The organism is Kribbella pratensis (genome assembly GCF_004366075.1).
Taxonomy (GTDB): domain Bacteria; phylum Actinomycetota; class Actinomycetes; order Propionibacteriales; family Kribbellaceae; genus Kribbella; species Kribbella pratensis.
The window spans coordinates 737108-791328 of sequence record NZ_SODU01000003.1; the positions used below are offsets into that span (position 1 = coordinate 737108).

Annotated in this window: 67 protein-coding genes and 2 tRNA genes (2 of these 69 running past the window's edge); 35 read left to right on the forward strand and 34 right to left on the reverse strand. The window is 68.1% G+C overall.

The genetic code is table 11. The features are described 5' to 3' along the window. On the forward strand, positions 1-407 hold the final stretch of the coding sequence (gene proS, locus EV137_RS27635; RefSeq protein ID WP_134131353.1) for a proline--tRNA ligase. It extends 1006 nt beyond the left edge of the window; the window shows 407 of its 1413 coding nt (coding positions 1007-1413); its start codon lies beyond the left edge, outside the window; it ends in the stop codon at positions 405-407. Here the strand turns inward: proS and EV137_RS27640 are convergent. The 5 genes from EV137_RS27640 to EV137_RS27665 form a co-directional block, all read right to left on the reverse strand. Continuing rightward, positions 404-1387, reverse strand: coding sequence for a helix-turn-helix transcriptional regulator (locus EV137_RS27640; protein WP_134006338.1), 984 nt, complete (start codon positions 1385-1387; stop codon positions 404-406). The genes proS and EV137_RS27640 overlap by 4 nt on opposite strands. Before the next feature lie 383 nt (positions 1388-1770). Then, the gene (locus EV137_RS27645) at positions 1771-3210 is read right to left on the reverse strand and encodes a GuaB1 family IMP dehydrogenase-related protein (RefSeq protein WP_134006337.1); all 1440 of its coding nucleotides are present in this window, start codon (positions 3208-3210) and stop codon (positions 1771-1773) included. Positions 3211-3764: 554 nt separating this feature from the next. Then, positions 3765-4952, reverse strand: a complete 1188-nt coding sequence (locus EV137_RS27655) for a TRAFAC clade GTPase domain-containing protein (protein ID WP_134131354.1) — start codon at positions 4950-4952, stop codon at positions 3765-3767. 286 nt (positions 4953-5238) lie between these two features. Further along, positions 5239-5850 (reverse strand): hypothetical protein, encoded by a 612-nt coding sequence (locus EV137_RS27660; protein ID WP_134131355.1) that lies wholly within the window; start codon positions 5848-5850, stop codon positions 5239-5241. After that, positions 5847-6389: a hypothetical protein gene (locus EV137_RS27665; protein ID WP_134131356.1), complete on the reverse strand. Its 543-nt coding sequence runs from the start codon at positions 6387-6389 to the stop codon at positions 5847-5849. Before EV137_RS27665 ends, EV137_RS27660 begins: the two co-directional genes overlap by 4 nt. A 336-nt stretch (positions 6390-6725) precedes the next feature. On the opposite strand from EV137_RS27665, the gene EV137_RS27670 reads away from it, so the two are divergent. Both EV137_RS27670 and EV137_RS40770 read left to right on the forward strand, forming a co-directional pair. Continuing rightward, positions 6726-7139, forward strand: coding sequence for a hypothetical protein (locus EV137_RS27670; protein WP_134131357.1), 414 nt, complete (start codon positions 6726-6728; stop codon positions 7137-7139). Between the two features lie 482 nt (positions 7140-7621). Then, positions 7622-8149, forward strand: coding sequence for a hypothetical protein (locus tag EV137_RS40770; RefSeq protein ID WP_166680032.1), 528 nt, complete (start codon positions 7622-7624; stop codon positions 8147-8149). Between the two features lie 117 nt (positions 8150-8266). Here the strand turns inward: EV137_RS40770 and katG are convergent, their stop codons facing one another. From katG to EV137_RS27690, 3 genes are all read right to left on the reverse strand, one after another. Then, positions 8267-10483 (reverse strand): catalase/peroxidase HPI, encoded by a 2217-nt coding sequence (gene katG / locus EV137_RS27680; protein ID WP_134131359.1) that lies wholly within the window; start codon positions 10481-10483, stop codon positions 8267-8269. 36 nt (positions 10484-10519) lie between these two features. Continuing rightward, on the reverse strand, positions 10520-10945 hold the full coding sequence (locus tag EV137_RS27685; RefSeq protein WP_134131360.1) for a Fur family transcriptional regulator: 426 nt from the start codon (positions 10943-10945) through the stop codon (positions 10520-10522). Between the two features lie 90 nt (positions 10946-11035). Then, the gene (locus tag EV137_RS27690) at positions 11036-11917 is read right to left on the reverse strand and encodes an SDR family oxidoreductase (RefSeq protein ID WP_134131361.1); all 882 of its coding nucleotides are present in this window, start codon (positions 11915-11917) and stop codon (positions 11036-11038) included. A gap of 85 nt (positions 11918-12002) precedes the next feature. Here EV137_RS27690 and EV137_RS27695 point away from each other — a divergent pair, with 85 nt between their 5' ends. Next, entirely contained in the window at positions 12003-12578 is a 576-nt protein-coding gene (locus tag EV137_RS27695) for a TetR/AcrR family transcriptional regulator (RefSeq protein WP_134131362.1), read from the forward strand. Positions 12579-12858: 280 nt separating this feature from the next. Here EV137_RS27695 and EV137_RS27700 read toward each other — a convergent pair. The 8 genes from EV137_RS27700 to EV137_RS27735 form a co-directional block, all read right to left on the reverse strand. Beyond that, positions 12859-12931: transfer RNA gene (locus EV137_RS27700), tRNA-Ala, on the reverse strand. A 73-nt stretch (positions 12932-13004) separates the two neighbouring features. Next, a complete protein-coding gene (gene sepX, locus EV137_RS27705) occupies positions 13005-13805 on the reverse strand; it encodes a divisome protein SepX/GlpR (RefSeq protein WP_134131363.1) in 801 nt (266 codons plus the stop codon). A 97-nt stretch (positions 13806-13902) separates the two neighbouring features. After that, positions 13903-14520 carry a GNAT family N-acetyltransferase gene (locus EV137_RS27710; protein WP_133782722.1) on the reverse strand — a complete coding sequence of 206 codons (618 nt, stop codon included), beginning with the start codon at positions 14518-14520 and terminating at the stop codon, positions 13903-13905. Further along, entirely contained in the window at positions 14520-15008 is a 489-nt protein-coding gene (locus EV137_RS27715) for a MogA/MoaB family molybdenum cofactor biosynthesis protein (protein ID WP_134131364.1), read from the reverse strand. The genes EV137_RS27710 and EV137_RS27715 overlap by 1 nt, the downstream gene beginning before the upstream one ends. After that, on the reverse strand, positions 15005-15523 hold the full coding sequence (gene moaC, locus EV137_RS27720) for a cyclic pyranopterin monophosphate synthase MoaC (RefSeq protein WP_134006314.1): 519 nt from the start codon (positions 15521-15523) through the stop codon (positions 15005-15007). Before moaC ends, EV137_RS27715 begins: the two co-directional genes overlap by 4 nt. Beyond that, entirely contained in the window at positions 15520-16746 is a 1227-nt protein-coding gene (gene glp, locus EV137_RS27725; RefSeq protein WP_134006312.1) for a molybdotransferase-like divisome protein Glp, read from the reverse strand. Before glp ends, moaC begins: the two co-directional genes overlap by 4 nt. A gap of 77 nt (positions 16747-16823) precedes the next feature. Then, positions 16824-17297: a GNAT family N-acetyltransferase gene (locus EV137_RS27730; protein ID WP_134007551.1), complete on the reverse strand. Its 474-nt coding sequence runs from the start codon at positions 17295-17297 to the stop codon at positions 16824-16826. A 2-nt stretch (positions 17298-17299) separates the two neighbouring features. Next, entirely contained in the window at positions 17300-18685 is a 1386-nt protein-coding gene (locus tag EV137_RS27735) for a UTP--glucose-1-phosphate uridylyltransferase (protein ID WP_134006310.1), read from the reverse strand. A gap of 65 nt (positions 18686-18750) precedes the next feature. On the opposite strand from EV137_RS27735, the gene EV137_RS27740 reads away from it, so the two are divergent. Beyond that, positions 18751-19311 carry a 5-formyltetrahydrofolate cyclo-ligase gene (locus EV137_RS27740; RefSeq protein WP_134131365.1) on the forward strand — a complete coding sequence of 187 codons (561 nt, stop codon included), beginning with the start codon at positions 18751-18753 and terminating at the stop codon, positions 19309-19311. Continuing rightward, positions 19304-20209, forward strand: coding sequence for a phosphotransferase (locus EV137_RS27745; RefSeq protein ID WP_134006306.1), 906 nt, complete (start codon positions 19304-19306; stop codon positions 20207-20209). Before EV137_RS27740 ends, EV137_RS27745 begins: the two co-directional genes overlap by 8 nt. Here EV137_RS27745 and EV137_RS27750 read toward each other — a convergent pair. Further along, positions 20206-22746: a penicillin acylase family protein gene (locus EV137_RS27750; protein WP_134131366.1), complete on the reverse strand. Its 2541-nt coding sequence runs from the start codon at positions 22744-22746 to the stop codon at positions 20206-20208. The genes EV137_RS27745 and EV137_RS27750 overlap by 4 nt on opposite strands. A gap of 187 nt (positions 22747-22933) precedes the next feature. Here EV137_RS27750 and EV137_RS27755 point away from each other — a divergent pair, with 187 nt between their 5' ends. From EV137_RS27755 to mscL, 3 genes are all read left to right on the forward strand, one after another. Next, a complete protein-coding gene (locus EV137_RS27755) occupies positions 22934-23287 on the forward strand; it encodes an FmdB family zinc ribbon protein (RefSeq protein ID WP_134006302.1) in 354 nt (117 codons plus the stop codon). Positions 23288-23346: 59 nt separating this feature from the next. Next, positions 23347-23964, forward strand: coding sequence for an SAF domain-containing protein (locus tag EV137_RS27760; RefSeq protein WP_238175592.1), 618 nt, complete (start codon positions 23347-23349; stop codon positions 23962-23964). Positions 23965-24081: 117 nt separating this feature from the next. Then, positions 24082-24471, forward strand: coding sequence for a large conductance mechanosensitive channel protein MscL (gene mscL / locus EV137_RS27765; protein WP_134006300.1), 390 nt, complete (start codon positions 24082-24084; stop codon positions 24469-24471). A gap of 115 nt (positions 24472-24586) precedes the next feature. Here the strand turns inward: mscL and EV137_RS27770 are convergent, their stop codons facing one another. Together EV137_RS27770 and EV137_RS40775 are read right to left on the reverse strand one after the other, a co-directional pair. Continuing rightward, a complete protein-coding gene (locus EV137_RS27770; protein ID WP_134131367.1) occupies positions 24587-25237 on the reverse strand; it encodes an alpha/beta fold hydrolase in 651 nt (216 codons plus the stop codon). Further along, positions 25234-25374 carry a hypothetical protein gene (locus EV137_RS40775; RefSeq protein ID WP_166658505.1) on the reverse strand — a complete coding sequence of 47 codons (141 nt, stop codon included), beginning with the start codon at positions 25372-25374 and terminating at the stop codon, positions 25234-25236. The genes EV137_RS27770 and EV137_RS40775 overlap by 4 nt, the downstream gene beginning before the upstream one ends. A gap of 213 nt (positions 25375-25587) precedes the next feature. Here EV137_RS40775 and EV137_RS27775 point away from each other — a divergent pair, with 213 nt between their 5' ends. From EV137_RS27775 to EV137_RS27800, 6 genes are all read left to right on the forward strand, one after another. Beyond that, positions 25588-26190 carry a hypothetical protein gene (locus EV137_RS27775; protein WP_238175593.1) on the forward strand — a complete coding sequence of 201 codons (603 nt, stop codon included), beginning with the start codon at positions 25588-25590 and terminating at the stop codon, positions 26188-26190. A 141-nt stretch (positions 26191-26331) separates the two neighbouring features. Continuing rightward, positions 26332-27636 (forward strand): alpha/beta hydrolase, encoded by a 1305-nt coding sequence (locus EV137_RS27780; protein ID WP_134131368.1) that lies wholly within the window; start codon positions 26332-26334, stop codon positions 27634-27636. Positions 27637-27728: 92 nt separating this feature from the next. Next, on the forward strand, positions 27729-28241 hold the full coding sequence (locus EV137_RS27785) for a SigE family RNA polymerase sigma factor (protein WP_134006293.1): 513 nt from the start codon (positions 27729-27731) through the stop codon (positions 28239-28241). Further along, a complete protein-coding gene (locus EV137_RS27790) occupies positions 28238-28843 on the forward strand; it encodes an META domain-containing protein (RefSeq protein WP_134131369.1) in 606 nt (201 codons plus the stop codon). The genes EV137_RS27785 and EV137_RS27790 overlap by 4 nt, the downstream gene beginning before the upstream one ends. 93 nt (positions 28844-28936) lie before the next feature. Next, a complete protein-coding gene (locus tag EV137_RS27795; protein WP_238175594.1) occupies positions 28937-30226 on the forward strand; it encodes a chymotrypsin family serine protease in 1290 nt (429 codons plus the stop codon). A 36-nt stretch (positions 30227-30262) separates the two neighbouring features. Further along, positions 30263-30338: transfer RNA gene (locus EV137_RS27800), tRNA-Arg, on the forward strand. Positions 30339-30427: 89 nt separating this feature from the next. Here the strand turns inward: EV137_RS27800 and EV137_RS27805 are convergent. From EV137_RS27805 to EV137_RS27815, 3 genes are all read right to left on the reverse strand, one after another. Next, positions 30428-30829, reverse strand: a complete 402-nt coding sequence (locus EV137_RS27805; RefSeq protein ID WP_202871177.1) for a hypothetical protein — start codon at positions 30827-30829, stop codon at positions 30428-30430. Positions 30830-30967: 138 nt separating this feature from the next. Further along, positions 30968-31408 carry a hypothetical protein gene (locus EV137_RS27810; RefSeq protein ID WP_134131370.1) on the reverse strand — a complete coding sequence of 147 codons (441 nt, stop codon included), beginning with the start codon at positions 31406-31408 and terminating at the stop codon, positions 30968-30970. Continuing rightward, positions 31405-32001 (reverse strand): RNA polymerase sigma factor, encoded by a 597-nt coding sequence (locus EV137_RS27815; RefSeq protein WP_202871178.1) that lies wholly within the window; start codon positions 31999-32001, stop codon positions 31405-31407. Before EV137_RS27815 ends, EV137_RS27810 begins: the two co-directional genes overlap by 4 nt. Positions 32002-32126: 125 nt before the next feature. Here EV137_RS27815 and EV137_RS27820 point away from each other — a divergent pair, with 125 nt between their 5' ends. The 9 genes from EV137_RS27820 to smpB all read left to right on the forward strand — a co-directional run bounded on the left by EV137_RS27820 (position 32127) and on the right by smpB (position 36531). Further along, complete coding sequence (locus tag EV137_RS27820; RefSeq protein WP_134006191.1) at positions 32127-32615, forward strand: Asp23/Gls24 family envelope stress response protein; 489 nt, start codon at positions 32127-32129, stop codon at positions 32613-32615. Then, positions 32612-32992 carry an Asp23/Gls24 family envelope stress response protein gene (locus EV137_RS27825; protein ID WP_202871179.1) on the forward strand — a complete coding sequence of 127 codons (381 nt, stop codon included), beginning with the start codon at positions 32612-32614 and terminating at the stop codon, positions 32990-32992. The genes EV137_RS27820 and EV137_RS27825 overlap by 4 nt, the downstream gene beginning before the upstream one ends. Then, the gene (locus tag EV137_RS27830; protein WP_133782675.1) at positions 32989-33171 is read left to right on the forward strand and encodes a hypothetical protein; all 183 of its coding nucleotides are present in this window, start codon (positions 32989-32991) and stop codon (positions 33169-33171) included. Before EV137_RS27825 ends, EV137_RS27830 begins: the two co-directional genes overlap by 4 nt. A gap of 13 nt (positions 33172-33184) precedes the next feature. Next, positions 33185-33616: an Asp23/Gls24 family envelope stress response protein gene (locus tag EV137_RS27835; protein ID WP_134006189.1), complete on the forward strand. Its 432-nt coding sequence runs from the start codon at positions 33185-33187 to the stop codon at positions 33614-33616. Continuing rightward, positions 33613-34140, forward strand: coding sequence for a DUF6286 domain-containing protein (locus tag EV137_RS27840; RefSeq protein WP_134006187.1), 528 nt, complete (start codon positions 33613-33615; stop codon positions 34138-34140). The genes EV137_RS27835 and EV137_RS27840 overlap by 4 nt, the downstream gene beginning before the upstream one ends. A gap of 1 nt (position 34141) precedes the next feature. Beyond that, the gene (locus EV137_RS27845; protein WP_134006185.1) at positions 34142-34711 is read left to right on the forward strand and encodes an Asp23/Gls24 family envelope stress response protein; all 570 of its coding nucleotides are present in this window, start codon (positions 34142-34144) and stop codon (positions 34709-34711) included. Between the two features lie 130 nt (positions 34712-34841). Next, entirely contained in the window at positions 34842-35360 is a 519-nt protein-coding gene (locus EV137_RS27850) for a hypothetical protein (RefSeq protein WP_134131371.1), read from the forward strand. Further along, positions 35353-36027: a hypothetical protein gene (locus EV137_RS27855; RefSeq protein WP_134131372.1), complete on the forward strand. Its 675-nt coding sequence runs from the start codon at positions 35353-35355 to the stop codon at positions 36025-36027. Before EV137_RS27850 ends, EV137_RS27855 begins: the two co-directional genes overlap by 8 nt. Positions 36028-36051: 24 nt before the next feature. Continuing rightward, a complete protein-coding gene (gene smpB / locus EV137_RS27860; RefSeq protein WP_134131373.1) occupies positions 36052-36531 on the forward strand; it encodes an SsrA-binding protein SmpB in 480 nt (159 codons plus the stop codon). Here the strand turns inward: smpB and EV137_RS27865 are convergent. After that, complete coding sequence (locus EV137_RS27865) at positions 36528-37073, reverse strand: P-loop nucleotide/nucleoside kinase family protein (protein ID WP_134131374.1); 546 nt, start codon at positions 37071-37073, stop codon at positions 36528-36530. The genes smpB and EV137_RS27865 overlap by 4 nt on opposite strands. Positions 37074-37231: 158 nt before the next feature. Here EV137_RS27865 and EV137_RS27870 point away from each other — a divergent pair, with 158 nt between their 5' ends. The 5 genes from EV137_RS27870 (at position 37232) to EV137_RS27890 (ending at position 40450) form a co-directional block, all read left to right on the forward strand. Further along, positions 37232-37456, forward strand: coding sequence for a hypothetical protein (locus tag EV137_RS27870; RefSeq protein WP_134006179.1), 225 nt, complete (start codon positions 37232-37234; stop codon positions 37454-37456). A 54-nt stretch (positions 37457-37510) separates the two neighbouring features. Then, a complete protein-coding gene (locus EV137_RS27875) occupies positions 37511-38419 on the forward strand; it encodes an NAD-dependent epimerase/dehydratase family protein (RefSeq protein ID WP_134131376.1) in 909 nt (302 codons plus the stop codon). Further along, positions 38409-39128 (forward strand): LmeA family phospholipid-binding protein, encoded by a 720-nt coding sequence (locus EV137_RS27880; protein WP_134006175.1) that lies wholly within the window; start codon positions 38409-38411, stop codon positions 39126-39128. Before EV137_RS27875 ends, EV137_RS27880 begins: the two co-directional genes overlap by 11 nt. Positions 39129-39203: 75 nt before the next feature. Next, a complete protein-coding gene (locus EV137_RS27885; RefSeq protein ID WP_134006173.1) occupies positions 39204-39899 on the forward strand; it encodes a PadR family transcriptional regulator in 696 nt (231 codons plus the stop codon). Then, positions 39896-40450 carry a DUF1707 SHOCT-like domain-containing protein gene (locus EV137_RS27890; RefSeq protein WP_134131377.1) on the forward strand — a complete coding sequence of 185 codons (555 nt, stop codon included), beginning with the start codon at positions 39896-39898 and terminating at the stop codon, positions 40448-40450. The genes EV137_RS27885 and EV137_RS27890 overlap by 4 nt, the downstream gene beginning before the upstream one ends. 15 nt (positions 40451-40465) lie before the next feature. On the opposite strand, the gene EV137_RS27895 is transcribed toward EV137_RS27890, so the two are convergent. Continuing rightward, positions 40466-40849 (reverse strand): VOC family protein, encoded by a 384-nt coding sequence (locus EV137_RS27895; RefSeq protein WP_134131378.1) that lies wholly within the window; start codon positions 40847-40849, stop codon positions 40466-40468. A 38-nt stretch (positions 40850-40887) separates the two neighbouring features. Between EV137_RS27895 and EV137_RS27900 the strand changes: the two genes are divergently transcribed. Both EV137_RS27900 and EV137_RS27905 read left to right on the forward strand, forming a co-directional pair. Continuing rightward, positions 40888-41247 carry a hypothetical protein gene (locus EV137_RS27900; protein ID WP_134006167.1) on the forward strand — a complete coding sequence of 120 codons (360 nt, stop codon included), beginning with the start codon at positions 40888-40890 and terminating at the stop codon, positions 41245-41247. 12 nt (positions 41248-41259) lie between these two features. After that, on the forward strand, positions 41260-42087 hold the full coding sequence (locus tag EV137_RS27905; RefSeq protein ID WP_134131379.1) for a PhzF family protein: 828 nt from the start codon (positions 41260-41262) through the stop codon (positions 42085-42087). Here the strand turns inward: EV137_RS27905 and lplAB are convergent. Next, positions 42071-43129 (reverse strand): lipoate-protein ligase LplAB, encoded by a 1059-nt coding sequence (lplAB, locus tag EV137_RS27910; RefSeq protein ID WP_311136384.1) that lies wholly within the window; start codon positions 43127-43129, stop codon positions 42071-42073. The genes EV137_RS27905 and lplAB overlap by 17 nt on opposite strands. A 46-nt stretch (positions 43130-43175) precedes the next feature. Here lplAB and EV137_RS27915 point away from each other — a divergent pair, with 46 nt between their 5' ends. Continuing rightward, positions 43176-43808: a hemerythrin domain-containing protein gene (locus EV137_RS27915; RefSeq protein WP_134131380.1), complete on the forward strand. Its 633-nt coding sequence runs from the start codon at positions 43176-43178 to the stop codon at positions 43806-43808. Here the strand turns inward: EV137_RS27915 and EV137_RS27920 are convergent, their stop codons facing one another. Continuing rightward, a complete protein-coding gene (locus EV137_RS27920) occupies positions 43809-44390 on the reverse strand; it encodes an adenylate kinase (RefSeq protein WP_238175595.1) in 582 nt (193 codons plus the stop codon). Positions 44391-44512: 122 nt separating this feature from the next. After that, positions 44513-44890 carry a YciI family protein gene (locus EV137_RS27925; RefSeq protein WP_134006161.1) on the reverse strand — a complete coding sequence of 126 codons (378 nt, stop codon included), beginning with the start codon at positions 44888-44890 and terminating at the stop codon, positions 44513-44515. 178 nt (positions 44891-45068) lie between these two features. On the opposite strand from EV137_RS27925, the gene EV137_RS27930 reads away from it, so the two are divergent. Further along, positions 45069-45824 carry an SDR family oxidoreductase gene (locus tag EV137_RS27930; RefSeq protein WP_134131381.1) on the forward strand — a complete coding sequence of 252 codons (756 nt, stop codon included), beginning with the start codon at positions 45069-45071 and terminating at the stop codon, positions 45822-45824. Here EV137_RS27930 and EV137_RS27935 read toward each other — a convergent pair. The 4 genes from EV137_RS27935 to EV137_RS27950 form a co-directional block, all read right to left on the reverse strand. Beyond that, on the reverse strand, positions 45788-46669 hold the full coding sequence (locus EV137_RS27935) for a DUF3800 domain-containing protein (RefSeq protein WP_134131382.1): 882 nt from the start codon (positions 46667-46669) through the stop codon (positions 45788-45790). The genes EV137_RS27930 and EV137_RS27935 overlap by 37 nt on opposite strands. A 205-nt stretch (positions 46670-46874) precedes the next feature. Further along, on the reverse strand, positions 46875-47168 hold the full coding sequence (locus EV137_RS27940) for a YciI family protein (RefSeq protein ID WP_134006155.1): 294 nt from the start codon (positions 47166-47168) through the stop codon (positions 46875-46877). Between the two features lie 83 nt (positions 47169-47251). Beyond that, a complete protein-coding gene (locus tag EV137_RS27945) occupies positions 47252-48013 on the reverse strand; it encodes a class I SAM-dependent methyltransferase (RefSeq protein WP_134131383.1) in 762 nt (253 codons plus the stop codon). Next, the gene (locus EV137_RS27950; RefSeq protein WP_134131384.1) at positions 48010-48942 is read right to left on the reverse strand and encodes an SDR family oxidoreductase; all 933 of its coding nucleotides are present in this window, start codon (positions 48940-48942) and stop codon (positions 48010-48012) included. The genes EV137_RS27945 and EV137_RS27950 overlap by 4 nt, the downstream gene beginning before the upstream one ends. Positions 48943-49040: 98 nt before the next feature. Between EV137_RS27950 and EV137_RS27955 the strand changes: the two genes are divergently transcribed. Then, positions 49041-49712 carry a TetR/AcrR family transcriptional regulator gene (locus EV137_RS27955; RefSeq protein ID WP_134131385.1) on the forward strand — a complete coding sequence of 224 codons (672 nt, stop codon included), beginning with the start codon at positions 49041-49043 and terminating at the stop codon, positions 49710-49712. On the opposite strand, the gene EV137_RS27960 is transcribed toward EV137_RS27955, so the two are convergent. Continuing rightward, positions 49700-50551 carry an HAD family acid phosphatase gene (locus EV137_RS27960; protein ID WP_134006147.1) on the reverse strand — a complete coding sequence of 284 codons (852 nt, stop codon included), beginning with the start codon at positions 50549-50551 and terminating at the stop codon, positions 49700-49702. The genes EV137_RS27955 and EV137_RS27960 overlap by 13 nt on opposite strands. Positions 50552-50654: 103 nt before the next feature. Then, positions 50655-51125, reverse strand: coding sequence for a GNAT family N-acetyltransferase (locus tag EV137_RS27965; RefSeq protein WP_134006145.1), 471 nt, complete (start codon positions 51123-51125; stop codon positions 50655-50657). Positions 51126-51199: 74 nt separating this feature from the next. Between EV137_RS27965 and EV137_RS27970 the strand changes: the two genes are divergently transcribed. Beyond that, positions 51200-52129 (forward strand): hypothetical protein, encoded by a 930-nt coding sequence (locus EV137_RS27970; protein WP_134131386.1) that lies wholly within the window; start codon positions 51200-51202, stop codon positions 52127-52129. On the opposite strand, the gene metH is transcribed toward EV137_RS27970, so the two are convergent. Then, on the reverse strand, positions 52014-54221 hold the 3' portion of the coding sequence (metH, locus tag EV137_RS27975) for a methionine synthase (RefSeq protein ID WP_134131387.1). Its footprint extends 1395 nt past the window's final position; the window shows 2208 of its 3603 coding nt (coding positions 1396-3603); the start codon falls outside the window, past its right edge; the stop codon is at positions 52014-52016. The genes EV137_RS27970 and metH overlap by 116 nt on opposite strands.

Consider the following 54221-nt stretch of genomic DNA (forward strand, 5'->3'; position numbering starts at 1 on the left):
GGGAGCTCAAGGGCGTCCCGATCCGCATCGAGGTCGGCCCCCGCGACCTCGCCGCCGGCAACGCCACCGTCGTACGACGACTGCGCGACTCCGCCAAGGCCGCCGTCAGCCTGACCGAACTCACGGCCCACGTCGTCGCCGCGATCGAAGCGGACCAGGCTTACCTGCTGGCCGATGCAACCGCCAGGCAGACCGCCCGCATCACCGCCGCCTCCACCATCGACGAGGCAATCGAGGCTGCCGCGTCCGGCTGGGCGCGCATCCCGTACGACGCCGTGGGCGAGCAGGGCGAGGACCGCCTGGCCGAATCGGGCATCACCGTCCGCTGCCTGCAACGCTCGGACGGCTCGCTGCCGCTGAACGACGACGAGCCGGACCTGGTCGCCTACGTGGCCCGCTCGTACTAGCGGGCCAGGTACCTGCGGACGTCGTCGGCCACCTGGGAGCGGTAGCGGAAACCGTATTTGCGGAGGATCGCGCTGAGGTGGGTCTTGACGGTGTTGAGGCTGACGCCGAGCTCAGCCGCCAGCTGGTCGTTGTCGAGACCGTCGGTCAGCAGGACGGCGACGGCCTGCTGGGCCTTCGTCAGACTGCTGAACCGGCGCTCGGGGCCCTCGTCGGTCTCCATCAGCATCTCGATCAGCTCGGACTGGATGTGCTCGGCGGCGTCGACGATCCGCCCCAGGTGCCTGTGGACGGCGGTGCCCACGTCCGGCTCGGCCAGCGCCTCGGCCGCGATCTCCCGGATCGATGCGACCCGGTGCGTCAGGTACTCCATCACGTGGTCGGACGTCAGCAGGTTCGGGCCGACGTCGCCCGCGGGCAGCCGGCGCAACGACTCCCGGTCCTCCCCCTCACGGGTCAGTACCCGCTCGACCACCTCGCACAGCCACTCGAACGCCCGCACCGCGTTGTCGTCGTACGACCCGCGCTCGTAGCTCTGCATCGAGAGCATCCCGAACAGCTGATCGGGCCCGTCCTTGGTGGGCCGGAAGATCGGCACCGTCACCGCGTCCTCTGACCGTCGCTTCAGGTCCCCCACCGGTACGCCGGCGTGCAGCGTGGAACCGTTGTCGTAGGCGAACCGGTAGGTGTGCCGGTTCTTGATCAGCCAGGCCGTCTGCCCGTTCGGCCCGAAGATGTGGGTGTCCGGGTTCACGTACTCTCCATCGTCGTACCCGTACGGGTAGCGCACCCGGCTGCTGCCTTGCAGGAACCCGACGTAGAAGGCGTCGACGCGCGCGATCTTCCCGGCCACCACCCGGACGTAGTCGTACAGGCTGTAATGGTCGGACCGGAACAACGCCTCGATCTTGTGGTATGCCTCGCGCAGGATGATCGCGGTCTCCGCGTCAATCCTCAGCGGGGCGACCTTGTCTGCCTCCACAACGTCGGCTCCCCACACACACCTCTGCTGTATCGATCCCTCGACTATCGCGCTGTACCAGCGACTTGCCAAGTGATGCAGTGGAACATGTGGTGAAAAGCCGGTCGTGGGTGGTACCTCCAGGCTCCCGAGTCGCCCTCCCAAGCCTCGGCCGAACCCCGGCACCACCCACGACCACGAGCAGGACACCTATACCTGTTGAGCCCCCGCGTCGATCGGTCCCGCCGCCCCCGGCGTGACCCCGACCCCCCGACGGATGGTTCGGTGCCCTTCCTCCCCCTGTTGACTACACCGTGCCACCGATCGCCCAGCGTGACCATCGCCCGGCGCATGATCTTGCCGGGCCCGGAGTCTCATTCCGGGGATGAGGACGCTGTAGTCGATTACAGCCAACTGGTGTCGAGCGGCTTGCCCTCGGCGTACCCGGCGGCCGTCTGCAGGCCGACGACGGCGCGCTCGTGGTACTCGGTCAGGTTGGCTGCGCCGACGTACGTGCAGGAGCTGCGGATGCCGGACACGATCGAGTCCAGCAGGTCCTCGACGCTCGGGTTCTCCGGGTCCAGGTACATCCGGGCGGTCGAGATACCCTCCTCGAAGATGCTCTTCCGGGCCCGCTGGAACGGCGAGTCCTCGGCGGTCCGGGACCGGACGGCTCGGGCCGACGCCATCCCGAAGCTCTCCTTGTAGATCCGGCCCTGGCTGTCCCGGTGCGGGTCGCCGGGCGACTCGTACGTACCGGCGAACCAGGATCCGATCATCACGCTCGACGCCCCCGCGGCCAGCGCGAGCGCGACATCACGCGGATGCCGTACGCCGCCGTCCGCCCAGACGTGCTTGCCGAGCTCGCGCGCCCTGGTCGCGCACTCCAGCACGGCGGAGAACTGCGGGCGCCCGACGGCCGTCTGCATCCGGGTCGTGCACATCGCACCCGGACCGACGCCGACCTTCACGATGTCCGCCCCGGCGTTCACCAGGTCCGTGACACCTTCGGCGGTGACGACGTTTCCGGCCACGATCGGCACCTGCGGGCCGAGAGCGCGAACCCGTTCGACGACCTCGAGCATCCGCTCCTGGTGACCGTGCGCGGTGTCGATGACGAGAACGTCCACACCGACGTCCAGCAACGCCTTCGCCTTCTGCTCGGCATCGCGGTTGATCCCGATCGCGGCGGCCACGCGGAGCTTGCCACCGGCATCGAGGGCCGGTTCGTACAGGGTGGCGCGAAGGGCACGCTGGCGGGTGAGGATGCCCACGATCCGGCCGTCCGCGTCAACAACCGGAGCGAGCCGGTGCCGGCCATCGTGCAGCTGGTCGAACGCCCTCTCGGGGTCGATCCCGTGGGGAACCGTCAGTAGCTCGCGGGACATGACCGCATCCAGCTGGGTGAACCGGTCGACGCCGGAGCAGTCGGCCTCCGTCACCACACCGACCGGCCGCCCCTGGTCGACGACGATCACCGCGCCGTGGTTGCGCTTCGGCAGCAGGTTGAGCGCCTCGCCGACGGTCCCGGTCGGCGGCAGGGTCAAGGCGGTGTCGTGGACCGGATCCCGTTCCTTGATCCAGGCAACCACGTCCGCGACCACATCGACCGGGATGTCCTGCGGAATCACCGCGAGACCACCACAACGCGCGATCGTCTCGGCCATCCGCCGCCCCGACACCGCGGTCATGTTTGCCGCAACCACCGGAATCGACGCCCCGGTCCCGTCCGACGTCTTGAGATCCACATCCAGCCGGGACGCCACCCCCGACCGGTTGGGCACCAGAAACACGTCACTGAAGGTCAGATCTCCCGCCGGCTCCCGATCATGATGAAACCGCATGCCAGACCCCTTCCACCCGTATCCAAACCCAGCCAGCCTGCCACGCCCCCAACCAGATTGAAAGCAGCCAGAAAGCACGGCACGGCCCGTCGGCGCACATACCGTCGCCACCCCAACACAAGCAGCGACGAACAGCACACGAACCCTGATTGACCAGTCGCTCTGCTAGGGAAGGTTTTGGGTGGGGAAGCCGAGGTCTCCAACCGAGGGTGGACCCTCGGCATCCCAGACTCTGGCATACGCCCCTGCCACGAGCGGCCAGATCTGTTGCAGGCCGTCTTCGACCGACTCGATCTCCTTGGCGACGTCTCCGGAAACGACGAACTCGTGTGGGATGACGCGACCGGCCGCATCTTTCCGACCTAACGGATCGGGAAACCGCAGCGCGACCTTCCCGGCCGCACGGCGCCACGTGGCCGGCTCGTCCTCGAGACCCGCGAAGCTACGTTCGTAGTCCAAGAGTGGGTCGGACCGCCCTCCGTTGAGGAGGAAGCGGAACCCCCAGGAGCGCCCACGAGTGGCCCAGATGAGGCTCTCGGGTATGCCCTCAGAGCTCACTTGAGGCTCCTGATGAGCAGCTTGTCCTTGACGCCTTGGTCCAGGTCCAGCCTGAACTGCGTGAGCGTCGCGGTCAGGAAGTCGTGGTCCTTCCGAGCCTGGGCATTGATCTCCCTGACTTGCGACCCAGCCATCTTGGCGGCCGCAACGAGGACAGGGAACGCGACCTTAACGACTGGGCCGACCCTCGGCAACTTCGCCAACAACTTGTCGACACTGAGGAGCTTGCCGCCCACAAGGACCCCAGCCACGGTCTCAGCGCCGTCCGCCAGGGTGTCGAGTACCTTCCGGGGGATCTCCATCCGTTCGTTCCATTGAACGCGGCGCTCCAGGGGAAGCATTGAAGCCACCGGCAGGATGAGATCGAGCCCGACCCGTTGGGTCACATCGATCTCCGCCGGCTCCGCGCCGGCCACGGAGAGTTCGAACTTGGCCGATGAGAGCAGCATGAAGTCCTCGCCCACCGAGAGCGCGTCAGGCGTGTCCACGAGGTCCTTGAGCGTCGAGCGCAGGTCGTCGAGGTGGCTCGCCGCCCTTTCGATCACGAGATCGCGGAACGAGTAGACGTCCCAGTCTGGGAAGAGATCCGCCTTCGACAGGGCCATGATCCAGATGCGCGGGAACTCGACGAGGCGGTCCTCGTCGTCCAGGAGGTCGTCCTTGAGTCGCAGCACGCCTTGGCGGAAGTTCGTCAGGAGCGACTTGAGGTACCGTTCCTCCTCGCCCGCATAGTCCAGCAACTTCTGGCCATCCACCAGCAGGAGCGCGACATCGGAACGCAGCAGTGACCGGAAGGTGTCGACGCGACGATTGGCCTCTTCCTCGCTGCTCGGCGACTCCTCGAACCATTCCCCCGGGTAGTCGTGCCACGCGAGTCGCAGGGCGTCGAATGGCCTCTTCTTCGCCGCGGCGTTGTCTCCACCCTTGAGCTTCACCGAGAAGTAGTAAGTGGTGGCCGCGAATCGGGTGGGTGCCGGCGCCCTCCCGCGGTCTCGCATGCCGAGGTAGTTCTGGTAGAGCCGGTTGCCCTGGCCGGTGTCGTCTGCGACGAGGTCCCACAGGTCATTCGAATACGAGCCCTCCTGCGTGGGGCCGAAGAACGAGGAAACGAGCACCGTCTTCCCGGATCCGCTCTCTCCGAAAACGGCGATATGCTGCTCGCGGATCCTGGGGTATTTCGCCATGCCGCGAACGTACCGCAAACGCTTGGCTCACACGCGGATACCGAAGATTTAACGCAAGGCCCCATCAGCCGGCCCACGTGGGCTGGGGTCCACTGTTCCGTGGACGGATACGTCGTACCGGCCATCGACGAAACGGCCGCGGCTGTCAGTCCCGGCCTCGGCGCTGATACGGATGCCCAGGCCATCACAATTCCGGCACGTGGGTCGCTCCACGCTCACACCTTCGTCGCAGTGCAATTGTGAGGGCCTGGACCCCTACGGCTGGACTCCGCGGCTTTTGCCGTGGTCAGCGGTCGAGGCGGAGGTCCGGTCGTGGTGAGGAGTCTGCGCGAGCTTGTCCGAAGCCGGAGGTCGCCAGTCGTCGCGACGTTGCCAAGGGCACCTGGCCGGAGAAGGCGTGTGCAACCGCGCGATTCGCATCGAGTTCGGCTCGGCGCTGGGCTTGGTTCTGCTTGAGGCTCGGCATGCGATCACCGAACACATTGAGACCCGGCTGACGATCATGGAGGTTTCGATTGAGCCGGGCGCACGTGTGCTCGTAGATGTTGCCGGACCCTTGCCGCGGCTTCCCAGCCAGCAACTCCCGGCGGGGAAGGTCGCCAGGCCCGGCAGGCGACATCTCCCGAAACACCAGCCGATAGTCCGCCTTCCGCTGCGGATCGGACTGCAGATAAGCAGTCACACAGTCCCGCAAATCCCCCTTCCCAGCCTCATACCCCAACGTGTGCCGCCCGTCAGTCGTCCCCTCGGCCAAGTCGCCGATCTGTTTCAGCACCTGACGATGGAGGTATCCGGCAGGGCCTCGCGGGTCCTTCTCCGCAGCCGCCGCAAGACGCATCAGGTCAACCGCGAACTCTTTGCCAAGAAGAATCTCGTACCTCGGCGAGTCCTCGCTCATTGCGAGTTGTCTTCTCGCCGCGCGCCCTCCGCCTCCTCACGCTTCTCCTGGCGAATCTCCTCGAGCACCTGCTGGCTGTACGGCCCCATCATCGCGGCGATCTCGTCGAGAGTCATGGCACGGCTGGTCGGGAGTGGTTCGGTGGCGTAGACGCGGCGGGTCGGGTCGTCGATCGTGCCGGGTGGGGGTTCGTCGTCGCCACGCAGTTGGCGGTACTGCGAGGTCGACACGATCACGGCCTCCGGCTCACCGCCATCACCCCACACCACCGGCGCAAACGCCCCGGCCCGAATCGCGGCCACCATCGACCCCAGCTCCGCACCCACGACCTCAGCCGAAACCACCCCAGGACGACGCTCGAACTTCGACTCACCCCCAAGATCCTCGAACTGGTCGTAGGTCAGCAGCACCGCCTCCGGCACCCCGTCATCACCGAAGCTGAACGGCATGGTCTGCCCGTGACGGAACCGAGCGAGCACCCCGACAACATCCCGCCGTACGTCATCCACCGACCGAATCGCAGAACCTTCAGTAGCCACAGCCCGACTCTACGACGCCGCCGCCTACACAAGCCGCTTATCCACAGCCTCCGTCCACGCTTGCAGGAAGCTGCAGAGCTGTGGATATCCGGGTCGGTGAACACCCTCCGTATGCGAGGCTTAACTCGCCAGCACCAAAGAACGGAGCCCTCCATGCCGCGCCGACCGGCCCTCGGAACCACCACCGCAGCCCTCTGCGCCCTCCTAGCGCTGACCGCCTGCCAAGGCTCCCCAGAAGCCGGCCAACCGAACACGGCCCCGCCGCCGTCCACCTCAGATCCCACCTCCTCCCCCACTCCGTCCCCGACTCCCAGCAACACGCCTGAGGACGTGGCTGTGGCCGCGGCTTCGGTTGCGTACCGAGGGTTCGTCGCCGCGACGGACGCGATGTACAGGAGTGGCGGCCGCAACGTGACCGCACTGAATAAGTACGCGAGCGGTGTGATGCTGAGAGCCGAGCTCGTCGAGGCAGAGAAGTTCCGCGGTTACAAATGGCACTCCGTCGGAAGTCTGCAGGTCGTCTGGATCAAGCCGTTGAGCATCGGCAAGCCGAATGCCAGTGGTCAGATCGACAGCCTGATCCTCAGCGCGTGCGTCGACTCCTCCAAGGCCGGCGCCGTGGACTCCAAAGGCAAGAGTGTCAGACTCCCTGGAACACCGAACCAAACCGTTGACGAGATGCGCATGCGCCGCGTCCAAGGCTCTTGGAAAGCTGACTTCGCGCAGAGCAGGAAACCCACGAAATGCTGACGTCCAAGCTCCTCGGCGTCGCCGCGATTCTGTCGGTCCTCGGATCATCCGCCGCATTCGCTGACCCAACACCCGACTCACCCGGGTGCGTCACCGGCTGGAGCGCTGGACAATGCGTCTACTCCGTGGGCGATGACGGTCATCCGCCGACCGTTTCCGTCAAGGCAACGCCCGGAGCCAAGAAGACCGGTGAGTCTGCCTGCGTCTGGGAAGGGCAGATGGTGCCATGCCGGACCGAGGACGGGTTCTTTGATGCAGCATCAGGATGCTATCTGCATCCGCTGGCCGGGCCCAGATCTTTGGTCTCCCCGAGCGAAGTCAGCGACTACCCGCCGGGTACAAAGTTCTACGAATGCTGGTTGATTCTTGGAGTCGACGAGGGGAGGCCGGTCGTCCAGATCACGCCCGAGTCTGTAAACCGGCCGCCGGGTGAGACGCGGACAATCGATCCGCGGGTTGCGGCTCGGCAGGTGGTGGAGACGATGAAATTTGTTGCGCCGCAGTTGCGAGTTTCGCCGTACGTGCAGAGTGCGGACCACGTCGGCATCGTCAACGTGCCGATCTGGATGTGGGTGACCGATCCTGGGCCGACGACGACTGGACCGCAGACCAAGACCGCGGCGCTCGGTGGGGTCTCCATCACCGCGACCGGGACCGTCGACCGCATCGAGTGGTCGATGGGTGCCGGTGACACCGTCAGTTGTAAAGGCGCTGGCACCGCGTTCACCCGCGAGATGGCGGTCGGCAAGTCGCTAAAAGACGTGCCCTCATCCCCTACGTGCGGCTACAAGTACAGCAAGGCTTCCCGGTGCGAGAAGGCCGGCGCGTACAACGTCACGGCGACGGCGTACTGGACCGTCCACTGGACCGGCGGCGGCATGCAGGGCGATATCCCTCTCGACTTCAGCCGCTCCATCCCCCTCCGGGTAACCGACCTCCGACCCGTCCTGGTCGACCCAGACGGCGGCTCGGCACAGCCGTCGACGCCGCCGCGCTCCTGCAGCAACTGAGGCCGCGGTAGCCAGAAGGCCGGCTCCATCGACGGAGCCGGCCTTCCGGTCAGACAGTTGGGAAAGAAAGTTGCAACTGGTGACAAATTCTTTCCCGCGAGTCCTGCAGCGTGCTGCTTAGCGGTGGAGGTCGAAGCGGTCGAGTTCCATGACCTTGTGCCAGGCGGAGACGAACTCGTTGACGAACTTCTCCTTGGCGTCGTCGCTGGCGTAGACCTCGGCGAGGGCGCGGAGTTCGGAGTTCGAGCCGAAGACCAGGTCGGCGCGGGTGCCGGTCCACTTGACCTCACCGTTGACGGTGGCCTCGAACGTCTCCTGGCTCTCGTCCGTGGCGTGCCACTCGGTGCCGAGGTCGAGCAGGTTCACGAAGAAGTCGTTCGTGAGCGTGCCGGGGTTGTCGGTCAGTACGCCGTACTTCGAACCGTCGTAGTTCGCACCGAGAACGCGGAGGCCGCCGACCAGGACCGTCAGCTCCGGAGCGCTCAGCTTGAGCAGGTTCGCGCGGTCGAGCAGCAGGTACTCGGCCGGGAGCCGGTTGCCCTTGCCGTAGTAGTTGCGGAACCCGTCCGCAACCGGCTCGAGCGCGGCGAACGAGTCGACGTCGGTCTCCTCCGCCGACGCGTCCACCCGACCAGGCGTGAACGGTACGACGACGTCGTACCCGGCGTTCTTCGCCGCGATCTCCACACCGACGCCGCCGGCGAGAACGATCACGTCGGCCAGCGAGACCGGCTTCCCGAACGACTGCTGGATGCCCTCGAGCGTCCGCAGTACCTGCGCGAGCTGGTCGGGGTTGTTGACCTCCCAGCCGATCTGCGGCTGCAGGCGGATGCGCGCACCGTTGGCGCCACCACGCTTGTCACTGCCCCGGAACGTCGAAGCCGACGCCCACGCGGTCGAGACCAGCTGCGACACCGACAGGCCGGATGCGGAGATCGCGGCCTTCAGCGCGGTCACGTCGGCGTCGTTGATCAGCTCGTGGTCGACGGCCGGCAGCGGGTCCTGCCAGATCAGCACCTCGCTCGGAACCTCGGGGCCGAGGTACCGGACGCGCGGGCCCATGTCGCGGTGGGTCAGCTTGTACCAGGCGCGCGCGAACGCGTCCGCGAACTCGTCCGGGTTGTCCTTGAACCGTCGCGAGATCGGCTCGTAGATCGGGTCGAAGCGCAGCGACAGGTCGGTGGTCAGCATGGTCGGCAGCTTCTTCGGGCCGTCGTACGCGTCCGGGATGATCGCCTCGGCGTCCTTCGCGACCCACTGGTTGGCACCGGACGGGCTCTTGCTGAGCTCCCACTCGTAGCCGAACAGGATCTCGAAGAAGTCGTTCGTCCACTGGGTCGGCTTCGTGGTCCAGGTGACCTCGAGGCCGCTGGTGATCGCGTCCTTGCCCTTGCCGGTGTTGTAGGCGCTCTTCCAGCCCAGGCCCATCTGCTCGATCGGGGCGCCCTCGGGCTCCGCGCCGACGTTCTCCGCCGGACCGGCGCCGTGGGTCTTGCCGAACGTGTGCCCGCCGGCGATCAGCGCGACGGTCTCCTCGTCGTTCATCGCCATCCGGCCGAACGTCTCGCGGATGTCGCGGGCCGCCGCGACCGGGTCCGGGTTGCCGTTCGGGCCTTCTGGGTTCACGTAGATGAGGCCCATCTGGACCGCACCGAGCGGGCGCTCGAGGTCGCGGTCACCGGAGTACCGCTTGTCGTCCAGCCAGGTGGTCTCCGGACCCCAGTACACGTCCGTCTCCGGCTCCCACACGTCCTCGCGACCACCGGCGTACCCGAAGGTCTTGAAGCCCATGGTCTCCAGCGCGACGTTGCCGGTGAGGATCAGCAGGTCGGCCCAGGAGATCTTCTGACCGTACTTCTTCTTCACAGGCCACAGCAGCCGGCGGGCCTTGTCCAGGTTGCCGTTGTCCGGCCAGCTGTTCAGCGGCGCGAACCGCTGCTGCCCGGCGCCCGCGCCACCGCGGCCGTCGTGGATCCGGTACGTGCCGGCACTGTGCCAGGCCATCCGGATCATCAGCGGGCCGTAGTTCCCGAAGTCGGCCGGCCACCAGTCCTGCGAGGTCGTCAGTACTTCGGCGATGTCCGCCTTCACGGCGGCAAGGTCGAGGGTCTGGAACTCGGCGGCGTAGTCGAACTCGTCGCCGAGCGGGTTGGCAACGGCCGGGTTCTTGGCCAGGATCTTCAGGTTCAGCTGGTTCGGCCACCACTCGCGGTTGGCGTTGCCGCTGGTCGGGTGCACGCCCTGACCGTGGTTCACCGGGCAGCCACCGGTCTCGCCGTCGCCGCGGCTCTCCGCGGTGGCCTCGCCGGGCAGGGGCTCATGGTTCTCGGACATCAGATTCCTTCCAGGACTGGACGTTTTCAAAGGAAGTCAGGTACGTCGTGCGCAGTCCGCGCACCGGCCCCAATAGATGACCTCGGCCTCGTCGATGACGAACCCGTGGTCGTCGGACGCGGTCAGGCAGGGCGCATGCCCGACCGCACAGTCGACGTCGGCGATGGCGCCGCACGACCGGCAGACAACGTGATGATGGTTGTCCCCCACGCGCGATTCGTACCGCGCCACCGATCCCAGCGGCTGGATCCGCCGTACCAGGCCCGCCGCTGTCAACGTGTGCAGCGAGTCGTACACCGCCTGGTGCGACGCCTGCGGCAATTCGTTGCGCACGGCACCGATAATCGAATCGGTGTCCGCATGCGGATGCCCGTACACCGCGGCCAGCACCGCCAGCCGCGGCCGAGTCACCCGCAACGAAGCCCCACGCAACAACCCCTGAAGCTCCTCGACCGACGGCACGCCCAGAGTCTCCCGTGTTTTCTGGAATGAGTCAAGATTAGCTGATGTCTCATATTTGGACGGACGGCCCACCCCCTGGCGAAGCGGCGTTCAGGGCTGGAGGTTCTCCAGGTCCTCGAGCAGGCTCGGATGATGGGGGTGCCAGTTGAGGGTCTGGCGGGTGTGGGCGCTGGACGACGGCTGGTCGGTTGCGAAGATCGGGCCGAGCGGACCGTACGTCGCCTCGGGGACAGACTCGACCGGCAGACCGAGGCGCCGGCCGATGACCGTTGCGATGTCGCGTACGGCGTCACCCTCGTCATCCACCGCATGCCAGGCCGTTCCCGCCGGCGCGTTCTCGAGGACCAGCCGGAACAGGACCGCTGCATCAAGCGCGTGTACGGCGGGCCAACGCTGCGTACCGTCACCGGGATACCCGGAGACACCGCTCTGGCGCGCGATCTGCGTGAGCAAGCCGGCGAATCCGCCGTCGCCCTGATTGTGGACAGTGCGCGGCATGCGGACAGCCGCACTTCGGACACCGCGCGACGCCAGTTCCAGCGTCGCCATGACGGAGCGGCCGCGACCACCGACCGGTCCGTCGAGGGGCAGCGGGTCAGCTTCCGTAGACGGCCTGCCGGGCACCCACGGCGTACCCGACACCGTGACGAGCGGACGATCGCTGCCGACCAGCTCGTCCCCCAAGGTCAGCAGCGCGACGCTCTCCTCGGCGACCCCCGCCGCGAGCGCCTCCGGGCTGCTGAAGTCGTTGCTGAAGGCAAGGTGAATCACACCGTCGGACTTGGCTGCACCGGTACGCAGTACATCCAGGTCGGCAAGGCTGCCGCGAACGGTCGTCGCACCCACCTCCCGGAGAGCCGCCTCGGACGATTCGGAACGGGCGAGCGCAAGCACGGAGTGCCCGTTGTCGAGCAACTCGCGGACGACGGCCGAACCGATCAGACCGGTGCCGCCGGTGATGAAGACCTGCATGAGACGCTCCTCGATGTCATGGGACCTTTGTCTCATCACCGTAGCACTCGACGGGACAAAGGTCCCATCACCTAGAATGGGCCTCATGGCTCGATGGCAACCTGGTGCGCGTGATCGGTTGGTCCTGGCCGCGGTAGACCTGTTCGCCGACCAGGGGTACGACGCCACGACCGTCGCCCAGATCGCCGAACGCGCCGGCGTCACCAAGAGCACGTTCTTCCGCCACTTCCCCGACAAGCGAGAACTCTTGGTTGCCGGCCAGGAAACCCTCTGCCGCCTCCTGGTCGAAGGCATCACCACCGCCCACGAATCCGCCACCCCACTGGAAGCAGTAGCAGCCGGCCTGGAACGCGCCTCGAACGAGATGGGGCCCATGAACCGAGAACTGGCTCCCCGCCTAAAGGCAGCCATAGCCGCCAGCACAGAACTCCAAGAACGCGACGCCCTGAAAACCGTAGGCCTGGCCAAAGCAATGACAGACGCCCTGAAATCAAGAGGCGTCCCCGACCCCCTAGCCCACCTCGCAGCCGAGCTAGGCGTCCTAGCCTTCAAACAGGGCTACGCCACCTGGACAGCCCTAGAACAAGACGAAGCAGGCCTAGCCCCTCACACGTTGGCCGCCCTGGAAGAACTACGAGCAGCAACCACAGCACTCAGCTAACAACAAAACCCAACCCACGCTGGCGAGCGAGCCGACCAACCCAGCCCAGCTGGCGAGCGAACCGCACGACCCAACTCCCACAGCCGAGCTGACCGCCCAACCCAACCCCCGCAGCCGAACTGACCGCCCAACCCGACCCAGGAGCCGAGCGAAGCGATGGCGCAAGGGGGTGCGGGTGGCGGAGCCCCCGCTCGCGGCGAGCGGAGCGAAGCCGCACAACATGACGAAGGCGAGGCGGTCAGCGCAGGAACTGCGCGACACACCTCGCCTATCGGCTTCGTGGAGCTGAGGGGATTCGAACCCCTGGCCTCTTCGTTGCGAACGAAGCGCGCTACCAACTGCGCCACAGCCCCAAAGCTGGTCGCCTGGTTTCCCTGGCGACCGCGAAACTCTAACACGGAGAGGCCCGCAGACTAAAACCGGATATCAGTCGCCGACGGCCCGCTTCACCTCGACCTCTTCGGCCGGCTGGGGGGCCGGCGCTTCGGCTGGCGCGGGCTTCTCGGACGGGTCCGTCGTACGGGCGCTGGAGAAGACCTCGTCGTCGGTGAGGGAGATGGTCCGGACCGTCCGGTCGGGCGCTTTTTCCTTCATGACGTACGTCGGAAGCGTGACCGGCACCGGGTCCCACAGGCCCTCGGCGGCCCGCTTCTCCTCCCTCGTCGAAGCCGCGGCAGGCTTCGGGGCGGGCTCGGCGGGGAGCTTGACCTCGATGGTCATCTCCTCGTCGGGCGACGGCGCGGGCTTGCCGGCCGGGCCTCGGTCGTGGCGAGCTTGCGCGCGGGCACGACGTTCGGCGGCGGCCTGCATCCGCGCGCGGGCCTGCCGGCGCAGCTGCACTCGGGTGAGTACGACGAAGCCGGCGATCAGCGTGCCCGGGATCGCCACCGTCCACCACGGCAGCATCCCGAGACCGGCGAGCGCCACGACGGACAGCAGTGAAAGGGTCAGGATCGACAGCACCCGCCGACGGCGCATGGCGGCCACCCGGCGGGCTCGGTTGGGGACGTACCGCTTCGGTGGCGACGAGTCGTCGGCGGCGGTGGTTGCGGCCGGGCGTACGACGTACCGGGTCCGCGACGGGTCGCGGGACAGCACGCGCGCCTCGTCGGACGACGGCACGACCGGACGGCGCCGCGCCTCTTCGCCCCGCTTCAGCCACATCGGGACGAGGTAGGCGGCCCACGCGGCGACGATCGCCACATAGATCAGCCCTGTCGTCCCCATGCGACGACGCTAAGGTGCGGATAGGGCCAGATGGGGTACGTGGCACGGTGTGTCGCAAGAAGACTCGTGTGACTGATGTGAACAGCACGCAGCGTAGTCAGGGCAATCGCGCTACGAGACCGGGCCCGACCTCTTCGACGTTGAGCGCGAAGATGCGGTGATCGCGCCAGTCGCCGTCGATGTGCAGGAACCGCGGCCGCTCGCCTTCGAACCGGAAGCCGAGCTTCTCGACCACCCGCAGACTTGCCTTGTTCTCCGGGCGGATCGCCACTTCGATCCGGTGCAGGCCAAGGGTGAACCAGCAGTGGTCGGCGGCCATCGCGACGGCGGTGGGCACGATGCCGCGACCTGCGTACTGCTCGTCGACCCAGTAGCCGAGGTTCGCCCAACGCGCTGAACCGTAGGTGATTCCGGACACGGTGAGCTGTCCGACCAGCGGCCATTTCGATCGTGCGCCGGCGCCCGCAGCACCGCCGTACGTGATGACGAACGGCAGCATCCGTCCGTACCGCGCTTGCCGGTTCCAGTCGCGTGCCATCGCTCGGAACGTTCGCGCGCCGTCGTCCGCACCGGGTGGCTGGGTCGCGTCCCAGGGCCGCAGCCAACTGACGTTCCGCTGGCGCGCGGCGGCCCACTCGCTTCCGTCGCCGGCCCGCAGTGGCCGCAACCCGACCTGCCCGTGCTTGAGCTCCACAGGCCACTGCACGACTGCCATCAGTCGACGTCCGTTCGCACGTGGTCCCCACCGTGCACTTGCTCGACCGCATGTCGCAGCAGCGGCTCCAGTACGGCGAGACCATCCTTCACACCGCCCCGCGAACCAGGCAGGTTGACGATGACCGTCGTACCCGCGACGCCTGCGAGCCCACGGGACAGCGCAGCCGTCGGTACGCCGTTCGCCACGCCATACGCCCGGATGGCTTCAGCGATCCCCGGTACGACCTTCGACAGCACGGCAGCTGTCTGCTCGGGTGTCTCGTCAGTGGGCGAGATCCCGGTACCACCTGTCGTCAGCACTACGTCGTACGACGCCTCGACCGCCGCCCGTAGCGCCTCACCCACCGGTGCACCGTCCGGGACCACCTGAGGTCCTGAGACGTGAAAGCCCCATTCAGCAAGCCGCGATGCGATCAGCGGACCTGTGGTGTCCGTGTAGACCCCAGCGGCCGCCCGGTTGGAGACGCTGACGACGAGAGCCTTCACGGCCGCTCCCAGTGCCCGGTCTTGCCGCCTTCTTTCAGCTCCACCCGTACGTCGGTCAGCACCGCAGCCGGATCCAGTGCCTTCACCATGTCGATCACGGCGAGACCGGCGACGGCGACCGCGGTCAACGCCTCCATCTCGACGCCGGTCCGGTCGGTGGTCTTCACCTGAGCCCGGATCAGTACGGCGTCGTCCGCGACCTCCAGGTCGACCTTGGCCCCGGTGATCGCGATGGGATGGCACAGCGGGACCAGGTCCGGCGTCCGCTTCGCGCCCATGATCCCGGCGATCCGGGCGACGCCGAGCGCGTCCCCCTTCGGTACGCCGTCACCGCGCAGCGCCACCACGACCTCGGCCGAGACCAGAACCTTGCCGCTGGCAACAGCTCGCCGGACCGTGGTGTCCTTCGCGGACACGTCGACCATCCGCGCGGCCCCGGTCTCGTCGACGTGCGTCAGCCCGCCGGGTCCCGGCGTACCGGAGCCGGTGGTCGTCGCGCCCGGGTCCTGCGTCATCCGGTCTCCTTATCCAGCAGCATCAGCTCGACGTGATCGCCGGCGCGGACCGAGGTGACGTCCTCGGGCACCACGATCAGTGCGTTCGCCCGGCTCAACCCGCCGAGCAGGTGCGAGCCGTGCCCGCCGACTGTACTGGCCATCCAGCCCTCGTCGCCCGAGGTGGCCGCAGCGCGGACGAACTGCCGCTTCCCCGCGGGCGAGCTGAACCCGTCCAGCGTCACACCCGGAACCAGAGCCCGCCGGTACGGCATCTGCCCCATCAGCTTGCGCAGCGCGGGCCGGACGAACACCTCGAACGAGATGTACGCCGAGACCGGGTTGCCGGGCAGCGTGAAGATCGGCACCTCGTCCTCACCGATCACGCCGAACCCCTGCGGCTTGCCCGGCTGCATCGCCACCTGCGGGAAGTCCACCGTGCCGAGTTTGGAGAGCTCCTCCTTCACGATGTCGTACGCGCCCATGCTGACGCCGCCGGTGGTGATGACCAGGTCGGCACGCACCAACTGGTCGGACAGCGTGTCCATGATCCGCTTCGGGTCGTCGTCGACGATGCCGACGCGGTACACCACCGCCCCGGCGTCCCGCGCGCAGGCCGCCAGGGTGTAGCTGTTCGAGTCGTAGATCTGCCCGTCGCCCAGCCGGCTCCCCGGCTCCCGCAGCTCGGCCCCGGTCGAGATCACCACGACCCGCGGTCGCGGACGCGCCTTCACCCGGGCCCGCCCGACCGCGGCGAGTACGGCGATCTGCCGTGGACCGAGGACCGTGTCGCGGTCGAGCACCTGCGCCCCGGCCGTCACGTCCTCGCCCGCGCGCCGCACCGACGCACCGAGGGACGGCTGCTGCGTGATCCGCACGTTGACCGTCCCGCCGTCGGTCCACTCGACCGGCACGACGCTGTCCGCCCCACGCGGCATCGGCGCACCGGTCATGATCCGCACACAGGTCCCGGGGGTCACCACGATCGGCTCGCTGCGGCCGGCCCGGAACTCCCCGACCACCGGCAGTCTGATCGGGTTCTCGTCCGAGGCCCCGGCCAGGTCACCCGCCTGGACGGCGTACCCGTCCATGGCGGAGTTGTCGAACCCCGGCAGGCTCACCCCCGAGACGATGTCCTCGCAGAGCACCAGCCCGACCGCGTCCATCAACGGCTGGTCGAACGCCGGCAGGGCCGCCACCCGTCCGAGTACGACCTCTAGATGCTCATCCACACTCCGTCTCACGAGCTCGACCCTAATCCACGCGTCCGAGGTTTCGACGCCAAGTTCCGGAAGGGTGCTCGAAGAAGTCCGGTCGAGTTCTAGGTGAGGTCCGATTCCGGGTGGTTGCCCCAGACCATGCGGACGTCCGGGGCGTGTTCCTCGTTCGCCGAGCCGTCGGTACGGCGTACCTCGCGGAAGTCGTGCCGCAGGTAGAAGGCCTGCGCGCGGGTGTTGGTCTGGAACGTCCACAACGCCAGACCGCCGGGGCGAAGATCCTTGGCGAGGTCGACGAGGGCGGAGCCGATGCCCTGGCCGGCCGCCTCCGGGGCGACGTACAGCTGGTCGAGGTCGTCGCCGTCGAGGGTGAGGACCGCGACGATCCGGCCGTCGTCGAGGGCGACCCAGGTCTGCCCGTCCGGGAGCAGTACGTCGGCGAACCACGTGGCGACCTGCTCCGCGGTGTGGATCGCCGGCGGCAACTGGGAGTCCTCGGTGTGCCGTGAGCGCCACCAGACCGCAGCGGCCTCGTCGGTGTCGTAGGGCTCCAGCGGCCGGACGAGCAGGTCGCCCACACTCAACGCAGTTCGGTCCCGTCCGGGATCACCCGGCGCTCACCGTCCGGCGCGGTCACCTCGACGTCGCCGACCACCACCACATCCTTGCCGAAGGCAACATCGCCGCGCACCGCGAGTCGGTCGGCCCGGACCAGGGACGGAGCCCCGGCCGGGAACCGCGCGTCGAAGTCGGCGAGGATCTTGAAGTACTCCGGGTCCAGGTCGACGTACGGCTCGTCGCCCTCGTGGGTCGTGGTCAGATCGCCGGTCTCGTCGAGGTCGTACACGTCCGAGCGCAGCACCAGCAGGTCGTTCGTCGTCTTCACCGGCTTGAACCGGCTGCGGTCCACGATCACCGCCTGCGACCCGTCGAAGGTCTCGATCGCGGTACCCATCCCGGTCTCCAGCTGGATCACCTTCGGCGAGGACGGGTCGGCCGGGTCGACGGTCTTGCGGTTCACGAGGATCGGCAGCCCGAGGATCCCGTCGTGCCCGTCCATCAGCTCGGCGAGCCGGTCCAGGTCGATCCACAGGTTGTTCGTGTTGAACATCCGGTGCCGGGTGACGTCCTGGAAGTACTGCGTGTCCTCGTCGGCCACCTGCGCGCTGTCCCGCAGGATCAGCCGTCCGTCGGACTTCCGCACCGCGACGTGCCCGCCCTTGCGATCGGACCGCGTCCGCCGGCAGACCTCCATCCCGAACGGTACGTCGTGCTCGGCCATCCAGGCCGCGATCCGCGGGTCCGGGGTGGCGCCGAGGTTGTCCGCGTTCGAGATGAACGCGTGCCGGAAACCGTGCTCCCGCAGCGCGTCGAGGGTGCCCGAGGCAACCAACGCGGTGAACAGGTCGCCGTGCCCGGGTGGGCACCAGGCGAGCTCCGGGTCCGGCTCCCACTCGGCCGGCGTCAGGTCGTCGGCGAGCAGCTTCGGCTCCATGTTCTGCAGGAAGTCCAGCGGCAGGCCGTCCACCGCGAGTCCGTCGTACTCGCTGAGGATCTGCAGCGACTCGGTCTTGGTGCGGAACGAGTTCATCAGCACCAGCGGCAGCGGTACGTCGTACGCGCGCCGGGTGCTCAGGATCTGCCGGGCGATGATGTCCAGGAAGCTCAGCCCGTCCTTGACCGGCAGCGCGGACTTCGGGCCGGTGACGCCCATCGACGTACCGAGGCCGCCGTTGAGCTTGATGACCACCGTCTCGGCCAGAGCGGCGCGGAGCGCGTCCGGGTCGGTGTCCAGGTGGTCCAGGTGTGGCAGGTCGCCCACCGGCTCGATGTCGTCCTCGCGGATCTTTCCTTGCTGTCCGGACTCGAGCAGCCGGTAGTAGTGCGTGAAGACGCGTATCGCGACGTCGGCAGCACCGGCGGCGCGCATCTTCTCCTGCGCTTGTCTGAGACCCACCTCACCCATGCACCAACCCTAGGGGACGGCAGGTAATCCCAGTGTTGCGCGCGTCACGCTCCTACGATCAGAAGGTGTTCCCATCGAAGGCCGTGGCGCGGCAGCACTTCCTCGACGCTCGGAGGCTGCGGTCCCGGGCGGAGGGGCTACTGGCGAGCGCCCAACAGGTACTGCCGGACGTGCACCGGATCGCGCTATACGTGTCGAGAGGGCCCGAGCCGCAGACCGGGGCGCTGATCGACTGGCTGCTCGCGACGGACCGCGAGGTGCTCCTGCCGATCCTGTACGCCGACAACGACCTGGGCTGGGGTATTGCACCCGGTGCAGCCGACCTGGTGCCTGGCCGGCTCGGTCTGTCCGAGCCGCCGACCGACCTGGGCTCCGACGCGATCGCTACTGCCGATCTGGTCATCTGCCCGGCCGTAGCGGTTACCCATGACGGCGTGCGCCTCGGCCGCGGCGGCGGCTCGTACGACCGCGCTCTCGCCCGCGTCCGCCCCGATACGCCGGTCTGGGCCGCCGTCTACGACACGGAGATCGTCGATGCCCTGCCGAACGACCCCCACGACCAGCCGGTGGACGCAGCACTGACGCCAAATCGCTTGATCCCTCTGCGAGGATCACGGGATGACTGAGACCGCGGTCCAAGCCGCAGCCACAGCCGCACGCACCCTCGGCCTCACGGTCACCGACCCGACAGTCCTCTACGAGGCGTTCTCGACAGTCGTACACCTGCTGCCGTCCCCGGTGGTCGCACGGGTACCGATGAACCCCCCAGCCGGCCTACAGGAACCAGAGCCCGCCGTACGACGCCAGCAGCGCGAGCTGGACGTGGTGGCCTGGCTGGCGGAACAGGGACTCCCCGTGGTGCCGCCGAGTCCGCTGGTACCACTGGAGCCGAAGGAGCAGGACGGACTGTCCATGACGTTCTGGACGTACGTCGAGGTGGACAAGGCAGCTGAACCGGACTACATCGGGGCAACCGCCCGCGTAGCCGAGCTACATGCCCTGCTCGCGAAGTACCCGGGAGAGCTGCCCTGGATGACTCCCCTGCGGCTGATCGGCCCGGGCCTGGCAGCGGCCGAGGCAGTGCCGGGTTTGCTCGAGCAGGAGGACGTGGACCGGGCAAGAGCCGAGTGGAAGGTGCTGGAGCCGATCCTGACCAGCAGGGCCGGGTTCGAGGCGGTCTTCCCGTCCGCGACCGTGCAGCCCCTGCACGGCGACGCACCGTCGTGGAACCTGATCACTACCGTCGACGGCCCGCTGTGGGCCGACTTCGAGGACGTGACGATCGGCCCGCTCGAGTGGGACCTCGCAGGCTTCGGCCCCGACCTGTGTCACGCGTACGACGAGGAAGCACGCTCCCGCGGTTTCCCGACGCTGGACCCGCAGGTCCAGCAGGTGATGGACCTCGCACGCGCACTGCAGGTCCTGGTCTGCACTCCCCTGGTCCCGCAGTTCCCAGCCCTGGCCGACGGCATCCGCATGTTCGCCACCCAGTGGCGAGCCATGCCGTTCGCAGGTGGCCTTTAGCTGTCCGGCTTGGTGAAGGTCAGGGAGTGTTTGCGGGTCGCCTCCACGGCGCCCTTGGTGTAGGCCCACTGGAGGGTTTCGCCCTTGACCCACAGGTCGGTCTGGTCGGTGTAGTTCGACGAGAAAGCATGGCCTGATACACCGGTCAGGTTGACCCAGCGGGACTTGTCGAAGTCCGACAGGTCCACGACCATCCGCATCGACGGAGTCGCGGTCACGTCGTACCCCTTCGCGGCGTCCCAGCCGGTGGCGTCGACGATCGACGTACCGCCGCCCAGCTCGTACGGGCCGCGGTTGAAGATCTTCTCGACCGCTCCGATCCCGGACTTGCCCAGCGTCTGGTTGGTCAGCGTCAGCTTGTGCAGCCGGCCCCACTGCCAGTTGGCCGGCTCCCGCGCCATCTTCTGGGTGATCTCGGTCCGGGCGTTGATCAGGGCCTCGCGGAGGATGTCGTCGCGGCTCTCCCGCTGCGGCGTCCCGATGTTGTCCCACCAGCCGCTGTTCTGCTGCCCGATCAGCGTGTGGATCACCTCGAACCAGCGCGAGCCGCCGTCCGGCCAGGTGTCTTCGGGGAGCTGGTCGTGGAAGGTCAGCGCGAGCAGGTTGCGCCAGACCACGTTGAAGTACGCCGCGGCCGCGGAGTCCGGCGGCTGGGTGAAGTCCCAGTTCCGCAGGACGTCCTGACCCTGCTTGTCGAAGGCGTCGTCGATGCTGATCCGGAGCAGGTACGGCACCAGCATCTCGGCGGCCTTGCTCTTGGTGTCCAGCTGGATCGACGCCATCGCGTTCGCGTCCAGCTTCCCGGCAGCCTTGATCCGGTCGAGGATCTGCTGCGAGCGGTAGCCGTAGTCCCAGGAGTTGGTCAGGTAGTACGTGTACGTGTTCGGCACGACCGCCTGGTTCGCGGTGACGATGATGCCGTCGGCCGGGTCGAACTCGCTCGGCAACGCGTCGAAGGGGACGTACCCCTTCCAGGCGTACTTCGGATCCCAGCCCGGGACCGGCCAGTCACCGCGCCCGGTGGTGCGGATCGGGATCAGTCCAGGTGCCTGGTAGCCGATGTGGCCGTCGGTGTCGGCATACACGAGGTTCTGCGAGGGCACCTGGAACTGCTGCGCGGCGGCGCGGAACTGGGTCCAGTTCTGCGCGGTGTTGATCGCGAACAGCGCGTCCGCGGTCCGGCCCGGGTTCAGCGCGGTCCACTGCAGCGCGACGCCGTACGCCGTCGGGTACTTCGCCTGCGCCGCAGCCGACTCACCCACCTTGCGTTCGTCCTCGTCGACCTCCGAGATGAGCGGACCGTGCCGGGTCTCGCGGACGGTGATCTTCACCGGCTCGTCCTGGCCGGCCACCTTGAACGTCTCCTCGCGGGTGGCCATCGCGCGCCACTTGTTGTTGTAGAGGACGTTGTTGCCGTCGATCCGCTCCAGGTACAGGTCCTGGACGTCCGGGTCGAGGTTGGTGAAGCCCCAGGAGATCGCGTTGTTGTGGCCGATCACCACACCGGGCAGGCCGGAGAAGCTGAAGCCGGAGACGTCGAACGGGCATGTCTTGCCGACGTTGTTGCAGTGCAGGCCGACCTGCGTCCAGATCCCCGGCATGGTCGCGCCGAGGTGCGGGTCGTTGGCCAGCAGCGGCTTACCGGTGGTGGTGTGGTCACCGGAGACCACCCAGGAATTCGACCCGACACCGTCACCCTGGCCGAGCAGCTCGGGCAGTCCCTTGGCGACCTTCTGCACCGAGTCCAGCGACTTGAGCAGGTCCTGGGTGAGCATGCTCCGCCGTACCTCGTTGCTGACCGGAGCCGTGGTGAACTTGCCGTCCCTGCCGATCGAGCCGGCGGACAGGATCGGCTGGTTCCGGTCGTACGGGTACTGCGGGTAGAGGCTCTCGACGTTGCGCGCCGGCATCGCGGCCAGCAGCTTCGTCCGGGTGACCTCCTCATCCAGGTTGCCGCCCAGGTCCCACGCCATCGCCTTCAGCCAGGACAACGAGTCGGCCGCGGTCCACGGCTCCGGCGTGTAGTTCTTGGGCCCGCCGGGCTGGAGGGACAGGACGGCGTACTCAAGGCTGAGGGCGGAGCCGCTGTGCTTGGTCAGATACGCGTTGACGCCGCGGGCGTAGTCGTCGAGGTACTGCCGGGTGGTCGGGCTGAGCAGCGGCAGCTCCTTCTCCGCCACCCGCCGCCAGCCGAGCGTCCGGACGAACTTGTCGGTCTCGAGCGCTGTCTTGCCGAACAGCTCGCTCAACCGGCCGGACGTGACGTGCCGGCGGAAGTCCATCTCGAAGAACCGGTCCTGCGCGTGCACGTACCCCTGCGCCGCGAACAGATCGGCCGGGGTGTCGGCGTAGATCTGCGGGATTCCGTTGGTGTCCCGGACCACGCTGACCTCGGCGTCCAGGCCGTCCAGCTCGATGGTTCCGTCGTACGTCGGGAACGAGTGGCGGACGACGAAGACGACGGTACCGGCGATCACCAGGAGGACCGTGGCGAGGGCGATTCCGCTGATGACGACGACTCGAAGCAGGCGTGGCACGGACCAACCGTAGAGAATCCCCCCGCCCACCCCAAATGGGGTCCCTCACAACTTTGCGTTGCTCTGCGTCGGCTGGACAGGGACCCAGAGTTGAGGTACGTGAGACCGGGTTTGGAATACTTCGGTCCGCTGGCGCATTATTAGCAGTCGGGTAGTAGGAGTGCCAGCGGCTTGAAGGGAACCGACAGTGCCGACGTACCAGTACCAGTGCACCGACTGTGGTGAAGCGCTCGAGGTGCGCCAGAGCTTCACGGACGATGCTTTGACCGTGTGCCCGAACTGCCAGGGCAGCCTGCGCAAGGTCTTCAACGCCGTGGGCGTCGTGTTCAAGGGTTCCGGCTTCTACCGGACCGACAGCCGGTCGTCCGGCAAGAGCACGGTGCCGGCGAAGGCCGACGCGTCGTCCGGATCGTCCTCGTCGGGGTCCGCGTCCTCGGGGTCGTCGTCGAACGGTTCCTCCGGGTCGTCGTCCTCGGGTTCCTCGTCCTCGAGTTCCTCTTCGGGCTCGAGCAGCTCGTCCTCGGGCACCAGCGCGGCCTGACCGCGCACCCTGTGGATAACTGAAGGGCGGCTGCCGGCGAAACTCGTATCTTCTCCGGCATGAAAATCCCTTCTCTGCTTCGTGACCTGCTGCGTGCCGCCCGGTGGCACCGTCGGCTCCTCGCCGGCGTCGCCGCCGCGGCCGCCGTGTACTTCGGACTTCTGGCCCTCTCCCCCGCGCCACCACGGACGGTCGCGGTGCTGGCCGCCGCGCGCGACCTCACCGGCGGCGTCGTCCCGGCGCGCGACGACCTGCGGACCGTCGACCTGCCGCCCGGCTCCGTGCCCGCCGGCGCTCTCAGACCCGGCAGCGAACTGACGACCCGCGTGCTCAGCGGACCGGTCAGAGCCGGCGAACCACTCACCGACGCCAGATTCCTGGCACCACCCGCCGTGCCGCCCGGCTCACTCGCCTGCCCGTTCCGCGTCGACGACGCGGACATCACCGCGCTCCTCCGAGTCGGCGACCGCATCAACCTGTACGCCGCCGACAGCACGACCGCCGGCGCCGCGAGCCAGCTCGCCCGCGCCGTGCCCGTCGTCGCCTTGCCGACGCCGCGATCGGCCACGTCGGGCGCGCTGATCGTGGTGGCGACCACACCGGAAGTCGCCACCCGACTGGCCCAGGCCAGTTCGAACTCGCGGATCACCGTGGCACTGACGCCGGACACGAGCTGATCACTCTTCGGGATTGTGCCGGCACGATGTGTTGTGTTCCGGCGCGCTCCCTCGCCCTGACGGGGGTGCAGCCCTACGTTGTCCGGGTACAACCACCCGCTTCGTGGAGGGCACCACATGCTCAAGGGCTTCAAGGAATTCGTGATGCGCGGCAACGTCGTCGACCTCGCGGTCGCCGTCGTCATCGGCGCCGCGTTCACAAAGATCGTCAGCGCGCTCGTCGACGGGCTGATCAACCCGCTGATCGCAGCGATCTTCGGCAAGGCGGACCTCACCGGTGTCGGGAACTTCAAGATCAACGGCGCTCAGTTCTCGATCGGCCTGATCCTGGACGCGGCACTGAGCTTCCTGTTCGTCGCCGCGGCCGTCTACTTCTTCATCGTGCTGCCGCTGAACAAGCTGGCCGAGCGCCGCAAGCGCGGGCAGGAGCCGGAGCCGGACCCGCTGACCACCGAACAGGAGCTGCTGACCGAGATCCGCGACCTGCTGCGCAGCCGCCAGTCGTGAGCCTCAGCAGGTGGGCGTACAACCTCAGCCCCTGAGCTCGCCAACGCCCGCCTGCTCACCGGCACAACGCATCCAGCAGTGTGGGACCGGGCGCCAGAAGCTCCCGCCCATCCCCTCAGTTGACGAACTCCACGATCGTTCGCAGCAGCTGATCCAGGTACGGCGGGTCGTTGCTCATCCGAAAGGCGGGTGTCGGCGGTTCGGGACACCCGACCAGCTCACGACTCCCCCGGATCGACCGCAGCAAGGCGTCAACCGTCTTCCGCTGATGCGAAGGATTCTCCGGTACCGACGGCAGGACCCCCACCCGAATTCGCGCCAGCGAGGCCACCTGTTCGTCCGTCACACCGCGTAGGATGCCGCCCGCGAGCAGTTCGTCCGCGACCTCCGGCGGGCACCCCCGCTTCACCATCCCGGCGTGAGCGCGCTGGTTCGCGGCGGCGTCGTCGCCGGTCGCGGGCCACGCCAGGAGGAGGCGATCGACCAGCTCCGGAAACCTCAACGCCAGCAGGACCGCAACCGTACATCCATTGGAGGCTCCAACGATTCTTACCGGCCCGGAACGCTTCGCCAGCTGTTCACCCAGCGCGGCGACCTCGACGTCCCACGCACTGGCTCGCTGCGGCCGGTCGGGCGCCAGTACTGCCATGCCCTCCGGCGCGAGTGCCGCGGACAGGCCGTCGGTGATTCCCGGCGTACCCCAGAACGCTTCGGCGTCCATGGCTTCCCAGAGACCGCCGTGGACGAGGAACACCGACGCGGTCATCCGTGGTGCGGGGGGACCTCGTTCAGGATGCGCTCGTCGTCGTCGCTGCTGAAGTCGTTGTCACCCCAGGTCCGCGGGTCGTCGTCCCGCGTCTGCTCCGGCAGCAGCGGCTCGTCGTCTTCGTACGGGCTCGTCATACCTCCAGGCTACCGAGTCACCGGGGCCCTCCGGGAATGCTGCGCGGTGACCCGGAGGTAGGTGACCAGCGCGTGCACGTTACAGCTGCGCCACGGTTGGGGCTCGATCCCGCGGCGTGACCGGAAAGACGCGCCGCCGTGATGTTGCGGCACGCGCGGTGTGACCCCGTTCCACCATGATGGTGGACCTTGCCAACCCGGAAGGACCGAGTCGTGAGTGCACAACGGACACGGGGCCTGATCGGTGCGACGCTTGTCGTGGCTGTGCTCGGAGTTGCCGCCGCCTGCGGCACCGAGGACGCCTCGTCCCCGCCCGCCGCCCAGCCCACCCAAACGGTGACCATGCCGTCGCCCACCCCGTCAGCCAGTCCCAGCGGTACACCGAGCACGGACTGCCCCGAAACCATCACGGCCGTCCGTGCCGCGACCGACAAGGCGGTGTGGGGCCAGGGCGCGGCCACCTCGAAGTTCAATCCCGTCAGCGTGACGATCTGCCAGTACGACGCACAGGCGACCGGGCAGGACTACGCGACGATCACCACCAAGCGGATGGGCAAGCAGGCGACCGACCTGCTCGCCCTGGTCAACGCGGCGAAACCCGTCGCGAAGAAGCCGAGCATGTGCACCAAGGAGCTCGGCCCCACCTACGTGCTGCGGTTCACCGACAACGACCGCGGCGTCCTGTCGTTCACCGCTGAAGCCTTCGGCTGCCACCGTCTGGTGGCGACCTCGCTGGAAGGCCAGGGCAAGCCCGGCACGCTGCCGGCGCCGCGCCAGGTGACCGCCGAGCTGACGAAGTCGCTCGGCCTGCGCTGACCCCGCGCCGGACGCGCACCCCGAAGCCGTCCGAAGTGGGGTCTACCCGCGCCTGCCTTGCGGGTCCCTTTCGAGGTCGACCCGCGAGGCAGGTTGCGGTGGCCGCCGCGTGTACCGCACCCTCGCACTGAGGGAGGGCGCATGCGAACGATCCGGCTGCTGTGCGCGCTTGCCCTGGCCTGCACCGGCTGCTCGGCTCCGGCGGCAGAGAACACGTCCTGTACGCCTGGCTTCACCTGTACGACGCTGCACGTCCCGCTCGACCGGCAACGCCCGGACGGCCCGTCGCTCGACCTCGCCGTCATCGCCGCCGACAACGTGGACGCGTCCCGCGGTGTCCTCCTGCTGCTCACCGGTGGTCCCGGCCAGCCCGGTGTACCGCTCCTCGCCAACCTGCGGCGCAACGTGCACCCTGACGTGCTGCGCGAGTACCGACTCGTCATGTTCGACCAGCGCGGCACAGGTCCTGACGGCATCAATTGCCCTTCTCTGCAAGAGACTGTGGGCGGTTCGGACTTCCTGACTCCACCGGCCACGGCTGTGGACGAGTGCGCCCAGCACCTCGGCTCCGGCGCTGGGTACTACGGAACCCCTGACACCGTCGACGACATCGAGCAGCTGCGCCAGTTCCTCAAGGTGGACCGGCTCACGATCGACGGGACGTCGTACGGCAGCTTCACCGCGGCGCAGTACGGACTGAAGTACCCGGGTCACGTGCAGGCGCTCGTGCTGGACTCCGTCGTGCCGCACAAGGGATTCGACCCGATGGGTCTGGACCTGATGGCCGCGACCACTGGTGTCCTCAAGGCGGCGTGCCGCCAGGATGCCGCGTGCAAGACGGATCCGGTGGCGGACCTGGCGTGGCTGGTGCAACACGGCGTCAGCGGGACCGACCTGATGGAGACCTTGGCGGTCGCGAGCCTCAACTCGGTCAACCCGTCTCTCAAAGGCATCCCAGCCGTACTGCACTCCGCGCGCAACGGCGACGACATGGGTCTGAAGAAGCTGCTCCAACGGACCACCAGCAAGGGCCTGCCCTACGGCACGCTGTCCGCGGGCCTGCACATGGCCACCCTCTGCTCGGACCTCCGCTTTCCCTGGTCCGGCAAGTCCGACCGCAAGACCGCCCTCGACGACGCGGTACGGCGCCTGGACCCTGAGCAGCTGTACCCGTACGACGTGGCGACCGCACGCAACCAGCTGATGGTCCAGGGCTGTCTACGCTGGCCGGCTGACCGCGTGTCGACGTACCCGGCCGGACAGGAACTGACACCGCGCACGCTGATCCTGCACGGGAGCAACGATCTGTTCTGCCCGCTCGACTGGGCCAGGTGGGAGAAGGCGCACGCACGGGACGCCGAGCTGGTCGTCGTACCCGGAAGCGGTCACAGCGTGCAACGGGACCCGCGTGGGAAGGCGGCGGTGCGGGAGTTCCTGCTCGACTAGAGATCGAACTGTGCGGGAACGGTTGCAGCACGTGGGCGGCTCGATGCGTCTAATAGATGTGAGGAGTTGTACGCCCAGCCAGGGAGTGGCGAGTGGAGTTCGAGGAGTACGTGTCCGCCCGTGGACAGGAACTGGTGCGGCTCGGGTTCACGGTCTCCGGCGACTACCAGCGGGCGGAGGACCTGGCGCAGATCGCGCTGATGCAGGCGTTCCGCTCCTGGCGGAAGGTGCGCAACGCGGACGATCCGCATCACTACGTCCGGCGGATCCTCGTGAACGAGTACTTGTCGATGACGCGCCGGCGCTCGTTCACCGAGGCGCCGACGGCCGACCTCGACCCGCAGCGCACCGTGCCGGACCACGCCACGCGGGTCGCCAACTCCGACGACCTGTGGCGCGCGCTGGCGACGCTGTCTGCCCGGGAACGGGTCGTCCTGGTCCTGCGCTACTACCAGGACCTGGACGACCAGACGATCGCCGACATGCTCGGCATCAAACCGTCCTCCGTGCGCGCGACCGCGAGCCGGGCGCTCGCGTCGCTCCGGCGACGGCCGGCCTATTCAGGGGCCGGCGAGTCCAACCGTGTTGATGAGAGGTTGTCGTGAGCAACACCGATCTCGAGGATGACCTGCGAGGTACCTTCGAACGCGCCGCGGCCTCGGTGCCGCAGGCCGTGGACCTGACCGAGCGCGCCACCACGGGCGCCCGTCGCGCACAGCGCCGTACCTGGGTCGTTTCCGGCGCTGCCGCCGTCGCGGTGGCTGCGATCGCGGTCGCCGGGTTCGGGCTGGCCGGGTCCCGGAACCAGCCGACGCAACCGCCGGTCGCCACCGGGCAGGCGGCGGCCTCGGCGAGTGCGACACCGCAGGGGGTCTCGGCCCAGACCGTGGCCGGCACGTGGCGCCCGGTGCAGATGGTCGGCGCCAAGACGCTCCAGGCCGCCCGCCCGGACGACCCGGTGCTGGTGTTCAAGGCGGACGGGACGTGGACGGGCTCGGACGGCTGCAACGGACTGCAGGGGACGTACAGCATCGGTCAGCGTGGCGCGTTCAGCGCGACGTCCGGTCCGCAGCACCTGGTCGGCTGCGAGAACGTGCCGCACACCGGCGTACTGCATGCCGCCAAGCGGATCGCGGTCAGCGCCGACACACTGCAGTTCTTCGGCGCCGACGGACGTCAACTTGCCAGTTACGCTCGCGCACGGTAGCCGGATCTGTTCGCGGACGGTGATCGAGCCTTGACGGAACGGAGTCCTTGAACGGACCATCTAGTGGTTTGGTCCACCGATCTGGGGAGCTTTGTGCGACTCTCTGTCACCGTCCCGCTGGTCACACTCGGCTCCATCTCACTCTTCGCAGTCGCCCTCACCACACCTTCCTCGGGCGCGGTGACAGGTGCCGCGGTGTGCTCCCACGCGCAACCGAGTGTGAGCTCGACCGAGGCGACGCGGCTGGCGCAGCCGACGTCCGCGTCCGATGCGCGACCGCTCGGTGAATCGCTCGGAGACGGCATCTCCGCCGCGGTCCGGTCCCTCGAACCGCTGGACGCGACCGGCCGTCCGACCTCCGGGCTGCCGTACGGGCTGAGCCAGGGCGTCATCGGCGTGGTCGGCTCGGCCACGACCGGCTACAAGGTGGTCGTGGACTCGGCGAAGCTGGATGCGAAGAAGTACGAGTCCGCGATGGCCCGCAACCTGCCCGCGGCCGGCAAGCCGTTGGTGAAGGTGGAGCGCAGCTGTCGTTCGGCCCAGTCGATCGCCGATGCCTGGAACGCAGTCGGCAACCGTTCGTGGTCCTCCGACGCGTCGCGTACGACGTACGCCGCCGACCTCGACCCCGTGAGCGAGAACGTCGTCGTCGAGTACGACCAGGCGACGACCTCCCCCGCTTCGCTGGCGGGCCTCCGCGACCTGCCCGGCGTACAGCTCGTCGCCGGCTCGCTCGCACGCACGTCCCGGCTGAGCGACACCCCGAAGGGCGGCCACTGGGGCGGTGCTCGGATCACGTCCGCACTCAAGAACTGCTCCGCCGGCTTCTCCGTCGTACGGCGCTCCAACGGCCAGCGCGGCTCCGTCACCGCAGGCCATTGTGGCGGCCCCGGTACGGTCTGGAAGTCAGGCACCAACTACTACGGCACCACCACAGTGCGCACGAACTACCCGGACTACGACCAGTCCCTGGTCACGGGCAGCACGTACGGCGCCAAGATCTGGACCGACGGCCCCGGCGACACCGTCAACACGCGCACCGTCACCGGCGGCGGCGACCCCGGCGTCGGCACGGTGATCTGCCAGTCCGGCAGCTTCAGTACGTCGCTCTGCAGTCTCACGGTCCGTTCGACGTCGGCGAAGTACTGCGACGCCGACGGCTGCACGACGTACGTCATCCGTGCCACCCGCGGCGGCCTGGTCGCGATCGTCGGCGGCGACTCCGGCGGTCCCGTGTACTCCCGCCGCGGCACCAGCTCCGCCACCATCCGCGGCATCGCCTTCGCCGGCGCCGGCTGCGCCGCCTCACGCTGCACCACCCTGTACGCCGAGCGGTACAACTCCATCACCGGCCACCTCGGCGTCACCGCCCTGACCGGCTGACCCACCCCCCAACTCCGCTAAGCTGTCCCCGCGTGCGCCCCCGTAGCTCAGGGGATAGAGCGTCGGTTTCCTAAACCGTGCGTCGCAGGTTCGAATCCTGCCGGGGGCACCATACAAATGCGCTGGTCAGACGCACTGCCCGCGCCTTGACACGTGACCGTCGGTGTGGCGGTGCCTGGTCGCGCTCGATCCGGAACCTGATCACCGTGTGGCGGCTCGAATGCCTGCGACGAGCGCGGCAATCAGGAGCCCGAGCAAGAGCACGAGCAGTACACCAGGACTCAGCAACAGCGTCAGTATCAAGATCAAGACCACAGCCAGTTTCAGCTGGGGGCTTGCCCCCGACCAAGCACCCTTGATCGCAGCCCAGACAGGGTTCTTTCCCCGCAGCATGGCTCCCAGCCCTGCGAAGACGGCTTGCGTGGTGGGCCCTCCGCTTGCCACAAAATCGTTCAGGTCGTCGGCCCAGTCCTCCACCTTCCGCGACACCTTCGCAGTGGCGTACAGCAGGGCCGCTTCTCGCAGGTCACTCAGCGCAGGTGCGAGGCTCGTCGCCACGGGGGCGCTCCTGGTCGCGCCGATGGCGGTGTTCGTTGCTGTCATGTCGTGGCCTCCTGAGCGAGACTACGTCCATGGTGGCACGGCGCTGAGCCGGTCAGGACCCCACCGTGTGATCGTTCCTCATCGGCGATCCACCCAGGGGCGCAGCCTGCACACGTATGTGACAGGGCCACCGCACCGTCAGTGATGGTCCGAGTCGGTGGTGAGGCCCGTGATGACGATGTCGATTCCGTCGGCGCCGAAAGGTGGATCGATCGGGCCGAGGAGGTCGGTGAAAACTCCGTAGGCGGTGCTTCGGACGTGGCGGGCGACCTCGTGCAGATCCTGGCCGTACGAAGTCACGAGATCGAGTACGGCGCCCGTACAGGTGTCGCCGTCGCAAATCAACTGGACCCGGTCCAGCTCGCAGCGCAGTTCGGCGATCGCCCGACGGAGGGCGCTGATCAACACGTGGTCGGTGACGAAGAGCGTGATGCCGTTGTCAGCAGCAGCGCGGATCGGCCGCGACCGCCGCGTGATCGTCCGGAGTCGCTGCTTGATGGTGGCCGAAATGTCGACCCAGCCTGGTTCGACGTGAGTGCGGGCCGCGTGGCCGGCGCGGCTCAGGACGTTGTCGGTCATCGCCAGGCCTCCAACCGGTGTTTCAGCGTGGCCCGTGCGCGGGCGAGCTGACCGCGGACGACGGTGGGGCTGGTACTGAGCACGATGGCGATCTCGGTGTAGCTCATCTGTTCGACTTCGCGGAGCAACCAGATGGCTCGCTGGAGCCAGGGCAGGTCGGCCAAGGCCGCTCCGAGTGCGTCGAGCAGACCGGCCTCGACTGCCTGCCCTGCCGGGTCTGTGCCCGGCGCAGCCAGGTCGGTAAGGGTGGTCTCCTCGACCGGGACGGCGCGTTTCTTCCGGAACAGGTCGACGGCCTTGCGGCCGGTGATGGTGAACAGCCAGGTCCGCAGCGTGGCATCGCCCCGAAAGTCCGGAAGGGCTTTCCAGGCTGCGACAAAGGCATCCTGGACCACCTCCTCAGCGTCACCCTGGTCGTTGAGCATACGGCGGGCGTAGCGGAACATCGACGGTCCGTGTCTGTCGATGATCACGGCGAAGGCTTCGAGATCGCCCAGCGCCGCAGCGCGCCGCAGTGTGGCGTCGCTCGAGGTGGCCCAGGCTTCTGCTTCGGCATCTCCAGCACGTAGGGGAAAGGGTGTAACCCCGTTCACACAACGATTCAAACCGATGAGTACGGGACGCGGAAGTTTTCGGGAGTCATTGCGTGAGGTTTCGGCCGGCCGCCTCGTCCAACCTGATGAGGCGACATCGGGAAAGACAGGAAGAAGGCCAGCTGATGACCGAGACCAAGGCCGGCACCGAGGCCGTGAAGGCGTCCGGTGGCAGGGCAGTCGGTGCCGGCGGCAGCGGAGCACTGAGCAGCGAGCAGGGCATGACGACGATCGCGGACACCGTGGTGTCGAAGATCGCCGGGATCGCGACCCGCGAGGTGACCGGGGTACACAATCTCGGCGGCGGTACGGCGCGCGCGATGGGGATGCTGCGGGAACGGATCCCGGGATCGCGGACCAACATGTCCCAGGGCGTCGGGGTCGAGGTCGGAGAGACCCAGGCCGCAATCGATCTCGCGATCGTGGTGGAGTACGGCGTCAGCATCGCCGACCTCGCCCAAGGCATCCGGCGTAACGTGATCGACGCGGTCGAGCGGATGACAGGGCTGGAGGTCACCGAGGTGAACATCGCCGTCAACGACATCCACCTCGACGAGGACGACGAGGACGACACCGGCGAGGCCGAGGCCGTGGTGGAGCGCCGGGTCCAGTGACCCCTGCCGAGGCATCCGAGCTGTCCGGGCGGATCGCCACCGCGGCCCGGTCGGTGCCGGGTGTGGCAGACCTGCACGGTGGGATGTTCGGCGAGATCGGGACCTACCTTCCCGGCGGCCGGGTTACCGGTGTCCGGGTCTCAGATCGGCGGGTCGAGGTCCACGTCACGCTCTATCTGGACTACCCCGTGCGTGCCACCGGCGACGCCGTCCGATCCGCGGTCGAACCGTTGGTCGACCTACCGGTCTATGTGACGGTCGAAGACCTCGTGCAGCGGCATGCAGATGACTCCCGGCCTGGCGGTGACCCGTCGGTTGCCGGGCCGCCAGTGATGCGCCGGTCAGGCGCTGGGCACGTCCGGAAGGAGAATTCATGAGCATCCCTGTTATTGGCCTGTTCGCCGGGCTGCTGGTCGCGGTCGCGGCCGCAGCCGGCGGGTTCATCGGTTTCCTGCTCGCACTGGTTCTGGGTGCGGCCGGTTTCGCCGTCGGCCTGTTCGCCGACGGCGGTTCGAAGTCGTTCGACGACCTGATGTCGCGCCGCAGGCGTGGCTGACACATCCACTGACATGAGTACGTCGGAATCGGCGGCTCCGCCGGCAGCAACGGGCGCACCACCAGGCGATCGTGTTCCGAACCCGACTGCCGACAGCGGCCGGCGGGGCCATTTGGAGATCGGTTCCCGAGTAGTGGAACGTATCGCCCAGGTTGCCGCTCGGCGGGTGGACGAGGTGGTGCGGCAGCCCGCCACCTTCGGCAGCGGCCTACCCAACGCGACTGCGAAGGTGGCAGGTCAACATGTCCGGCTGGATGTGGAGGTCGCCGTGCGCTGGGGGCGGCCGCTGCCCCAGACCGCTGCTGCTGTCCGCTCGCAGGTCGCCGAACAAGTCTCCGAGCTGACCGGGCTGGTCGTCGATTCGGTAGCGGTTGGCATCGTGGCCGTCGCGGCCGACGCGCCGGCACAAGCGGCGACCGGTGCCGGGGACGAGGACGTGACATGAGCAACGAAACCGCCAAACGGCCGACCGGCACGGCCGCCGTCGCGCCGGTCGGGATCCTGGCCGCGGTTGCCACCGTCGCAATCGGCGTCGTCGGCGTCCATGACGCTCTGCAGGCCGCCGGCGCGGTGCGCGGACCATCGTGGACCGAATGGCTGGCCGGCAGACTCGAGACGATCCAACCAGGTGGCTGGATGATCCCGGCCGGCATCATCGCCGTGGTCGTCGGCCTGTACTTCTTGGTCGCGGCATTGAAACCGCGCCGCGTCACCCACTCTGCCGTCGGGCGGGACGGCGTCTGGATCCGGCGCCGCGATATCGCCCGCCTGGCCGCCGAATCCGCGGAGTCGGTGGACTCCGTCGTCTCGGCCACGGCCAAGTCCCGGCGGAGGACGGTGCGGCTCACCGTCCGGGCCACTGGCGACACCGACCGGGTCGCCACCGACGTGGACACCACTGTGCGTGAACGGCTCGCGATCTTGTCACCACCGCCACGGATCCGCAGGCGCGTCGTCGAGGAGGACTGAGATGGGACGTGGAGTGATCGCGGTGGATCGGGTGGTCGCATTCGTTCTCGGCGTCGGGCTCGTCGCGGCTGGTGCCGGCGGCCTCGGATGGCGATTCGACCTCATCCCCGACGCACCTGAGCGCTTGCGGTTCAGCTGGCTAGCCGACGCCACCCGGACCGCGTGGTGGCCCTGGGCAACAGGGGCTGCCGGAGTGCTCCTGGTGCTGATCGGCCTGATCTGGCTGATCAGGCACTTCCGCAGCCGCGGTGTCCGCCGACTGCAGTTGGCGGGCAGCGACCACACCGGGCTGCTCACCGCCGATGCGAAGGCCGCCGCCACGGCGGCTGGAGACAGACTGACTCAGACCGCCGGCGTGCGCAGCTCCAGTGGACGCATGGTCTCCGATCGGGGGCAGCTCGTCGCCGAACTGAACCTCACGATCGAACCGACCGCCGACCTCGGCACGGTCCAAGCCGCAGCCGAACAGACCAGCCACGACCTGCACCGCATCGTCGGACGCGACGACCTGCACCACCGCGTCCAGCTCCACGTCGCCCGACACGAGAAAACTCCAGCCCGCGTGCGCTAGACCGCCCGACAAACCGGAACGGCTCAGTAGTTCAGCATGGGAACACCGTGGGAATAGAAGGGTGTCATCGGAAGTCGGACGGCGGGCGGCAGCGCTGCGTCGGACCCGGTGGAGCCGTACGCTGGATTGCATGTCTGTGTCGCCGTACTCTGATTTGCCCTCGGTTGCCGACGTTGCTGCTGACATCGCCGGCGTGATGGAGCGATTCACGCACGGTGAGACCCATGCTTTCGCATTCGGCGACGGTGGGGTTCCCGAGGCTGTTATCGCGAGCTACGACCAGTACGACGATCTTGGCGGTGCGGACACCCTCGGCAAGTACCGGACCGTGGTCGGTCCCGAGGTGCTCGGTCGGCAACTGCCGGAGATGGTCGAGGCGATCCGCCGCGGGACCTTCGGCCCTCCGGTACTCGCAGGCACAGGGACCGACCCTTTGCTGGTGGTGATGTCGACGCAGCAGTACCGCACCATGCGCGGTGACGACGAGCCGCCGCCGGGCGTGATCGACGACCCGACCGTCCGCACCTACGATTCGACGCCGACACCGGGCAGCACCCCGTTCAGCGTGGAGGAGTGGGCCAAGGACGACCCGTTCACCCAGCAGATGCTCGAAGAGATCCGACAGGAACGCGCCACGGGCGATGGCTGAGAACCAGCCAGAACGGCCGTTCCAGGTCCTGCTCAGCGACGGCGCCGTTCAGGACCTCAGCCGAATGCGCGACGCGGCTGCCGCGGAAGCCGAGCAATATCCCGACGACAAGTCGCCTGCGCACAACGCGAACCGCACCCTCTACAAGGGCGTCCTCCGGGAGTTGCAGGATCTCGAGACCGGAGCGTCGAACGGTCACCATGTGCTCGGAGCGCACCGAGGTCTGGGTGACGGGCGGGACATTGTCGTGTCCAAGATCGGCGACGGCACCGGGAAACCCAACCATCGCCTGACGTTCCGCGAGATCCCCGGCCGGAACGCCGGCGGGACCAATGCACGCGACGTCATCGCGATCGGTCCTCGTCACGGTGGCGAGAACAACGCCTACCAGCAGACGGCGATGCGCCTGGGGCGTTCGGCCAACCAGAGCCTCCCGCAGCTTGACCGATTCGGTGCGGCACAGGTCGGCAGTGGCGGGAAGGCGCACCAGCGCAACCCTGTCCTGGACGCGAACCGCGCCATCGCGCACGCCTTCGACGGCCAGACACCGCTGTCCGGTTCGCGGCCGCTCAGCGAGACCGCGTTCGGGAGCAGGGCACCTTCGAGCGGCGCCAAGCAGGCCGGCAAGCAGGCCGGGCGCCAGGGCAACCCACAGCGCGGCGAGTAAGGCCCGCTAGAGGAGAATTGGGTTGTGAAGAAGTCTGAGGTGGAGCCGGTTGTTGCGCGGAATCGGAAGGCTGCGCATGACTATCACCTGGGTGAGGGGTGGGAAGCGGGGATTGTGTTGCAGGGGCCTGAGGTGAAGGCGCTTCGGGCTGGGCGGGCTTCGCTGGTTGGCGGGTTCGCCATGGTCGAGGAGCGGGAGATCTGGTTGCACGGGGTGCACATCCCGCAGTACTCGCAGTCTCGCTGGTTCAACGGCGGGTCGCGGCGCAAGCGGAAGTTGCTGCTGCATCGGGCTCAGATCGACAAGATCGAGCGCAAGGTCAACGAGGGTGGGCTGACGATCGTCCCGGTGAGCCTGTATTTCAAGGACGGTCGCGCGAAGGTGGAGATCGTCCTGGCGCGGGGCAAGAAGACCTGGGACAAGCGGCATACGCTCGCCGAACGCGAGGCGGCCCGGGAGGTCGAGCGTGCGGTGGGTCGTCGACTGAAAGGACGTCCGGACTAGGCCTTCAGGTAGAGGTCGACCTCGGGCAGTACGTCGGACAGCGGGCGGTGCATGTCCAACAGGAGGTAGTTGTCCGCGGGACGTTGGACGCGGTCCAACCACGTGCGAAACAGCGCCGCCCCGTCATCCGGCTGGTCGCCGAGGTCGACCGGTGGAGTGGACACGCCGCGACGCTGGCTTCGCAGCTGCGGCCGCTGCCTGAGGCGCTCGTCGACCACCTTCAGATCATGCACCTGGCACTCGATGTATCTGTACGTCGCATTGTGCGCTCGCGCGATGTCCATGCCTTCGGTGAGGATCCGCGGCCAGAAGCAGGGACTGTCGACGACCACGGAGCGCCCCTGGGCGAGCACGCTGCGAGTGACGGCGTACAGGACCTCGTACGCCGCCTTGGAACAACCGGCGACCTCGACGCCTCCGTCGAGAACAGCGGTCAGAATCACGTCGTAGTCGATGGCAACCGCACCGAACGTGTCGACGACATGAGCGGCGAGGGTGGACTTCCCAGACCCTGGCACGCCCGACATCTGCAGCAGGAACATCCCTTTCCCAGCCTCCACCCATTGCCAGTGCGGATAGACTGGCAGTATTCCGGAGCGATGACATACCAGGCGGCGTGTCGGGAACCCGCGGGTCCTATGAGGCGATGCCGATGTTCAGGCCAACTTCCGTACTTGCCGATGTCGGCCGCCGTTCGGTCATGAACGACGATCTCTCCCACCTGTTCGCCGAGGTCGTGTCCGCCCGCGCCGCCGAGCGCGTAGCGCGGGGCGGCCCGCGGCGTCAGGGCGAGAACGCACGCAGCGACACCGGACGGCTGGCGCTGTCACTGCGGGCCTACGCGAGGGCCCTGGAGAAGTACCGGCTGCCTGTGCCACCCGTGATCCGCGACGAGCTTCGCCTGCGCAGCGGGCTGCCGTCCTGAACGACCCGACAGCCCCGGGATACTGAGGGCTTCGTCGAGTCAAAGGGGTAAGGCGTGCAGGTTGTCGTCGGAGCTGGGGCCGTGGGGAGTGTGGTCGCCCGGCTGTTGGTGGCGCGGGGTGAGCAGGTCCGAGTGATCACGAGGTCCGGAAGCGGGCCGGACGGGGTGGAGCGGGTTGCCGCGGACGCCAAGAACGGTCTGACGGACTACGTCACGGGCGCGACGGCGATCTACTCGTGCGCAGGCCCGGCGTACAACAAGTGGGCTACCGAATGGCCGCGGCTCGGTGCGGCTCTGGTCGCGGCCGCCGAGGCGTCCGGAGCGGTGCTGGTGAGCACCGGCAATCTGTACGGGTACGGTGCGGTGGACGGGCCGATGAGCGAGGACCTTCCGTTGCTGCCGAACACCGTGAAGGGGCAGGTGCGGGCGAAGGTCTGGGCCGCCGCACTGGCCGCGCATCAGGCGGGGCGGATCCGGACCGCGGAGGTGCGCGGGTCCGACTACCTGGGCGCGGGCGCGGTGTCACCGTTCAGTGTGACGGTGTTGCCCAAGGTGATCGCCGGCAATCGCGGCATGATGCCGGGCGATCTCGACGTACCGCACAGCTGGACGTACGTCGGTGATGTCGCGCGGCTGCTGATCGCGGTGGCCGACGACGAGAGCGCGTGGGGACGGGCCTGGCACGTTCCGACGCCGGAGCCGTTGTCGGTGCGCGATCTGGCGACCCGTGCCGCCGAACTGGCAGGTGCGCCGCCGGTGAAGGTTGCGTCGATGCCTACCTTGGTACTGCGGCTTGCGGGACTCGTCGACCCGGCCGCGCGGGAGATGGTGGAGATGCTGTACCAGTGGCAGCGGCCGTTCGTCATCGACTCGACCGCGGCAACTGTTGCCTTCGGCATCAAACCCACGCCGGCCGCCGACGCGCTCCGGGAAATGATCGGAAAGGGCAGGGATGAGCTCTAGGAGACCGCGCCGGTGGTTGCGCCGCCTCGTCGTCACACTGGTGGTGCTGGCGGTCCTGGCGATCGTCGTCGACCGCGCCGCGGCGTACGTGGCCGAGAACCAGCTCGCGTCGATGGCCGACAAGGAGGCCAGGCAGTACGACGTACGCTCGGCCGGCACCTCGGTGAAGATCGGCGGCTTCGGGTTCCTGCCGCAGCTGGTCAAAGAGAACTTCTCCAAGGTCACGCTGACGATGGAGAAGCCGACGTTCTCCGGCATACCAAGTGAAGATCTGAAGGTCGAGCTGCAGAACGTACACGTGCCGCGGTCGCTGCTGACGCAGCAGTCCGGTGCGGTGACGGTCGACGCGACCGATCTGCGGCTGCAGTTGTCGCCGCGTGAGCTGGCTCGGCTCGCGGTCCGAAGTACCGGGCTCCAGGGATTGTCGATGTCGGTCGTCAACGGTCAACTGCAGGCGAAGGCGACGGTGCGCGGCATCAGCATCGACGCACCGATCACGCCGCAGGTGAAGGACGGGCGGGTCGCGCTGACGCTCGGGGAGTTGCCCGATTCGGTTCCGTCGTTCGTGCAGAGCGCGATCCGCAGCCAGCTCGCCAGCGGCATCACGATCCCCGAGTTGCCGTTCGGCGCCCAGCTCACCGGCATCACTGTCGTGGACAACTCCGTCGTCCTGACCGCCGTGGCGAAGGACCTGAAGTTCACCGCGTGAGTCTCTTGGGTTGCGATGGTTCGCGATATATCGTCGAACTATCGCAATCACTTTCGTGAGGGACGGGTGGTCCAGATGACCGGATCGGCGTACGCCGCGGGCTGGCCTTGGGCGCAGTTCGCGCGGCACTGTTCAACCTTCGACGACATCAAGGACGAGTTGCGCGCGGCGATGAGCGGCCACCGCGGGCACCAGGGGCGCAGTCACCAGCAGCACTTCGGGCCGCCGTGGAGCATGTTCGGGGGCGGGCAGATGTTCGGGCCGCCCTGGGGACCGCCGCCACGCTGGCGGGGCCCGAAGGCGCGCCGCGGCGACGTACGGGCAGCGATTCTCGCCGTCCTCGCCGAGCAGCCGATGAACGGCTACGGCATCATCCAGGAGATCGCCGAGCGCAGCGGCGGCGTGTGGAAGCCGAGCCCGGGCTCGATCTACCCGACGCTGCAGCAGCTCGAGGACGAGGGTCTGGTGACGGCGGACGCGGCCGTCGGGCGGCGGACGTTCCAGTTGACCGATGAGGGCCGTGCGTACGTCGCCGAGCACCAGGACGAGGTGTCCGCGCCGTGGGAGGCGATGAGCGCGCCGTCGGGTGACGACGAGAACGGGTTCAAGCCACTCCTCGGGCAGGTCGCGACGGCGATGTGGCAGATTCTCGCGAGTGGTACGCCGGAGCAGCAGGCGAGGGCGCGCGACGCGGTCGCCGACCTGCGCCGGAAGCTGTACGGCATCCTCGCCGAGGAGGACGACGCCACGGACCAGCAGGACCGTTCATGAGCTCCGCCGACCGGGACCGCCGACGCCGAGGCGGTCCCGGCAGGCGGCACGGTTGGAGCGGGCCGGGCTGGAGTGGTCCGGGCTGGTACGACGAGTCCGCCGGCGACTGGCGCGGTCGCACGTGGAACCAGGTCGGCTGGGACCGGCCACCGGAGGCTGCGCGGGTCGACGTACCTCGGAAACGGGTGCGGATCGGTGACGCCGAGCGCGACCAGGCCGTTTCGTTGCTGAGCGACCACTTCGTGGCCGGGCGGTTGACGCAGGCCGAGTTCGAGGAGCGGAGCGAGGTGGTGACGCGGGCGCGGTACTCGGACGATCTCGAGCCGTTGTTCGACGATCTGCCGAACTCGACGCAACTGCAGGTCGTGCCGGGACCGGCCGACCTCCGTCGCCGGCCGGGTCCGCCGCCGCCGTTCCTGATGCTCGCGCCGGTGCTGATGATCGGCCTCGTGATCACCTCGGTCGCACTCACCGCTCCCTGGCTGCTCTGGGGCATGTTCTGGATCGTCATGATCAGCGGCGTGTCCCGCCGCCGCTGGCACCATCGCTGATCCACTACCGCTGAACTAGAGCCGCCCACGAGCCCGCGGGATCTCCTCCGCGAACTCGACGACGAACCCGTCCGGGTCGGCGACGTGGACCGTCCGGTGTCCCCACGGACGGTCCGCCGGCCCACTCAGCACCGGTACGCCGGCCGCACGCAGCCGCTCGGCGTACGCATCCACGTCCGGCACCATCACCACCACTTCGCCACCGGCGCCCGGCGTCACCGCCCGCCCGGTCAACCACTCCGCCCGCCGCCGTTCGTACAACGCGAACCGCACCCCGCCCGCGTCGAACTCCGCATACCCCGCATCCGTGAACTTGTACGCAAGCCCCACCACATCCCGGTAGAACCCCACCGACGCCGCCAGATCCCCGACGTACAAAATGACGTACCCGATGTCCATACCCGCAATTGTCGGTGCCTCCGCGTACGGTCGCTGGCGTGTATGACGGTGTGTTGATTCTGGAGAGTTTGAAGGTCGGGACCGAGCTGGATGGTGTGCCGCTGACTGTGACGAAGGTCAGTCGGCAGGCGGTCAGTGGTACGTCGGTCGGGCAGCCGGCGGTGTGGTCGTTGCTGGAGTTCGAGGTCGAGCGTGGGGAGGACTTGGCCGAGGTGCTGGCCGGCGTGCTCGACAGTCCGGGGTGGTACGCCGACTTTCATGACGAGCACGAGATCTTCGTGATCTTCCCGGGACGCGTGTTCCGGTACCGGCGGGGTGACGACGCGGCGCGCGAGGAGGCGAAGGAGTTCGGGCGCGGCCTGGCGATCCCGGAGGCGCAGCTGGACTGGACGCGATGATTGGATGAGCAGATGGTGACCGTTCTCCGCTACGCGGCCTTCACGTCCGATCCGGCCGGAGGCAATCCGGCCGGTGTGGTGCTCGACTCCCGCGGCCTCGACGACGCCACGATGCAGGCGATCGCGGCCGAGGTCGGGTACTCCGAGACCGCGTTCACCGACGAACCGGATGCGAGCGGCGCGCGCCCGGTGCGGTACTTCTCCCCCAAGGCGGAGGTCCCGTTCTGCGGACACGCCACGGTCGCGACCGCCGTCGCCCTGGCTGAGCGCAACGGCCCTGGCGAGATCGTCTTCAGTACGGCGGCCGGCATCGTCCCGGTCACGGTCGACGACGACCTGCGCGCAACGCTCACCAGCGTCGAGCCGTCCACAGAGGATGCCGGCAACCTGACCGACGTACTCGACATCCTCAGCTGGTCACCCGACGACCTCGACCCCGCGTTGCCGCCGAGGATCGCGTACGCCGGGGCACGGCATCTCGTCCTGAGTACGGCGACCCGGCAACGACTCGCCGCGCTCGACTACGACTTCGACCGCCTCCTCGCGTACATGCTCGAGCGCGACCTCACCACACTGCAACTCGTCTGGCGGGAATCACCGACCGTCTTTCACGTGCGCGACCCGTTCCCCGTCGGTGGTGTCGTCGAGGACCCGGCAACGGGTGCCGCAGCGGCCGCGTTCGGCGCCTATCTGCGGGAAATCGGCGAAGCGCAACCCACGATCACCCTGCACCAAGGCGACGATCTCGGACGGCCCAGCCTCATCACGGTCGAGCTCAGCCCGGACGACAACCGCGTGCGGGTGAGCGGTAACGCCGTACCGATCACGGCACCCGCGTGAGCCACTCCTCGGTGCCGAACTTCGCCGCGACCCGCTCCTCGGCCAGCGCGACGGTTTCCGGCGAGATCGTGCCGGTCGACAGGCCGTAGCGGTTCCGGAACGTGCCGGCCATCCGCTCGATCACGTCCGCGCGGTCGAGACCGGTTTGGCTGCGCAACGGGTCGACGCGCTTGTTCGCGCTCTTGGTGCCCTTGTCGGACAGCTTCTCCCGGCCGATCCGCAGTACCTCGACCATCTTGCCGGCGTCCATGTCGTAGGCCATCGTCACATGATGGAGGACGGCGCCGCCCGCGAACCGCTTCTGCGCGGCGCCCGCGATCTTTCCGGCCGGCGACGTGATGTCGTTGATCGGCTGGTACGTCGCCGCGATGCCGAGATCGTTGAGCGCACCAATGACCCAGTCGTCGAGGAACGCGTACGACTCGACGAACGACAGGCCCGATACCAGTGATTCCGGGACGTACAGCGAGTACGTGATCGTGTTGCCCGGCTCGACGAACATCGCGCCGCCGCCGCTGATCCGCCGTACGACGGTGACGTCGTGACGGGCCGCGCCGTCCAGGTCGACCTCGTTCCGCAGCGACTGGAAGCTGCCGATGATGACCGCGTTGGACGCCCACTCCCAGACCCGCAGCGTCGGCGGGCGCTCCCCCGACCCGACCTGCTCGGTCAGCACCTCGTCGAGCGCCATCTGCAGCGCCGGATCCCGCGGTACGTCGTGCACGAACTGCCACTCGTGGTCACGCCAACCGGTCGCGCCGGTCAACGCACGCCGTACGGCGACAGCTACCGCCTCGGGCGAGAACCCGAGCATCTCGACCCCGTCGCCGAGCGCACCTCGCACCCGCGCGGCGATCTGAGCCGCGGAAGTCGCCACTTGCAGACCTGCCAAGGCCCCGTTGATCCGTTCGAGGGCGTCGTCCGGCTCGAGGAAGAAGTCGCCGGAGATCTGCGCGTTGCGGACGTGCTCGTCGACCACGTCGAGGTCGGCCACGACGAGCTTTCCGCCCGGGACCTTGTACTCACCATGCATATTCAGCATCAACTTGCTCTGGTCAACGGTTGTTCCCGGACGGATACTCCGGGCCATGGCGCAGATGAGCATGAACAAGGCGATCCATGCCGCCGTTCGGCGGGACCTGGGTCGATTCCTGAGCGCATTGGAGCGGTTCCCGGACGGGGACCGCACGCGCGCGGCGCAGCTGGCCGCGGCCTGGCAGAACCTCGACAGCCAGCTCACCCGGCATCACGAGGGTGAGCACGAGATTGCGTGGCCGGCGTTGCAGAAACTCGGCGTGAGCCCGGAACTCTTGGCACAACTGGATGCCGAGCACGACACGATGGCAGGCGCACTCGCTGCCTCGCGGACCGCGATGGGTGCGCTGCGGAACTCCGCGAGCGCGGACGACGCGGCCACAGCACGCGCTGCGCTTCAGGAGCTGCAACGGGTCACCGTTGAGCACCTCGAACACGAGGAGGCGGAGATCGAGCCCGTCTACCAGGCCAACGTCGGTTCGCCCGAGCTGAAGGCGATGGGCCGCGAGTTCGCCAAGGTCGGCCCGGTCCAGGGTGGCACGTTCTTCGCCTGGGCCCTCGACGGCGCCACCCCCGCGGAGTCCGCGGCCATCACCGACAACATCCCCAAACCCGTCATCACGGTCGTCCTCGGCCTCTTCGGCCGCCGCTACCGCAGTTCGATAGCCCCCACCTGGCGCAGCTGATTACGCAGCCGGCTTGAGTTGTACGGCGACCTGCCAGACGCGGGTGCGGACGGTATCGATGTCGTCCGATGCGTCGACCTCGTGGTGGATGCCGCGGCCGGAGTAGAAGTGGATCAGCGGCGCGGTCTGCTCGTGGTAGACCTCGAAGCGGCGGCGGATGACTTCCTCGGTGTCGTCCGAGCGGTGCTCGATCTCGGCGCGCCGGAGCAGCCGGTCGACGAGGGTTTCGGCCTCGACCTGCAGGACCAGGGCTGCGTCCAGCGAACGGCCTTGCGCACCGAGGATCTCGTCCAGGACGCGGGCCTGGTCGAGCGTGCGCGGGTACCCGTCCAGGACGAATCCCGGACGGGCCTCGGCGTCCGCGAGGCGGTCGCGGACCATCGCGTTGGTGACCTCGTCGGGCACGTACTCGCCCGCGTCGAGGTAACCCTGCGCCGTCTTGCCGAGCTCGGTGCCGTCCGCGATGTTGCGGCGGAACAGGTCACCGGTGGAGATGACAGGCACACCGAGGTGAGCGGCCAGGTGGCCCGCATGCGTACCCTTACCGGCCCCAGGAGGGCCCATCAGCAAGACAGTGGTCACGGCACACTCCTGACTCTCGGTAAGTCCCACAGAATATGGGAGCCTCCGCTCCGGCGGTACGGTGTACGTCACTCCGGATCGCCAGTTGCGTCACACTCGCTCGTTACTGTCCGGAATCGCCTTCAGAACTCCATTTCCGGGCGGAGCTCGATGATGTCGCCGGGGCCGGCGAACTTGGCGGCGAGCTCCTCGGCCCGGGCGCGGGTGGCGCAGTCCAGGACGAAGAAGCCGGCGAGCTGCTCCTTGGACTCGGCGTACGGCCCGTCGGTGCTGACCGGGCGCTTGCCTTCCCAGCGGTAGGTCCGCGCGGTTGATGGTGCGTCCAACGCCAGGCCGCTGACCAGCTCGCCGGACGCGGACAGCTCGGCCAGCAGCTCGTCGAACTCCTTGCCCATCGCGGCCCGCTCGTCCGCCGGGATCGCCCGGCCGACCTCGGTGAAGTCGATCGTCGGGTGACCCCACGGCTGCATGTTGGAGTGGATCAGGACCACGTACTTCATTACAGAACCTCCTGTGTCGTGCCGGTACGCCGTACTGCGCCCGTGCACCCCGGACGTCGGAGGCACCGACAGGCCCTCGACATTTTGCCTGGATGTATTCCAGATCACATCGAGTCACACTCGCTCACCGGGCTCCGTCAGCGCTGCAGAACACACAGACGAGAACGGAGCAAAGCTCATGAGCACGATCCTGGTGACAGGCGGTACGGGAACGATCGGCCGTCAGGTGGTGCCGCTGCTCCAGGCGGCCGGCAGCAAGGTACGCGTGCTGAGCCGGCACGCGGGTGATCGCGGCGACGGCGTCGAGTACCTGGCCGTCGATCTCCTGAACGGCGAGGGCCTGGACCGCGCCGTGGACGGTGTCGACGTGATCCTGCACCTGGCCGGCGGTCCGAAGGGTGACGACCTCGGCACCCGCAACCTGGTCAAGGCGGCCGAGCAGGCGAAGGTCGGTCATCTGGTGCACATCTCGGTGACAGCGGTCGACCAGCTGCCGCTGACGTACTTCAAGTCGAAGCTCGGCGCCGAGCAGGCCGTCCGCGAATCCTCGGTGCCGTCGACCGTACTGCGCGTCGCCCAGCTGCACGACTTCGCCTGGAACACCGCGCGGGCCATGGCGAAACTGCCTGTGCTCCCGATGCCCGGCGGCATCCGCTTCCAGCCGGTCGACGGCCGGGACGTGGCCGAACGGCTCGCCGAGCTCGCGCTCGGTGAACCGCAGGGCCTCGTCCCCGACCTGGTCGGGCCCAAGGTTTACAGCCTGTCTGAGCTGGCTCGCGACTACCTACGGGCGACCGGCAAGCACCGGTTGTCGCTGCCGATCCGTGTTCCCGGCAAGGCGGGCAAGGTGTACCGCGCGGGCGGCAACCTCACCCTCACCGGCGCCGACATCGGCACTCACACCTGGGACGAGTTCGTCGCCGCGCAGGTGTAGGGCTCCAACAGCTCCACGAGATCCGGCGTACGACGGCGCGCGATGCCGGCCAGGAAATCGGCCACCTGCACTCGCGGGTCGTGCTTGGAGTCGACCTGCACGAACGACCGCAACGGCGCCGGCTCAACGCGGGAGGCGAGGAACGCGCCCAGGCGTGCCACGCGGCCCGGCGTCAAGGCGCTCTGCTCGTCGTGCACCACGGCGACCGAACGACCGCCGGCGCTCCAGTACAGCAGCGTCTCGGCGAGTGCCGGCACCAGCGGCTCCAGTGGCGGCGGGAGCTCCGGATCCTCGTCGATCAGCCGTTGCATCATCTCTTCGACGCGAGGCCGGGTCACCGCACGCAGCGCAGGCAAGTCGGCCGGCATCGTCGCGAAGAACCGGTCCACCGCCGCGTGATCCATCAACCGCACGCGCTTCGTCCGAGTCAGGTCCACGAACGCCGCCAGGAACCCGGTCCGGTGTCGCAGTGCCGCGGCCACCTCCGCGTGGTCCGTGCCGAGACTGGTCCCGGCACCGTACGACGGCTCCTCGGTGAACAGCTCGAACACCCGCGCGGCGACGTACGCGGTCTTGTCGATGGTGAGGACGTGCGCATGTCCACGCAGCGTGGTGAGCAACCACTCGAGCGCGGGCCGCTGCTCGGGCCGCAGGAGTTGGTTGGACTTGTACTCCGTCCGGCGGCGCAGACGGTCTCGCAGTACGTCGATCACGTCGGCGGCCGCCGGTACGGCGAGATCGACACTGGCATGGGTGATGACGGGTGAGGTGGGGTCGAGCAGGTTGGTTCCGGAGAACCCCGACTCGTCACACGCGACCTCGACCCACGATGACTGAGAAGTCATGGGAAGGCTGGCTCCAAGACTGAAGGACTGCACGCTGCGGGGCCCGTCCTCCGGACGGGCTTGATCGGACGCGCCAGGAGTCATCGGGGCGCGGTAACGATCAGTAAGCGGCAGCAGCCTGAGCAGACATGCGACCCATCATGGTCCGGCTGCACGCCGGACACCAGCGAATTCCTACGGCTCGCGGGCGAGGGCGACCAGAAGGCTAGAAATCCACGGCGGCGGGGTGCATGACTGCGCGGATCTCGACCGAGCGGCCGGCGGCTTGCGCGTCCGGTAGCAGGCGCGCGAGCTCGACGGCGCGGTCGCGGTTCTCCACGTCGATCACGTAGTACCCGTCGATCTTGGTCGGCTCGCGGTCGGGCAGCCGGACGGACAGTTGGGCGTCCGCGAGCAGCTCGCCGCCGACCAGCTCGCCGGCGTCGTGGGCGACTCGCTCGAACTCGTCGCGCTGCAGGCGTGGCTCACCATCACCCTGCAGGATCAGTAGAAACTTCATCGGCGCTCTCCTCTCACAGGTACGACGGAGTCGAACGCGCAGTCTTGACATGATGTGCGGATGTTCGCGCCGGGACGACCAGCTCAGCCGGCAGCCGCCCACGCCCGCGCCGTGAGCTTGATGGACCCGTCGGCCCCGATCGGCAGCCGCGCCCGTACGGCGTCCCGCAGCGCCTCCTGATCCGCCGGATCCAGGCTGCGCAGGTACGCCGGCGCCACGCCCTGCCCGCCCAGGAACGGTCCCCAGTAGTCGTCGAACGACGCGAACTCCGTCGGTACGACGATCTCGCGCGTCCGCACCTCACCGAACCCGGCCTCACGGAACAGCCCCTCGAGGCCTTCCGGCGTACAGAACGGGAACCGGCGCCCTTCGTCGTGGTCCCGGTCCTGCGGGCGTACGTCGGCCATCGCGTCGAAGAAGTACCGCATCAGCTGCATGCCGCCGGCGTAGTCCCAGACGTAGACCGCGACCGTCGTACCGATCTCGCGCATCCGGCGGAGCGCCTCGACCCGCTCAGGGATGAAGTTGAGCACCAGCCCGGCGACGACCACGTCGTACGGGCCGTCCGGAAGCTCGGCCGCGGACCGGACCTCGAACGCCGCCCGCGGATCGTTGACGGCCTCTCGCGCATAGCCGATGAAGCCCTCGGACGGGTCGACACCGAGCACGGATGCCGGATCCGCCGTACGAAGGATCGTGCTGGTCAGCGCGCCGGTACCGCAGCCGACGTCGAGCCAGCGCAGTCCGGCCGCCTGCTCCAGCCAGCCGACGAACTCCGGCGCGACGAGGCGGCTCCAGCGGCCCACGTACGACTCGTAGATCCCACCACTCGACCACTCGCTCATTTGCGCAGGATAGACGGCAGCGAGACCCCCGTCAGTCCTTCTGAGACCGTCCACAGCCGGGCGCCGGCCTCGGCATCGAGCGCCGCCTTGGGCGGCTTGACCAACGCGGTGGGGCCGACGAGGCCGAAGCGTCCGGACGGGCCGTAGTACGCACCGTGCTCGGCAGCTGGGTCGGCCGCGGCGAACAACAGCGGCTCGGTGCCGGTCTCGACCTCCTGCGTAGGCAGCGGGAGCAAGCGGTACAGCAATCGCGTCGCCAGCGGCAGCTCGTCGCGACCGAGGGTCGGGCCGGTGGTCTGCAGATTGGTGTTCGTGAAGCCGGGATGGGCCGCGACGCTGACCAGTCCCCAGCCGTTCTCGGTCGACAGGCGTGCAAGCTGATTGCTCAGCATCAGGTCGGCGAGCTTCGACTGCGAGTACGCCGCCGTCGACCGGTAGCGACGCTCCCACTGCAGGTCGTCGAAGTGGATCCGGCCGAAGTTCGCCGCACCGCTGGCCATCGTCGCGACCCGTGGCGCCGGGGCGGCCAGGATCAACGGCAGCAGGCGGACCGTGAGCGCGAACGGGCCGAGGTAGTTCGAGCCGAACTGCAACTCGAAGCCGTCCTTGGTGAGCATCCGGTCGGGCGGATTCATCACACCCGCGTTGTTCACGAGCAGGTCCAGATGCGGCTCGTCGGCGGTCAACTGCTCGGCGAACTCCCGGACCGAGGCCAGGTCGGCCAGGTCGATCCGCCGTACCTCGAGCTGGGCGCCCGGATGCGCGGCGAGGATCTCGGCCTTCGCCGCCTCGCCCTTGGCGGGCGTCCGGACCGCCAGCACGACCCGCGCACCCGCGGCCGCCAGCCGCTTGGCGGCCTCCTTGCCGGTCCCGCTGTTGGCGCCGGTGACGACGGCGAGCTTGCCGGTCTGGTCGGGGACTTCGTACATGCTCCACACTCCATAAAAGACTGGTGGTCTGTTATGGCTTCAACGTTATCAGACCGACGGTCCGATAACAACAGACCGCTGGTCTGTAGACTGTGGGCATGACTTTCCAGCGCGCGCGCAGACCGGAGCAGCGGGCCGAGCGGCGGCGGGCGATCCTCGCGACCGCGGCCGCGATGCTGGCCGAGATGCCGGTCGCGGACCTCAGCCTGAACGAGCTGAGTCGCCGCGTCGGTCTGGCGAAGTCGAACGTGCTGAACTACTTCGACTCCCGCGAGGCCGTCCTGCTCGAACTGTCGAGCAGCGAACTGTCGGCCTGGGTGCAGGATCTGGCGACCGTTCTGTCGGACCAGACACCCGAGTCGACCGACGAGCGGGCCGACCGGCTCGTCACGACCATCGTCGGCACGCTGGCGAAGCGGCCGGTGCTCTGCGACCTCATCAGTACGCAGGCTGCCGTGCTGGAGCGGAACATCACGACCGAAACGGCACTCACGTTCAAACGCGCGGCAATGGTCGCGTTCGAACGGTTGATCGGGGTGGTCGTCGGCGTACTACCGGAGCTCGGCCCGGAGGGAGCGGGTCGGTTCATCGCCGCCGCGAGCCTGCTCGCGGGCGCGATCTGGACCCACTCCCATCCGGTGCCGGCGATCCTGGCGGCCTACGAGACCGATCCGGCGCTGAGCGCGATCCGGATGGAGTTCGAGCCGGCCTTGACCGACGCCCTGCGAGCCTTGCTGTACGGCGCTTTACCCAGAGATCAGGGCAGATAGTAGTTCGGGTTCGGGAGCTTGAAGGTGCGGTCGGCGAAACCGCCCTTGAGGTCGGAGAACTGGTCGCCGAAGTTCGCGACGATGTCGTACCCGAGCGACTCGATGTGCGCGCGGGTCGCCGACTTGTAGTGGATCGTCGTACACGATCCGTTCGGGTCGCCTGCGCAGGCCTGCTTGAGGTAGTCCGGGTAGTTGGCGACGGCCGGCTTCGTGAACAGGCCGTCTTCGCCGTTGCTCAGCGTCGTCGGCTTCGGGTACCCGGCGTCGACGCCGACACCGTCCGCGGTGAGGTTGCCCAGCGTCGCCTGCTCCTGCGCGGCGCCACGGCCGGTCAGGAAGAAGATCGCGTACCCCTCACGCTCGGCCGTCTTCACCATGTCGACCATGCCGGGAACGGCCGGGAACCGCTGGTTCAGCACGTACTCCGCGTTGGTGGCCGGGTTGTACGCCCAGTTGCTGGCGATCTCGTAGTTCCAGGTGGCCAGCGACGTGTCGTCGACGTCGAGCAGGATCGCCTTGGTCTTGGCGGTGTGGTGCGTCGCCGAGATCCAGTGCGTGCCTGCGGCGGCGACCTTCGTCGCTTCCTTCGCGTAGTTGCTGTCCGCCGCGAAGTTGCCGGAGCCGAGCGGGTCGCCGTAGTAGTTGCGCAACTGCTGACGCAGTACGTCGATGTTGGTGACCTGCTTCTCGCTGTGCGGTGTCGACGTCTGGATCGCCGGCTGCTGCGTCGCGGCGCCGGCCGAGTACGCGACTCCGCCGACGACCGATGTCATCGCGACCGCGGCGACGCTGGTCAGAACCATGCGGCGGGACGGCCGGCGCCAGGAACGGAATGCCATGGGGACCCCTCCAAGAACTGGAATTGCTTGCGAAGGCACGCTAACTCCATCCGGACCCGATGTACCTGCCGCACGCCGCAACTTCAGGGGAATCCTGCGTTCGCTAGACCTGCTTCACGTACCGGTGGCACGGGATCGGCAACGTTCCGCGTTCGACCGGCGCCGGATAGTCGAACGGGCCGCCGTCGGTCCAGCCGCTGCGTTCGTAGAACCGGCGCGCCCGCGCGTTGCCGGTCACCACGGCCAGCCAGGCTTCCTGATGACCTGCTGCCTTCACCTGCCGCTCGGCTTCGGTGAGCAGCGTCCCTGCGACGCCCGATCCCCTGTGTTCGCGTGCGACGTACACCTGCTCGACCTCGGCCCCCACCACCATGACGAAGCCGGCGATCTCGTCATCGACGACGGCGACCGTGGTGTCCGCGACCCGTTGCGCGGCCCGGGTCCAGAACGACTCCTTGGTCCGGTACGCGACCAGTTCGCCGGGCACATGTCCCAGGTGGCCGTCCTGCCAACCGGCGTACCAGATCGCGGCCACCGCATCGGCATCTTCAGCAACAGCGGGTCGCACAGTCATGCCGCCAGGGTAAATGAACCCGCCACGCCCCTACGCTTGCGTCGTTCGGCTTCTCTCACGAAGGAGAACGCGCTGTGGCCACTGGTCTGGTCAGGACAGACGATCCGTGCGTCTCCTGGGGAGAGTCGATCGTCGAAGCCGTCAGCGAGACCACCAATCGGGTCGTCCGCTGGCGCGGCATCGACTTCGTCGTCCGGCCGAACGATCGCGAGCCGATGAACGCGGTCCATTCGCTCCGGTCGAACGACAGCCCGCTGTTCCTGCCGGAGGAGCTGGCCGACACGGTCCGCCGGTACGGCGCTGGGGAGCCCAAGCGCGGCGATGCGGAACGGCTGGTCCGGGCCACCGGGCACACGATGTCGCAGTCGGCTGGGCTGAGCAGCCCGCTGTTCGACAACATCGGCGGGCTCCACGCGCAGGAGGCCGACCTGGACGACGGGCTGGCCGACGTCTGGACCCAGGAACGACTGCCCGAACTCTGGCCGAAGACCGAATCCGGAAAGTTCGTCCCCGTCGGCGAGGTGCAGGACTTCGCCTTCGCCGGCCGGAACCCGGCGGCGGCAGCGGCAGCACGGGAACTGATGACAGAGATCGTCCGCCAGCAGGGCCCGGGCGCTCCGGTCGGACCTGAGGACTACGCCGCCCTCTCCGAGGCGTTGATCGCGACGAAACCCGAGGAACGGTTCGGCGAGATCCTCAAGCTGCTGCCGGGCACCGACGAACTGTCGCCGTCCGACACGTTCTCGGCCGAGGCCGCCCTGCGCAGAGGCTTCGCCGAGGCCGTCGCGAAGGGCGACCCGTCGCTCGCGGCCACGGCCGTCCAAAGGGCGTCGGAGCGGATCGACCCACAGCTGCGTCGGCTCGTGGAGGATCCTGCCCTGGCCCCGGTCACTCCGGGTCGTACGCCAGGTTCGGCCGGAGCCAGCGTTCGACCTCAGCGACCGGGAGATTCCGCCGTACGGCGTAGTCCTCGATCTGATCGCGCCCGAGGCGGCCGACACTGAAGTAGCGCGACGCCGGGTGCGCGAAGATCAGACCGCTCACCGCCGCGGCCGGCGTCATCGCGAACGACTCGGTCAGCCCGAGGCCGATCTTCTCCGCCGCGAGCAGCTCGAACAGGTCCCGCTTCTCGCTGTGGTCCGGGCTCGCCGGGTACCCGAGGGCCGGCCGGATGCCGCGGAACCGCTCCGCGTGCAGGTCCTCCAGCACCGGCTGTGCGTCGGGCTCGAACCACGCCCGCCGCGCCTGAAGGTGGATCCACTCCGCGAACGCCTCCGCCAGCCGGTCGGCCAGCGCCTTCACCATGATCGCCCGGTAGTCGTCGTTGCGTTCCTCGTACGACTTCGCCAGCGCCTCCGCGCCGTGGATCGCGACCCCGAACCCGCCGAGATGATCACCGGACGGCGCGATGTAATCGGCGAGGCAGCGGTTGTCCCGCCCGGCCGGCTTCGCAGTCTGCTGCCGCAGCATCGGGAACGACCGGTCCAGTCCGTCCAGGACGATGTCGTCACCTTCGCTGTGCGCCGGCCAGAACGCGTACACACCCTCGGCGGTGAAGGATCCGTTCGCGATGATCTCGTCCAGCAACGTGTTCGCGTCGTCGAACAGCTCCCGCGCGACCGGCTGGTCGAGGATCGCCGGGTACTTCCCCTTCATCTCCCAGGCCAGGAAGAGGAACTGCCAGTCGATCATCTCGCGCAGCGTCTCGATCGACGGCGACACGTACCGCAGACCGGTGAACTCCGGCACCGGAAGCTCGCCGTACTCGACCTGTTCCTTGTTCGCCCGCGCCTCGGCCAGCGTCAGCATCGGTGCGCGCTGCTTGTTCGCGTGCTGCTCACGCAACCGCTCCTGCTCGACACTGTTGCTCTTGGCAAGCTCTACGGCGCGATCGGAGTCGAGCAGGTCGGACACCACACCAACGACCCGCGAGGCGTCCAGCACGTGGACAGTGGTGTTCTCGTACGCTGGCGCGATCCGGACGGCCGTGTGCTGCTTCGAGGTCGTCGCGCCACCGATCAGCAACGGGAGCTTCAGCCCGCGCCGCTGCATCTCCTCGGCCACCGACACCATCTCGTCCAGCGACGGCGTGATCAGCCCGGACAGGCCGACGGCGTCCGCGCCCTCGGCCACCGCGGTGTCGAGGATCCTTGCCGCCGGCACCATCACGCCGAGGTCGATCACCTCGTAGTTGTTGCAGCCGAGCACCACACCGACGATGTTCTTGCCGATGTCGTGGACGTCGCCCTTCACGGTCGCGAGCACCACCTTGCCCTGCCCGCGGACGGCCTCGGCGCGACCCTCGAGCCGGGCCTGCTCCTTCTCCGCCTCCATGAACGGCTCCAGGTAGGCGACCGAGCGCTTCATGACGCGGGCGCTCTTCACCACCTGCGGCAGGAACATCTTGCCGGCGCCGAACAGGTCGCCGACGACCTTCATGCCGTCCATCAACGGGCCTTCGATCACTTCCAGCGGCCGCGGCAGCTTCTGCCGGGCCTCCTCGGTGTCCTCCTCGATGAAGTCGACGATGCCGTGCACGAGCGCGTGCGACAGCCGCTCCTCGACCGTGCCCTCACGCCAGGTCAGGTCCACCTCGCGCTGCTTGCCCTTGCCCTTCACGTTCTCGGCGAACGCGACCAGCCGGTCCGTGGCGTCGTCGCGGCGGTCGAAGATGACGTCCTCGACCAGCTCCAGCAGGTCCTTCGGGATGTCCTCGTAGACCGCGAGCTGGCCCGCGTTCACGATTCCCATGTCCAGACCGGCCTTGCCCGCGTGGTACAGGAACGCGGAGTGCATCGCCTCGCGGACGATGTCGTTGCCGCGGAACGAGAAGGACAGGTTCGAGATACCACCGCTGATGTGGACGCCGGGACAGCGTTCTTTGATCAGCGGCAGCGCGTCGATGAAGTTCTTCGCGTAGCCGTTGTGCTCGGACATACCGGTCGCGACCGCGAGCACGTTCGGGTCGAAGATGATGTCCTCGGCCGGGAAACCGATACCGGTCAGCAGGTCGTAGGCCCGGCCGCAGATCGCCACCTTGCGCTCGACCGTGTCGGCCTGGCCCTGCTCGTCGAACGCCATCACGACCGCGCCGGC

Excerpts from the sequence above, each read along its gene's own strand:
- EV137_RS27645 (WP_134006337.1), bottom strand. The coding sequence starts at position 3,210 with ATGCGGTTTCATCATGATCGGGAGCCGGCGGGAGATCTGACCTTCAGT.
- EV137_RS27655 (WP_134131354.1), bottom strand. The coding sequence starts at position 4,952 with ATGGCGAAATACCCCAGGATCCGCGAGCAGCATATCGCCGTTTTCGGA.
- EV137_RS27660 (WP_134131355.1), bottom strand. The coding sequence starts at position 5,850 with ATGAGCGAGGACTCGCCGAGGTACGAGATTCTTCTTGGCAAAGAGTTC.
- EV137_RS40770 (WP_166680032.1), top strand. The coding sequence starts at position 7,622 with ATGAAATTTGTTGCGCCGCAGTTGCGAGTTTCGCCGTACGTGCAGAGT.
- katG (WP_134131359.1), bottom strand. The coding sequence starts at position 10,483 with ATGTCCGAGAACCATGAGCCCCTGCCCGGCGAGGCCACCGCGGAGAGC.
- EV137_RS27690 (WP_134131361.1), bottom strand. The coding sequence starts at position 11,917 with ATGCAGGTCTTCATCACCGGCGGCACCGGTCTGATCGGTTCGGCCGTC.
- EV137_RS27695 (WP_134131362.1), top strand. The coding sequence starts at position 12,003 with ATGGCTCGATGGCAACCTGGTGCGCGTGATCGGTTGGTCCTGGCCGCG.
- sepX (WP_134131363.1), bottom strand. The coding sequence starts at position 13,805 with ATGGGGACGACAGGGCTGATCTATGTGGCGATCGTCGCCGCGTGGGCC.
- EV137_RS27710 (WP_133782722.1), bottom strand. The coding sequence starts at position 14,520 with ATGGCAGTCGTGCAGTGGCCTGTGGAGCTCAAGCACGGGCAGGTCGGG.
- moaC (WP_134006314.1), bottom strand. The coding sequence starts at position 15,523 with ATGACGCAGGACCCGGGCGCGACGACCACCGGCTCCGGTACGCCGGGA.
- EV137_RS27735 (WP_134006310.1), bottom strand. The coding sequence starts at position 18,685 with ATGGGTGAGGTGGGTCTCAGACAAGCGCAGGAGAAGATGCGCGCCGCC.
- EV137_RS27745 (WP_134006306.1), top strand. The coding sequence starts at position 19,304 with ATGACTGAGACCGCGGTCCAAGCCGCAGCCACAGCCGCACGCACCCTC.
- EV137_RS27760 (WP_238175592.1), top strand. The coding sequence starts at position 23,347 with ATGAAAATCCCTTCTCTGCTTCGTGACCTGCTGCGTGCCGCCCGGTGG.
- mscL (WP_134006300.1), top strand. The coding sequence starts at position 24,082 with ATGCTCAAGGGCTTCAAGGAATTCGTGATGCGCGGCAACGTCGTCGAC.
- EV137_RS27770 (WP_134131367.1), bottom strand. The coding sequence starts at position 25,237 with ATGACCGCGTCGGTGTTCCTCGTCCACGGCGGTCTCTGGGAAGCCATG.
- EV137_RS40775 (WP_166658505.1), bottom strand. The coding sequence starts at position 25,374 with ATGACGAGCCCGTACGAAGACGACGAGCCGCTGCTGCCGGAGCAGACG.
- EV137_RS27780 (WP_134131368.1), top strand. The coding sequence starts at position 26,332 with ATGCGAACGATCCGGCTGCTGTGCGCGCTTGCCCTGGCCTGCACCGGC.
- EV137_RS27805 (WP_202871177.1), bottom strand. The coding sequence starts at position 30,829 with ATGACAGCAACGAACACCGCCATCGGCGCGACCAGGAGCGCCCCCGTG.
- EV137_RS27810 (WP_134131370.1), bottom strand. The coding sequence starts at position 31,408 with ATGACCGACAACGTCCTGAGCCGCGCCGGCCACGCGGCCCGCACTCAC.
- EV137_RS27820 (WP_134006191.1), top strand. The coding sequence starts at position 32,127 with ATGACCGAGACCAAGGCCGGCACCGAGGCCGTGAAGGCGTCCGGTGGC.
- EV137_RS27830 (WP_133782675.1), top strand. The coding sequence starts at position 32,989 with ATGAGCATCCCTGTTATTGGCCTGTTCGCCGGGCTGCTGGTCGCGGTC.
- EV137_RS27835 (WP_134006189.1), top strand. The coding sequence starts at position 33,185 with ATGAGTACGTCGGAATCGGCGGCTCCGCCGGCAGCAACGGGCGCACCA.
- EV137_RS27840 (WP_134006187.1), top strand. The coding sequence starts at position 33,613 with ATGAGCAACGAAACCGCCAAACGGCCGACCGGCACGGCCGCCGTCGCG.
- EV137_RS27845 (WP_134006185.1), top strand. The coding sequence starts at position 34,142 with ATGGGACGTGGAGTGATCGCGGTGGATCGGGTGGTCGCATTCGTTCTC.
- EV137_RS27850 (WP_134131371.1), top strand. The coding sequence starts at position 34,842 with ATGTCTGTGTCGCCGTACTCTGATTTGCCCTCGGTTGCCGACGTTGCT.
- EV137_RS27855 (WP_134131372.1), top strand. The coding sequence starts at position 35,353 with ATGGCTGAGAACCAGCCAGAACGGCCGTTCCAGGTCCTGCTCAGCGAC.
- EV137_RS27865 (WP_134131374.1), bottom strand. The coding sequence starts at position 37,073 with ATGTTCCTGCTGCAGATGTCGGGCGTGCCAGGGTCTGGGAAGTCCACC.
- EV137_RS27870 (WP_134006179.1), top strand. The coding sequence starts at position 37,232 with ATGAACGACGATCTCTCCCACCTGTTCGCCGAGGTCGTGTCCGCCCGC.
- EV137_RS27880 (WP_134006175.1), top strand. The coding sequence starts at position 38,409 with ATGAGCTCTAGGAGACCGCGCCGGTGGTTGCGCCGCCTCGTCGTCACA.
- EV137_RS27885 (WP_134006173.1), top strand. The coding sequence starts at position 39,204 with ATGACCGGATCGGCGTACGCCGCGGGCTGGCCTTGGGCGCAGTTCGCG.
- EV137_RS27890 (WP_134131377.1), top strand. The coding sequence starts at position 39,896 with ATGAGCTCCGCCGACCGGGACCGCCGACGCCGAGGCGGTCCCGGCAGG.
- EV137_RS27895 (WP_134131378.1), bottom strand. The coding sequence starts at position 40,849 with ATGGACATCGGGTACGTCATTTTGTACGTCGGGGATCTGGCGGCGTCG.
- EV137_RS27905 (WP_134131379.1), top strand. The coding sequence starts at position 41,260 with ATGGTGACCGTTCTCCGCTACGCGGCCTTCACGTCCGATCCGGCCGGA.
- lplAB (WP_311136384.1), bottom strand. The coding sequence starts at position 43,129 with ATGCTGAATATGCATGGTGAGTACAAGGTCCCGGGCGGAAAGCTCGTC.
- EV137_RS27915 (WP_134131380.1), top strand. The coding sequence starts at position 43,176 with ATGGCGCAGATGAGCATGAACAAGGCGATCCATGCCGCCGTTCGGCGG.
- EV137_RS27925 (WP_134006161.1), bottom strand. The coding sequence starts at position 44,890 with ATGAAGTACGTGGTCCTGATCCACTCCAACATGCAGCCGTGGGGTCAC.
- EV137_RS27930 (WP_134131381.1), top strand. The coding sequence starts at position 45,069 with ATGAGCACGATCCTGGTGACAGGCGGTACGGGAACGATCGGCCGTCAG.
- EV137_RS27935 (WP_134131382.1), bottom strand. The coding sequence starts at position 46,669 with ATGACTTCTCAGTCATCGTGGGTCGAGGTCGCGTGTGACGAGTCGGGG.
- EV137_RS27940 (WP_134006155.1), bottom strand. The coding sequence starts at position 47,168 with ATGAAGTTTCTACTGATCCTGCAGGGTGATGGTGAGCCACGCCTGCAG.
- EV137_RS27945 (WP_134131383.1), bottom strand. The coding sequence starts at position 48,013 with ATGAGCGAGTGGTCGAGTGGTGGGATCTACGAGTCGTACGTGGGCCGC.
- EV137_RS27950 (WP_134131384.1), bottom strand. The coding sequence starts at position 48,942 with ATGTACGAAGTCCCCGACCAGACCGGCAAGCTCGCCGTCGTCACCGGC.
- EV137_RS27955 (WP_134131385.1), top strand. The coding sequence starts at position 49,041 with ATGACTTTCCAGCGCGCGCGCAGACCGGAGCAGCGGGCCGAGCGGCGG.
- EV137_RS27960 (WP_134006147.1), bottom strand. The coding sequence starts at position 50,551 with ATGGCATTCCGTTCCTGGCGCCGGCCGTCCCGCCGCATGGTTCTGACC.
- EV137_RS27965 (WP_134006145.1), bottom strand. The coding sequence starts at position 51,125 with ATGACTGTGCGACCCGCTGTTGCTGAAGATGCCGATGCGGTGGCCGCG.